Origin of the sequence: Roseibium hamelinense, assembly GCF_007830545.1 — a bacterium.
GTDB classification, from domain to species: Bacteria; Pseudomonadota; Alphaproteobacteria; order Rhizobiales; family Stappiaceae; genus Roseibium; species Roseibium hamelinense.
The window spans coordinates 1-57671 of the sequence record NZ_VLLF01000008.1; the positions used below are offsets into that span (position 1 = coordinate 1).

At 55.8% G+C, this 57671-nt stretch carries 55 protein-coding genes; 28 read left to right on the top strand and 27 right to left on the bottom strand.

What is annotated here, in order from left to right; translation table 11 throughout:
* Positions 1 to 374, bottom strand: a 374-nt coding sequence (locus JM93_RS15500; RefSeq protein WP_145345290.1) for a helix-turn-helix domain-containing protein, incomplete at its 3' end; no start/stop codon positions are given.
* 645 nt (positions 375 to 1019) lie between these two features.
* Between JM93_RS15500 and JM93_RS15505 the strand changes: the two genes are divergently transcribed.
* From JM93_RS15505 to JM93_RS15515, 3 genes are all read left to right on the top strand, one after another.
* Positions 1020 to 2159 (top strand): efflux RND transporter periplasmic adaptor subunit, encoded by a 1140-nt coding sequence (locus JM93_RS15505; protein WP_155197580.1) that lies wholly within the window; start codon positions 1020 to 1022, stop codon positions 2157 to 2159.
* Positions 2160 to 2165: 6 nt separating this feature from the next.
* Entirely contained in the window at positions 2166 to 5294 is a 3129-nt protein-coding gene (locus tag JM93_RS15510) for an efflux RND transporter permease subunit (protein WP_145345294.1), read from the top strand.
* Between the two features lie 150 nt (positions 5295 to 5444).
* Positions 5445 to 6341: a hypothetical protein gene (locus tag JM93_RS15515; RefSeq protein WP_145345297.1), complete on the top strand. Its 897-nt coding sequence runs from the start codon at positions 5445 to 5447 to the stop codon at positions 6339 to 6341.
* Between the two features lie 330 nt (positions 6342 to 6671).
* On the opposite strand, the gene JM93_RS22195 is transcribed toward JM93_RS15515, so the two are convergent.
* Entirely contained in the window at positions 6672 to 6851 is a 180-nt protein-coding gene (locus tag JM93_RS22195; RefSeq protein WP_280114433.1) for an SDR family oxidoreductase, read from the bottom strand.
* Between JM93_RS22195 and JM93_RS15525 the strand changes: the two genes are divergently transcribed.
* The 3 genes from JM93_RS15525 (at position 6850) to JM93_RS15535 (ending at position 9149) form a co-directional block, all read left to right on the top strand.
* A complete protein-coding gene (locus JM93_RS15525) occupies positions 6850 to 7365 on the top strand; it encodes a ThuA domain-containing protein (protein ID WP_425280828.1) in 516 nt (171 codons plus the stop codon). The two genes, JM93_RS22195 and JM93_RS15525, sit on opposite strands and share 2 nt — an antisense overlap.
* A gap of 221 nt (positions 7366 to 7586) precedes the next feature.
* Positions 7587 to 8450 (top strand): glycosyltransferase family 2 protein, encoded by an 864-nt coding sequence (locus JM93_RS15530; protein WP_145345302.1) that lies wholly within the window; start codon positions 7587 to 7589, stop codon positions 8448 to 8450.
* A gap of 78 nt (positions 8451 to 8528) precedes the next feature.
* Positions 8529 to 9149, top strand: coding sequence for a 2OG-Fe(II) oxygenase family protein (locus tag JM93_RS15535; protein ID WP_155197579.1), 621 nt, complete (start codon positions 8529 to 8531; stop codon positions 9147 to 9149).
* Positions 9150 to 9211: 62 nt separating this feature from the next.
* Here JM93_RS15535 and JM93_RS15540 read toward each other — a convergent pair whose 3' ends face one another.
* Positions 9212 to 9616 carry a thiol-disulfide oxidoreductase DCC family protein gene (locus JM93_RS15540; protein ID WP_145345305.1) on the bottom strand — a complete coding sequence of 135 codons (405 nt, stop codon included), beginning with the start codon at positions 9614 to 9616 and terminating at the stop codon, positions 9212 to 9214.
* Between the two features lie 107 nt (positions 9617 to 9723).
* On the bottom strand, positions 9724 to 11142 hold the full coding sequence (locus tag JM93_RS15545; RefSeq protein WP_145345308.1) for an alanine/glycine:cation symporter family protein: 1419 nt from the start codon (positions 11140 to 11142) through the stop codon (positions 9724 to 9726).
* A gap of 410 nt (positions 11143 to 11552) precedes the next feature.
* Here JM93_RS15545 and JM93_RS15550 point away from each other — a divergent pair, with 410 nt between their 5' ends.
* The 4 genes from JM93_RS15550 to rplT all read left to right on the top strand — a co-directional run bounded on the left by JM93_RS15550 (position 11553) and on the right by rplT (position 15011).
* Positions 11553 to 13199: an AMP-binding protein gene (locus JM93_RS15550; protein ID WP_145345311.1), complete on the top strand. Its 1647-nt coding sequence runs from the start codon at positions 11553 to 11555 to the stop codon at positions 13197 to 13199.
* Positions 13199 to 14191 (top strand): MDR family oxidoreductase, encoded by a 993-nt coding sequence (locus JM93_RS15555; protein ID WP_145345314.1) that lies wholly within the window; start codon positions 13199 to 13201, stop codon positions 14189 to 14191. The genes JM93_RS15550 and JM93_RS15555 overlap by 1 nt, the downstream gene beginning before the upstream one ends.
* Before the next feature lie 239 nt (positions 14192 to 14430).
* Complete coding sequence (rpmI, locus tag JM93_RS15560; RefSeq protein WP_145345317.1) at positions 14431 to 14628, top strand: 50S ribosomal protein L35; 198 nt, start codon at positions 14431 to 14433, stop codon at positions 14626 to 14628.
* Between the two features lie 26 nt (positions 14629 to 14654).
* The gene (gene rplT, locus JM93_RS15565) at positions 14655 to 15011 is read left to right on the top strand and encodes a 50S ribosomal protein L20 (RefSeq protein WP_145345320.1); all 357 of its coding nucleotides are present in this window, start codon (positions 14655 to 14657) and stop codon (positions 15009 to 15011) included.
* Positions 15012 to 15058: 47 nt separating this feature from the next.
* Here the strand turns inward: rplT and JM93_RS15570 are convergent, their stop codons facing one another.
* The gene (locus tag JM93_RS15570) at positions 15059 to 15811 is read right to left on the bottom strand and encodes an FkbM family methyltransferase (RefSeq protein ID WP_145345322.1); all 753 of its coding nucleotides are present in this window, start codon (positions 15809 to 15811) and stop codon (positions 15059 to 15061) included.
* Between the two features lie 240 nt (positions 15812 to 16051).
* Between JM93_RS15570 and JM93_RS15575 the strand changes: the two genes are divergently transcribed.
* Both JM93_RS15575 and JM93_RS15580 read left to right on the top strand, forming a co-directional pair.
* A complete protein-coding gene (locus JM93_RS15575) occupies positions 16052 to 16345 on the top strand; it encodes a hypothetical protein (RefSeq protein WP_145345324.1) in 294 nt (97 codons plus the stop codon).
* A gap of 136 nt (positions 16346 to 16481) precedes the next feature.
* A complete protein-coding gene (locus JM93_RS15580) occupies positions 16482 to 16721 on the top strand; it encodes a hypothetical protein (RefSeq protein ID WP_145345326.1) in 240 nt (79 codons plus the stop codon).
* Between the two features lie 9 nt (positions 16722 to 16730).
* On the opposite strand, the gene ggt is transcribed toward JM93_RS15580, so the two are convergent.
* The gene (ggt, locus tag JM93_RS15585) at positions 16731 to 18326 is read right to left on the bottom strand and encodes a gamma-glutamyltransferase (protein ID WP_145345328.1); all 1596 of its coding nucleotides are present in this window, start codon (positions 18324 to 18326) and stop codon (positions 16731 to 16733) included.
* 137 nt (positions 18327 to 18463) lie between these two features.
* Here ggt and JM93_RS15590 point away from each other — a divergent pair, with 137 nt between their 5' ends.
* Positions 18464 to 18895, top strand: a complete 432-nt coding sequence (locus JM93_RS15590; protein ID WP_145345330.1) for a GlcG/HbpS family heme-binding protein — start codon at positions 18464 to 18466, stop codon at positions 18893 to 18895.
* Between the two features lie 80 nt (positions 18896 to 18975).
* On the opposite strand, the gene phaR is transcribed toward JM93_RS15590, so the two are convergent.
* Positions 18976 to 19557, bottom strand: a complete 582-nt coding sequence (phaR, locus tag JM93_RS15595) for a polyhydroxyalkanoate synthesis repressor PhaR (protein ID WP_145345332.1) — start codon at positions 19555 to 19557, stop codon at positions 18976 to 18978.
* A 298-nt stretch (positions 19558 to 19855) separates the two neighbouring features.
* Here phaR and JM93_RS15600 point away from each other — a divergent pair, with 298 nt between their 5' ends.
* The 3 genes from JM93_RS15600 to JM93_RS15610 all read left to right on the top strand — a co-directional run bounded on the left by JM93_RS15600 (position 19856) and on the right by JM93_RS15610 (position 22690).
* Positions 19856 to 21037 (top strand): acetyl-CoA C-acetyltransferase, encoded by a 1182-nt coding sequence (locus JM93_RS15600; protein WP_145345334.1) that lies wholly within the window; start codon positions 19856 to 19858, stop codon positions 21035 to 21037.
* A gap of 125 nt (positions 21038 to 21162) precedes the next feature.
* A complete protein-coding gene (gene phbB / locus JM93_RS15605; RefSeq protein ID WP_145345336.1) occupies positions 21163 to 21891 on the top strand; it encodes an acetoacetyl-CoA reductase in 729 nt (242 codons plus the stop codon).
* Between the two features lie 154 nt (positions 21892 to 22045).
* The gene (locus tag JM93_RS15610; RefSeq protein WP_145345338.1) at positions 22046 to 22690 is read left to right on the top strand and encodes a septation protein A; all 645 of its coding nucleotides are present in this window, start codon (positions 22046 to 22048) and stop codon (positions 22688 to 22690) included.
* A gap of 10 nt (positions 22691 to 22700) precedes the next feature.
* Here JM93_RS15610 and JM93_RS15615 read toward each other — a convergent pair whose 3' ends face one another.
* From JM93_RS15615 to JM93_RS15630, 4 genes are all read right to left on the bottom strand, one after another.
* On the bottom strand, positions 22701 to 23123 hold the full coding sequence (locus tag JM93_RS15615; protein ID WP_145345340.1) for a hypothetical protein: 423 nt from the start codon (positions 23121 to 23123) through the stop codon (positions 22701 to 22703).
* A 161-nt stretch (positions 23124 to 23284) separates the two neighbouring features.
* Positions 23285 to 23470 carry a 50S ribosomal protein L32 gene (gene rpmF / locus JM93_RS15620; protein ID WP_145345803.1) on the bottom strand — a complete coding sequence of 62 codons (186 nt, stop codon included), beginning with the start codon at positions 23468 to 23470 and terminating at the stop codon, positions 23285 to 23287.
* Positions 23471 to 23649: 179 nt separating this feature from the next.
* Entirely contained in the window at positions 23650 to 24360 is a 711-nt protein-coding gene (mtgA, locus tag JM93_RS15625; RefSeq protein WP_170230700.1) for a monofunctional biosynthetic peptidoglycan transglycosylase, read from the bottom strand.
* Positions 24347 to 25567 (bottom strand): SAM-dependent methyltransferase, encoded by a 1221-nt coding sequence (locus JM93_RS15630; protein WP_145345344.1) that lies wholly within the window; start codon positions 25565 to 25567, stop codon positions 24347 to 24349. Before JM93_RS15630 ends, mtgA begins: the two co-directional genes overlap by 14 nt.
* Positions 25568 to 25716: 149 nt before the next feature.
* On the opposite strand from JM93_RS15630, the gene JM93_RS15635 reads away from it, so the two are divergent.
* The 3 genes from JM93_RS15635 to JM93_RS15645 all read left to right on the top strand — a co-directional run bounded on the left by JM93_RS15635 (position 25717) and on the right by JM93_RS15645 (position 27871).
* Positions 25717 to 26622, top strand: coding sequence for a farnesyl diphosphate synthase (locus tag JM93_RS15635; protein WP_145345346.1), 906 nt, complete (start codon positions 25717 to 25719; stop codon positions 26620 to 26622).
* 95 nt (positions 26623 to 26717) lie between these two features.
* On the top strand, positions 26718 to 27575 hold the full coding sequence (locus tag JM93_RS15640; protein ID WP_145345348.1) for an SMC-Scp complex subunit ScpB: 858 nt from the start codon (positions 26718 to 26720) through the stop codon (positions 27573 to 27575).
* Positions 27563 to 27871, top strand: coding sequence for a hypothetical protein (locus JM93_RS15645; RefSeq protein WP_145345350.1), 309 nt, complete (start codon positions 27563 to 27565; stop codon positions 27869 to 27871). The genes JM93_RS15640 and JM93_RS15645 overlap by 13 nt, the downstream gene beginning before the upstream one ends.
* Before the next feature lie 19 nt (positions 27872 to 27890).
* On the opposite strand, the gene JM93_RS15650 is transcribed toward JM93_RS15645, so the two are convergent.
* The 3 genes from JM93_RS15650 to JM93_RS15660 are packed head-to-tail and all read right to left on the bottom strand — an operon-like array spanning position 27891 to position 30832.
* Positions 27891 to 28811: a prephenate/arogenate dehydrogenase family protein gene (locus JM93_RS15650; RefSeq protein ID WP_145345352.1), complete on the bottom strand. Its 921-nt coding sequence runs from the start codon at positions 28809 to 28811 to the stop codon at positions 27891 to 27893.
* Positions 28812 to 28825: 14 nt separating this feature from the next.
* Complete coding sequence (locus JM93_RS15655) at positions 28826 to 29953, bottom strand: pyridoxal phosphate-dependent aminotransferase (protein WP_196220728.1); 1128 nt, start codon at positions 29951 to 29953, stop codon at positions 28826 to 28828.
* 3 nt (positions 29954 to 29956) lie between these two features.
* A complete protein-coding gene (locus tag JM93_RS15660; RefSeq protein WP_145345354.1) occupies positions 29957 to 30832 on the bottom strand; it encodes a chorismate mutase in 876 nt (291 codons plus the stop codon).
* A 197-nt stretch (positions 30833 to 31029) separates the two neighbouring features.
* On the opposite strand from JM93_RS15660, the gene metX reads away from it, so the two are divergent.
* Complete coding sequence (gene metX / locus JM93_RS15665; RefSeq protein ID WP_145345356.1) at positions 31030 to 32229, top strand: homoserine O-acetyltransferase MetX; 1200 nt, start codon at positions 31030 to 31032, stop codon at positions 32227 to 32229.
* 1 nt (position 32230) lies between these two features.
* Positions 32231 to 32863 carry a methionine biosynthesis protein MetW gene (metW, locus tag JM93_RS15670; protein WP_145345358.1) on the top strand — a complete coding sequence of 211 codons (633 nt, stop codon included), beginning with the start codon at positions 32231 to 32233 and terminating at the stop codon, positions 32861 to 32863.
* 1 nt (position 32864) lies between these two features.
* Here the strand turns inward: metW and JM93_RS15675 are convergent, their stop codons facing one another.
* Entirely contained in the window at positions 32865 to 33641 is a 777-nt protein-coding gene (locus JM93_RS15675) for a class I SAM-dependent methyltransferase (protein ID WP_145345360.1), read from the bottom strand.
* A gap of 129 nt (positions 33642 to 33770) precedes the next feature.
* Here JM93_RS15675 and gloB point away from each other — a divergent pair, with 129 nt between their 5' ends.
* From gloB to JM93_RS15690, 3 genes are all read left to right on the top strand, one after another.
* Complete coding sequence (gene gloB / locus JM93_RS15680; protein ID WP_145345362.1) at positions 33771 to 34550, top strand: hydroxyacylglutathione hydrolase; 780 nt, start codon at positions 33771 to 33773, stop codon at positions 34548 to 34550.
* Between the two features lie 119 nt (positions 34551 to 34669).
* Positions 34670 to 34885 (top strand): hypothetical protein, encoded by a 216-nt coding sequence (locus JM93_RS15685; protein ID WP_145345364.1) that lies wholly within the window; start codon positions 34670 to 34672, stop codon positions 34883 to 34885.
* A gap of 63 nt (positions 34886 to 34948) precedes the next feature.
* Positions 34949 to 35392 (top strand): cupin domain-containing protein, encoded by a 444-nt coding sequence (locus JM93_RS15690; protein WP_280114434.1) that lies wholly within the window; start codon positions 34949 to 34951, stop codon positions 35390 to 35392.
* A 25-nt stretch (positions 35393 to 35417) separates the two neighbouring features.
* Here JM93_RS15690 and JM93_RS15695 read toward each other — a convergent pair whose 3' ends face one another.
* The 5 genes from JM93_RS15695 to JM93_RS15715 form a co-directional block, all read right to left on the bottom strand.
* Positions 35418 to 35918, bottom strand: a complete 501-nt coding sequence (locus JM93_RS15695; protein ID WP_145345366.1) for a P-loop nucleotide/nucleoside kinase family protein — start codon at positions 35916 to 35918, stop codon at positions 35418 to 35420.
* Positions 35919 to 35976: 58 nt separating this feature from the next.
* A complete protein-coding gene (gene ftsY, locus JM93_RS15700; protein WP_145345368.1) occupies positions 35977 to 37284 on the bottom strand; it encodes a signal recognition particle-docking protein FtsY in 1308 nt (435 codons plus the stop codon).
* Between the two features lie 31 nt (positions 37285 to 37315).
* Positions 37316 to 38584 (bottom strand): tRNA (N(6)-L-threonylcarbamoyladenosine(37)-C(2))-methylthiotransferase MtaB, encoded by a 1269-nt coding sequence (mtaB, locus tag JM93_RS15705; protein WP_145345370.1) that lies wholly within the window; start codon positions 38582 to 38584, stop codon positions 37316 to 37318.
* A complete protein-coding gene (gene dapF / locus JM93_RS15710) occupies positions 38581 to 39468 on the bottom strand; it encodes a diaminopimelate epimerase (protein WP_425280830.1) in 888 nt (295 codons plus the stop codon). Before dapF ends, mtaB begins: the two co-directional genes overlap by 4 nt.
* Before the next feature lie 160 nt (positions 39469 to 39628).
* A complete protein-coding gene (locus tag JM93_RS15715) occupies positions 39629 to 40045 on the bottom strand; it encodes a L,D-transpeptidase family protein (RefSeq protein ID WP_244300861.1) in 417 nt (138 codons plus the stop codon).
* Positions 40046 to 40359: 314 nt separating this feature from the next.
* Here JM93_RS15715 and JM93_RS15720 point away from each other — a divergent pair, with 314 nt between their 5' ends.
* Together JM93_RS15720 and JM93_RS15725 are read left to right on the top strand one after the other, a co-directional pair.
* On the top strand, positions 40360 to 41043 hold the full coding sequence (locus tag JM93_RS15720) for a response regulator transcription factor (RefSeq protein WP_145345374.1): 684 nt from the start codon (positions 40360 to 40362) through the stop codon (positions 41041 to 41043).
* Positions 41044 to 41067: 24 nt separating this feature from the next.
* Positions 41068 to 41571 (top strand): Crp/Fnr family transcriptional regulator, encoded by a 504-nt coding sequence (locus JM93_RS15725; RefSeq protein WP_145345376.1) that lies wholly within the window; start codon positions 41068 to 41070, stop codon positions 41569 to 41571.
* A 51-nt stretch (positions 41572 to 41622) separates the two neighbouring features.
* Here JM93_RS15725 and leuD read toward each other — a convergent pair whose 3' ends face one another.
* The 3 genes from leuD to JM93_RS15740 form a co-directional block, all read right to left on the bottom strand.
* Positions 41623 to 42228, bottom strand: a complete 606-nt coding sequence (gene leuD, locus JM93_RS15730) for a 3-isopropylmalate dehydratase small subunit (protein WP_145345378.1) — start codon at positions 42226 to 42228, stop codon at positions 41623 to 41625.
* Positions 42229 to 42261: 33 nt separating this feature from the next.
* On the bottom strand, positions 42262 to 43212 hold the full coding sequence (gene argC / locus JM93_RS15735; protein WP_145345380.1) for an N-acetyl-gamma-glutamyl-phosphate reductase: 951 nt from the start codon (positions 43210 to 43212) through the stop codon (positions 42262 to 42264).
* Positions 43213 to 43303: 91 nt separating this feature from the next.
* Positions 43304 to 43870: a peroxidase-related enzyme gene (locus JM93_RS15740; protein WP_244300862.1), complete on the bottom strand. Its 567-nt coding sequence runs from the start codon at positions 43868 to 43870 to the stop codon at positions 43304 to 43306.
* Between the two features lie 95 nt (positions 43871 to 43965).
* Here JM93_RS15740 and JM93_RS15745 point away from each other — a divergent pair, with 95 nt between their 5' ends.
* On the top strand, positions 43966 to 48777 hold the full coding sequence (locus JM93_RS15745) for an NAD-glutamate dehydrogenase (RefSeq protein ID WP_145345384.1): 4812 nt from the start codon (positions 43966 to 43968) through the stop codon (positions 48775 to 48777).
* Positions 48778 to 48852: 75 nt separating this feature from the next.
* Positions 48853 to 50238 carry an MFS transporter gene (locus tag JM93_RS15750; RefSeq protein ID WP_145345386.1) on the top strand — a complete coding sequence of 462 codons (1386 nt, stop codon included), beginning with the start codon at positions 48853 to 48855 and terminating at the stop codon, positions 50236 to 50238.
* 53 nt (positions 50239 to 50291) lie between these two features.
* Here JM93_RS15750 and JM93_RS15755 read toward each other — a convergent pair whose 3' ends face one another.
* The 4 genes from JM93_RS15755 to rsmB all read right to left on the bottom strand — a co-directional run bounded on the left by JM93_RS15755 (position 50292) and on the right by rsmB (position 57628).
* Positions 50292 to 52403 (bottom strand): methyl-accepting chemotaxis protein, encoded by a 2112-nt coding sequence (locus JM93_RS15755; RefSeq protein ID WP_145345388.1) that lies wholly within the window; start codon positions 52401 to 52403, stop codon positions 50292 to 50294.
* Positions 52404 to 52663: 260 nt separating this feature from the next.
* Complete coding sequence (purH, locus tag JM93_RS15760; RefSeq protein ID WP_145345390.1) at positions 52664 to 54280, bottom strand: bifunctional phosphoribosylaminoimidazolecarboxamide formyltransferase/IMP cyclohydrolase; 1617 nt, start codon at positions 54278 to 54280, stop codon at positions 52664 to 52666.
* An 89-nt stretch (positions 54281 to 54369) separates the two neighbouring features.
* A complete protein-coding gene (locus tag JM93_RS15765; protein WP_145345392.1) occupies positions 54370 to 56124 on the bottom strand; it encodes a heparinase II/III family protein in 1755 nt (584 codons plus the stop codon).
* A 130-nt stretch (positions 56125 to 56254) separates the two neighbouring features.
* Positions 56255 to 57628, bottom strand: a complete 1374-nt coding sequence (rsmB, locus tag JM93_RS15770) for a 16S rRNA (cytosine(967)-C(5))-methyltransferase RsmB (RefSeq protein WP_244300863.1) — start codon at positions 57626 to 57628, stop codon at positions 56255 to 56257.
* Between the last annotated feature and the right edge of the window lie 43 nt (positions 57629 to 57671).

A 57671-nucleotide genomic window follows, 5' to 3' on the forward strand; every position in this document is an offset into this window, starting at 1 on the left:
GGTCTCAAGTCTGAGACCGTCGCAGACGTTTTGGCGGGCCCTTCTCCGCACTTCATGCCAGCATCCCAGTCTTTGACAAACGCCCGAAATTTCGGCCAATTGGGCAGGTAGGCCGTGCGGTGAGATTTGCCTCCATGGCTTTTCTTCTCGATGAGGCCCAACTCATCGAGTTCATTTGTTGCCCGGATCACAGCAGCGCGGCTGATTTTCAAAAGCTTCATGAGCCGGCCGATGCTGGGATCACATTGGCCAGTCTTGCGATTGAAGTGATCTATTATGGCGGCGGCAACACGGCGTGTAGCCGCCGTCAGCTCGGGCATAAGGCACACGGCTTTGAGTGCGAAAAGGATGTCATTCTGCTGGAGAAGGGCCATTCAGACCCCGCAGAACTTGCGCGCTGAACAGTTTGCAAATGCGCTGCTAAGATATTGATATCGTTTGGGCGCAAACGAGCCCGTTTTGCAAAAATTCCGAACCAATTCAATACACTGGGCCCGCTTCCTAATCTGAGGGTCACAGGTTCGAATCCTGTCGGGGTCACCACCACTTAGCATGGTTTTGCTTCTCCGTTTCCGGTTACCCGGACGCAGTTTCCAAACATGAAACCACCTGAGATTGTGCTGCCGGAAATATTTTGCTTTTTGATGTGTCTTTCATGAAAAGTGACTTGCTCCGGCCTCAACGGATGCCTGACATGGAACGTCATTGCCCTCCTGGATGGTTAAATCGGGCAAGTTTTCTTGCATGTCCAGTACGACATTCTCAAAATGCGAGACGGCCGAAAAACACTTGCGTACAGCACCGGTCAAGGTGCGAACCCTTTGCAGGCGCGTGCAATCTGAGGGCAGACCGAGGTTACGCCTGAACCAGCACAATATCGGCCTTTGGCCATGCACTACAGTTCTCACGTTGTGGGCCGAACTTGATCCGGTAGCAGACGATCATATAAATAACCAAAAAATGGCCCAACTCACATTGTTCAATGAGGCCGACCTTATTTCCGCAAAGGCGCGCATGTGATGGGTTTTTTCAAGCAGATACTGGTGCTGTGCGTCCTCGCAGGCCTCGGCGGCGGCGTGTACTGGTACTACGACACCCATATGGCCGGGGCGAGCGAAGCCAATGGCCCCAGGGCCCAGCGCGGCCCGCGCACGGTCAAGGTCGAGACAGTTCCAGCGGTTGAAAAAGCCTTGCCGCTGTTTGCCGAAGCGGTCGGATCGACCCGGGCGCTCAGAGCCGTTGACATTGTACCGCTGGCCGAAGGCCGCATCATTGAGATCGATATCGTCCCGGGCAGGGAAGTTGTGGAAGGCGCTGTCTTGGCGCGGCTCGACAACGAGATCGAGCGGGCAACGCTTGCGGAAGCCAAGGCCCGGATTGAAGAGCGGCGCCTTGCCATGGAGCGGGCGGAATCTCTCCGGCAGACAAACACGATCAGCCAGGCAAATCTGGAACTGCTGCGATCGGAACTGGCCATTGCGGGCGCAGAGCTTGACCGGGCCCAGCGGCGACTGGCCGACCGGGTCATCCGCGCCCCGTTCAGCGGGATCCTCGGCATCAGCTCAATCGATCTCGGGGCCCGTGTGGAAACCTCGACCGTGATCACCACACTCGATGATCTGTCCGAAGTCGAGATCGAGTTCCGCCTGCCGGAAACGTTTTACGGTCAGATCCGCCAGGATCAGGCGGTCACTGCGACAAGCGCGGCCTTTCCCGGCCGGTTCTTCAGCGGGAAAGTTGCGGCAATTGACAGCCGGGTCGACCAGACCTCGCGCTCCTTTCGGGTAAGAGCGCGCTTGCCGAACCCGGATCGGGCGCTTCCCGTGGGCATGTTCATGCGCCTTGAGATCGAACTCAGCGTGCGCAGCGCGATCGTCGTTCCGGAAGAAGCCCTGCAAGTGGAAGGCGGGAACATCTTTCTTTACGTCGCCAGCGAGGGAACCGCCGAACGGCGGACGGTGACGGCCGGCATCCGCCGGAACGGCGTGGTCGAAATCCTGGAGGGCGTTGCGGCCGGGGACGTCGTCATCCATCGCGGGATCCAGTCGCTGCGCAACGGCAGCACCATCGAGATCATCGGCGCACCGCCCGCCAGCTCGGGAGACGGGCCTGCAAGTCCGGAAACGGCGGCCAAACCGCACTCGGCAACGCGGGGATAACCGCGCATGCTGTCCGATCTTGCCATCCGCCGCCCGGTGCTCGCCGCTGTTGCCAGCCTTCTGATTATTGTATTTGGCATCGGGGTTTTGAACTCCATACCGGTGCGCGAGCTGCCGGACATCGACACCGCGGTGGTCACCATCACGACCACCTACCGCGGCGCGGCGCCGGAGGTGATCGACACAGACATTACCGAAATCATTGAAGGATCGGTCGCCGGTGTTGCCGGGGTGAAAACCATCAGTTCCAGCAGCCGGCGCGGCCGCAGCCGGGTGGTCGTGGAATTCGAAGTCGGCAACGATATCGACGCGGCGGCCAATGATGTGCGCGATGCCGTGTCGAGGGTGCGCGCCGATCTGCCGACCGACACAGACGAGCCGCAGGTGGTGAAGAACGATGCGGATTCGGACCCGGTCATGCGGCTGGCGGTCACCTCAGAACGCTTGAGCGCGGCCGAAATCACGGATTATGTCGACCGCTACATCATCGACCGGCTTGCCACGGTTCCGGGCGTTGCCTCAATTGAGACCTATGGCGGGCGTCCGAAAGCCGTCCGCGTCTGGCTGGACCGGCGCGCCATGGCGGCGCGGAACCTCACCGTGCTCGATATCGAACGCGCCCTGCAGCGCGCCAACATCGAACTGCCGGCCGGTGAACTGAAATCCGACGCCCGCCAGCTCTCCGTTCGCCTCGACAGCCGTTTGCCCACAGTGGATGCCTTTGCGGATGTCGTGATCGACCGGGTGGCCGGATACCCGATCCGGATCAAGGACATTGCAACGGTCGTCTCCGGGGTTGCGGAAGACGACACGATTGTGCGCAATAATGGGCGCACCGCCGTCGGCATGGCGGTCATCCGTCAAAGCCAGTCGAACACCATCGCCATTTCCGAGGCCGTGCGGGCCGAAATTGCCGAGCTAGAGCCGAACCTTCCCGCCGACATGCAGATCGAAGTCGGGTCGGATGACGCGATTTTCGTTGGTGCCTCGATCCGTGAGGTTGTCACTGCGCTGTTCCTGTCACTCGGTCTGGTCGTTCTCGTCATTCTTGTCTTCTTGCGGTCTTTCCGGGCAACGCTGATCCCGGCCATCACCATACCCATCGCCCTGATCGGAACCTTCGCGGCCATCGCCGCCCTGGGCTTTTCGATCAACGTCTTGACCTTGCTCGCCCTGCTGCTGGCCATCGGTCTGGTCGTGGATGATGCCATCGTAGTTCTGGAGAATATCCAGCGGCGGATCGACCGCGGCGAAACCCCGTTGATGGCAAGCTTCCTGGGCACACGTCAGGTCACTTTCGCCGTCCTGGCGACATCGATGACGCTCATTGCGGTGTTTGTCCCGCTGTCCTTCCTACAGGGCCAGGTCGGCCGCCTGTTTGTCGAATTCGGGTTTGTGATGGCCAGCGCGGTGGTCATCTCCACCTTTGTTGCGCTCACCGCCTGTCCGGCGCTTGCCTCCCGGGTGTTGTCACGGGGCTCAGGGGTATCAGAGGCTTCCGGTGACGGCGACATTCGCGAAAACTGGTTTCTGAGAGGCTTTCGCAGTGCGGTGACGCTCGCCGTGCGCATGCCGCTCGTGATCATCGCGCTGGCAGTGGCCGTCGCAGCAGCCGGCGCGCTGGTCTACCAGCAGCTTCCAAGCGAACTCACCCCCAGCGAAGACCGCGGCGTCGTGTTCGTGCCCCTGTCGGCCCCGCAAGGCAGCACAGTCACCTTCACCGACCAGGCCGCGCGCCAGGTCGAGCGCATATCCGAGCCGCTTGTCGCCTCTGGCGACGTTGAAACCGTGTTCACCTATACCGGCAGCTGGGGTCGCCCGCATCGGGCATTCGTTGTGCTGCGGCTGGCCGACTGGGACAACCGAGAGCGCTCCCACCGCGATGTGGTGCGGGCGATGATCCCGGACATGGGCAATATCACTGCGGCCCGCGGCTTTCCGATCACCCCGGCCGGGCTGGGCCTCCGCGGCAGCCGCACGCCGCTCAGAATTGTCGTGAGCGGGCCGGACTTCGAAAGCGTGAAGGAATGGGCGGCGATTTTGCTGGAGCGCGGGCAGGAAAACCCCAACCTGCGCAATCTTGAAATGGACTATGAGGAAAACCAGCCGCAACTCGACATCCAGCTCGACCGGGAACGCGCCGATGACCTGGGAATCTCCGTCGAGACCATTGCCACGACCCTCCAGACCCTTCTCGCCGCCCGCGAAGTGACCACCTATTTGGAGAGGGGCCGCGAATACCCCGTCCTCGTTCAGGCAGAGCTCGAAGACCGCGCGTCGCCTGAAGATATTGATTTCATCTTCCTGCGCGCCGATGACGGCGAAACCCTGGTGCCGCTCAGTGCGCTCATGTCGCTGGAGGTGAAAGCCGCCCCGGCCGAACTCAGACGCTTTGACCGGCTGCCCTCCATCACGATTGAGGGTGCGGTGGCGGAAGGCTATTCGCTCGGCGATGCGATCACCTACATGGAAGACGCAGCGGCCGAGCTTCTACCGGCCGAAGCGCGGATCAGTCTTGCCGGGCAATCCCAGCAGTTCCGCGAAACCTCAAGCGGAGCGGGCTTTACCTTCGCACTGGCGCTCCTGATCGTCTTCCTTGTGCTGGCCGCCCAGTTCGAGAGTTTCGTCCATCCGCTGGTGATCATGCTGACCGTGCCGCTTGGGGTGGCAGGCGCCGTCTTTGCGCTGGCGGCCAGCGGATTGTCGCTCAACATCTACAGCCAGATCGGGATCATCCTTTTGGTCGGTCTTATGGCGAAGAACGGCATCCTGATTGTCGAATTCGCCAATCAGCTGCGCGACGAAGGCAAGGGCGTCACCCAGTCGGCCATTGACGCAACTGTCCTGCGCCTGCGCCCGATTGTCATGACAATCATCTCAACCATTCTGGGAGCTATGCCGCTGGTGCTCGCGAGCGGCGCAGGCGCTGAAAGCCGGACGGCCATCGGAACAGTGATTGTCGGCGGGTTGCTCTTGTCCGGTGTCCTGACCCTGTTCCTGACCCCGGTGCTTTACAGCCTGCTCGCCCGCTTCACCAAGCCGCGCTCCGCCATAGAGCGCCGGCTTGATGCGGAACTGGGCAAGCGGCGAAAAACATCTGGTGCAGCCTCAGCCGAAGTGCCGGCCGCTGAGTAGTTACACCCGACCACATCACGCGCCTGGCATGCAGCCCACCTTTGCCAGAGACTGTTCTAAAAAACCGCACATCGGCCTCCCAGACAGAGCGGCGAGACGCATACCAGGTTTGAGAACTCCAATCGTCCGACACAGAAACGGGAAAATGATTTGCCCAAAAACTCACATGCCGGGTTAGCCATGAATGGAATAGTGCTGGCCGCGACTCTTGCGCTAGCTCCTGTCACATTTTCGCAGGGTCACGCACAAACACCCCATCAGTTCAAAGATATCATGGCCAACACGGACTTGAGTGATCGTGGGTTTACATTGAGCGAACGTATCATTTGGAAAGAGTCTGATTTGATTCCAGGCTGCCGCAAAAACTTTAAGGATGAAAAATGCGAAAGCATTGTGTTCCAGTATGTCCAGTGGCCGATCCCCAGAGGTCACGCTGATTTCAGGTCAGACACGCGTTTTCTTTCAAACCATCTTTTCAACAGTCTGATATTTTCTTCCGAAAAACGTAAAAATTCCATTCTACATGAAGAATGTAACGAGAATACCTTAGCTTTGCTAAACCAGTGGCGATCAGAAAATGTAGTGCCAATCAATTCTGCCAATTTGCTAGTAACATACCTATATCAGGACGACCCATGGTTCTTTTGCTTTCATAAAGAAAAGTACATTGCTCTCAAGGAGCGTAAAGCGGCAGGCGAGTTCAATCTCGAACATCTTGAGTTCTGGATATGGAAAGACGGAAAAGTCGTTGGTGACGTGTCGTGTGACACACTTTTAAGCAGGCGCGGCAAAACCAAACGATTTCCTCAATGCAGCTTGAATTTATTCTATGCAAATGGCGACGCGAGGATGACTATCAGCTCGTTTCCGGCAATCAATATTCGCAGAATTTTTTGTGAAATCAATGTAATAACGGATAAGTTTTGGGCAAATATCGATATAGAACCAAGTAAATACAGCATCAACGAAAATGAATTTTTCGGGGAGATAAAATTAACTTTACATGCCGACAACGTTGTTTCGACAATTGAATCGGACACACAATGACACAGATCGATAGAGATACTATTCAGCGGGCAAATGATTTAAATGCTTTCCGCAATTATGCAGACGCCTATTGGAAGCAACTTCACCGGGAAGCTTAGACCAACAAAGGCCCTCAACAATAAAAGGGCACGGATATATGGTAGGCGCGTTTTCCGCGACGACCGCGAAACACACGGCAGCGAGGTGTTTCCTTGACATGTCTCTCGGTTAATTCCGTGAGAGATGAGATCAAATTGGAGGCGGATCCCGACCCTGCAGCATAGTCTTTTGAGTGGCAGCTACGCCAATCGAAGAGGTGGTGCTTTGTCGGGTTTCTCTGAAGGTTGGTGATTACCGCGCGAGCCAACCGCCGTCGACAGGCAGGATGGCGCCGTGGATGAAGTTGGCATGGTCGCTGGCGAGGAAGGTAACCGGGCCTGCAATCTCGTGTGGTTTGCCCCATCGCCCTGCGGGCACCCTGCCGATCTGGTCGTCGGCTCGCTCAAGCCACCAGGAAGAATTCGGCAACATGACCAAACCCCAGGAAGACGGGCTGTTGAAACTGATTGGCGACGGGTGCGGCATTGCTGGCTGGCATGGCCATATAGGGGACGCGTTCCGCGACCGGCCGACCTATCACTTTCTGATCGGGGGGCAGTTCGTGGCCCACCCACCCGGCTGGCCGGACAACCTGCAGCCCAAGGAAGACTACATCGATTTCGATGTCACGATCTGCCGTCCGGACGACCCGATCGTGAAGGGGATCAAGAGTTTCCGGCTAACCTCCGAACAGTATTACATGCTCGTCGATCCCTCCAACGAGGTCTTGGCGACCACGACATTCTCAGGGGAGCATTTGTGGTGGATAGAGGACACGGTGATCCCGGTGGTCTGGAAACGCCGCTGGGACAAGGGCCGGGTGTTTTACTGCTCCATCGGCCACGAGCTGGACGATTTGAAGGTACCGCAAGTCACCGAAATCATCCGCCGCGGCTCGATCTGGGCAGCGGAGGGAAAACAATCCGGCAGCACACTTTTGGGTTAGATCCGAGAAAACTAAGGTTCAGGCGCGAAAAACTGAGTTTAGCGGACTACGTGCAGCGTGGTCTGCCTGAAAGGCACATTTTTTGTTCTAGGCAGATCGCTTGCCGGCCATTAGAGCTCCTATGCATTTGAAACAGACCAACAGCTGTAATAAACAGCTCAAGAAGAGGCCAGTCTGCAGTGCAGAAGTTGCGACAATGGCCCCCAACAAGTGGTCCTTCAATGCAGTCTGATATCCATAGGAAACGGAAAAGCAACTCAATTGGTTCGCCGCAAGCGGACGCGGGAACGCTGCCCATCAGCGTTACGATCATAACACTGAACGAGGCGGAGCGGATCGGTGGCATGATCCGCACTGTGAAGGGCCTTGCAGACGACATCGTTGTCGTGGACAGCGGCAGCACCGATGACACATGTAAGATTGCCGCAGATTTGGGTGCCCGGGTTTTTCACCGCGATTGGACGGGTTACGGCGAGCAAAAAGCCTATGCCGAGAGCTTAGCGAAAAACGACTGGATTTTAAGTCTGGACGCTGATGAGTTCCTGTCTCCGGAAAGCGCTATGCAGATACGCGCAGAGTTCCAAAATGGCGCGCCTGCGGCCGGAGCCTACCGTCTTTGGGTGGTTTTCGTCTATCCAGGTGATGAAAAGCCCCGTCCTTTTGCCAAGGACCACAGCATCGTCAAATTGTTTCATAGATCGATCGGCGGGACGAACACACACCCGATATTCGATCGCGTGGATGTCGCGGCCGGGATCGAACCGAAGAAACTGACAGCGCCGGTTTATCATCGGACAATTACCAATTTCAGCCAGATGGTGGACAAAGGGAACCGCTTTTCCTCGCATCAAGCAAAAGCACATAAGGCAAAGAGCACGTTCTACCTCAAGCTGCGTTTGCCTTTCGAAATGCCGTATTGGTTCCTCAGGGCATATCTTCTGCGCGGCCACATAACAGGCGGCTGGAAGGGCTTTATCTTCGCCATGAATATGGCGTACTTCCGTCTCATCAAGATTGCGAAACTGATCGAAGCCCGCGAGGCACAAAACGCTCTCAAAACAGGTAATTCCAGCCACTCAGTTTGAAACAGGCCTCTGAAAGACTTACCGTCGGCGCGCCTTAAGAGTGGGGCGCCTATCTTCGAAAAACAGGACTGATTTGTGATGATGAACTTCGATGCCCTCAAGGCTTCCGGCGTCCGTAAAGAGCCATTCAGATATATCGTGGGCGAAAGCGTCGTGACGCCAGAACAGGCCGCCGATATCCGGCGGGATTATCCCGATATTCAGGAAACCGGCTACCTGCCGCTTTCGAAACTCGAAGCCTCAGGCGCATTCAAACAGTTGATCGACGATTTGCAGTCATCGGAATTGGCTGAAATCTTGTCTGAGAAACTCGATCTCGACCTTCACGACAAACCCCGCATGATCACGGTAAGACGACACTCAAAGATCGGCGACGGCCGGATACACAACGATTCCAAGTCTAAGATCTGCACCATGTTAATCTACCTGAACGACGGCTGGAACGATGCCGAGGGTGGAGCCATTCGAGCGCTGAACGGCGAAAAGGATATGGATGATTATGCGGAAGAAGTTTCACCGCTCGCCGGCAACGTCTTCGCCTTTGCGCGCTCGGAAAATAGCTGGCACGGGCACCCGCCTTTTCAAGGAGAGCGGTTCGTCGTCCAGACTACATTTTTGACGTCTGAAGAAGAGCTCCGGCGAAAAGAGAATCGCGGTGGTTTTCAAACAAAGCTGAAGCGACTGTTTGGATTGAACTAGGCCCGTTTCGCTAGACTTGCGAAACACATGATCTGCAAAAAAGACGGCTCTTCAGCCGTCTTTCATTTGTTTTTGCGAAGCAAGTCCGGGACGGTTACACCGTCATTTTCCGCTGCGACTTTGCAATGACCATACCCTTCGAAGCGGCGCCGTGCGAAGTAACCGTAAGCCGTATTTGCCAATGCGTGAACACCGGGCAAAGACAAAAAACGCGCTAGCATGCGCCATCCGCGGAATTGACCCCACATCACAATGAACGCGTCGACGCGGCTATGCACCTTGCCGGTTTCATCTTCGACCCGCATAAACATGAGCGCTTCTGATTGCAAAATATTGCGCTGTGACAGAACGCTAGGGTCGCGGGCAATATCACACCATGCGATACTCTTGAGCGGTTGCCGGTTTTTGAAATAGTTGATTTCGCGACTGCAAAGGCCGCATTTCCCATCGTAAAAAACTGTGATCACAAATTTCTCCGGTTCGTCTGTTTGACTAGATACGAGCTGGAGCAAACAAAGGTTCAAAATGAAAAAGCCGACGATGCGCCGGCTTCCTCACTGATCTTGCCTCGGTGCTAACGCTTCACCCAGGCGGTCCGGTCGATATCAAGATCTGGGAAAGCGTCAGGATCCAGGACCGGACGCTCGACGCCGGCTTTGAGCTGCTCCCGAAAATCCTTCAGGATCCGCAGACATGTCGGCAGCAGCATCATGATGGCAATCAAGTTGACAACCGCGAGAATACCCATCAGCGGATCGGCAAAGAAAAAGACGCTGGTTGCCCCAGGCGCCGTAGCTCCAAGAAACACCACCACAACGACAACCAAACGCAGCAGATGTATGGCGAACCTTTGTTTGGTTATGACCGTCAACGCGTTCTCGCCGAGATAGTAGTTGTAGATAATGGTGCTAAACGAAAACAGCAGCAGCATGATCGCGAGCGCGTATTTTGACCAATCACCCAAATGATAGGCCAGCGATTGCTGGGTCAGCACAACGCCGTCAATGTCAGCCCCGGGCACGTAGACACCGGACAGCAAGATCACAAAAGCGGTACAGCTGCACACCACCATGGTGTCGATGAAAACAGAAAAGGCTTGGGTGATACCCTGGCTGACCGGGTGGCGTACATCCGCAGTAGCGGCAACGTTGGGTGCTGATCCCAGCCCGGCCTCGTTGGAAAACAGGCCCCGCCGCAGTCCTTGAGCGAGCGCTGCGCCCATGCCGCCGCCGACAGCTTCTTCAAACCCGAATGCATTTGCAACGATCTGATAGATCAGAGAAGGCAGTTCCGTAATATTGAAGAGGATCACAATCAACGACAGCAGAATGTATCCTATCGCCATGACCGGGACGATCACGTCAGACACCTTCGCGATTCGCCGGATGCCGCCGAACACGATCACTCCAGCCAGAATTGCCAGACCAATCCCGGTCCACAGGCGGGGAAGACCAAAACTCTCCTGAATAGCTCCTGCCACGGTGTTGCCCTGAAACGCGTTGAAACCCAGGCCGAATGCGCCGATCAAACAAATTGCGTAAAGGACCGCCAGCCAGCGATAATCTGCCCCCAGACCGTGAATGATTGATCTGGCCGGGCCACCGCGGAACATCCCGTCAGGCTGCCGCCGCTTGTAGAGCTGGGCCAATGAGCTTTCGACCAGGCTGGTTGCCATGCCGACAAACGCGATTGCCCACATCCAGAAAACGGCTCCAGGGCCGCCAAGGGTGATCGCCACGGCAACGCCGGCGACATTGCCACCGCCAACCCGTCCGCCAACAGACAAGAGCAACGCTTCACGTGCCGAAATCGCATTCGGATCTGCGGACTGATTTTTTCCCTTTAGGACCCGGAACATGCGGCCAAAAAACTGAAATTGGACAAAGCCAGTCAGCGCAGTAATGAAAACGCCGAAAATCACCAGTAACGGGATGAGTGACCACCCCCAGGTCAAGTCGCCGATAACGGCGAACAAGTCGTAAATCAGGCCCATCGTTTGCTCCCTAGTGCGCCGGCTGCGCGGCGCTTTTATTTTTCATCGCGCTTACTACGCGTATGTCGGCATCTGACATCTCGAAAGATGCTCGTCTACGCTTTTTATTGATAATAATGACAATATACCCAAAAGCGCACTTGGCGCTTTTACGCCCAAGCACAAAAAATTCAATCGCAAAGACGTGAAAGACAGGCGGCAAGCCGGACAACGTCGTCACGATGGCCGATAGAGCGGCGCCGAAACCGGTTAGACCGAGCGTTTACCGCCCGTCCCCCAAAAGGTTTCAAAAGGATTGCCACGGGGAACATGACACTTTGAGGCTACCTCACTAAAGTGAGGGCTCAAGCGCTGCGGACCCGACCGGTAACACTTCGGGGAAAGCACATTCGCCGACGAGAGGACCAGACATGCGTGAGCACTATGACAAGCTCCCGAAACACGCTGCGAACCATGTTGCTCTCTCGCCACTGTCTTTCCTCGAGAGGACGGCAGCCATTTTCCCCGAGCGGACCGCACTGGTTTACAACGACCAAATTTGGACTTGGGCGCAAGTCTTCGATCGTGTGCGCCGGATCGCATCCTGCCTCAAGGGCTTGGGAATCGGTCTGGGCGACACGGTTTCGGTGATGGCGGCGAATACACCGGAGATGTTCGAACTGCACTATGCCGTACCAGCAACAGGGGCAGTGTTGAATGCGATCAACACAAGACTGGAACCAGATACTGTCGCCTACATTTTAGAACACAGCGACGCAAAAATGGTGATTGCGGACACAGCATTTACCGCAATCATCGAAAAAGCATTCGAGTTGAACGGTAAAGCCCTTCCAGTGATCAATATCGAGGATCCAACCGGCCCCTTCGGTGCGCCTATTGGCCCGCATACTTATGATGCGCTTGTGGTGAATGGAAACCCCGAATTTCAATGGAACGGCCCACATGACGAGTGGCAAGCCCTGGCTCTGAATTACACGTCGGGAACATCGGGGCGCCCGAAAGGCGTGGTCTATCACCACCGCGGCGCCTATCTGGTCAGCATGGGTACTCCGATTGCATGGGAACTGCCGCGGCATCCGGTCTACCTGTATTGCGTGCCGATGTTCCATTGCAATGGATGGTGCCACGCCTGGGCAATGACGCTCGCTGCCGGAACCCTCATATGCATGCGTCAATTTACGGGCCAGTTGGTTTTCGACTTGATCGCCAAACATGGCGTGACCCATCTGGGCGGCGCGCCAATCGTTCTGTCAATGCTGCTCAACACGCCCCAAGCCGATCGGATTGCTCTGCCCGGTCCGGTTAAAATTATGACCGCAGGCGCCCCGCCGCCCGCCGCGGTTCTCGCAGCCACCAAGGTACTCGGGTTTGAGGTTATGCAGGTGTACGGCCTCACAGAAACCTATGGCCATATTGCCCAATGCCTGTGGCGGGACGAATGGGGGGCGCTGTCACCAGACGAGCAGGCCGAGCTGCAGTCCTGGCAAGGCATCGCGTTCCCGATGACTGAACGTGTCGATGTCGTCGATCGCGAGACCCTTGAACCCGTGCCATGGAATGGCAAAACGCAGGGCGAGATCGTCATTCGGAGCAACACAGTCATGAAGGGCTACTACAAAAATCCGGAAGCAACCGAAACGGCCTTTGAAGGCGGCGCATTTCGGTCCGGCGATGCAGCCGTCCGCCATCCGAACGGCTACATACAGATCCGGGACAGGCTGAAGGATGTGATCATTTCAGGCGGTGAAAACATTTCCTCTGTGGAAGTGGAAAGTGTTCTGCACCGCCATCCGGATGTTTCGCTTGCTGCCGTGGTGGCGCTGCCGGACAAAAAGTGGGGCGAAGTACCTTGCGCTTTCGTGGAACTGAAGGAAAACGGAACCGCAACAGAAGAAAGTCTGATTGCATTCTGCCGCGAAAATATGGCCGGCTTCAAACGGCCAAAGAAGATCATCTTCACCGAACTGCCCAAAACAGCAACGGGCAAGATCCAGAAATTCGTGTTGCGGCAGAAAGCCAAAGCGCTGGAATCGACACCAACTAGCGGGGAATTTTAATGACATTCAAGGCATTGCTCGTCGAAAAGGACGAAGAGGGTAAGACCCACGCATCTGTTAAGGACCTGGAAGATAACCAGTTACCGGACGGCAATGTGACGGTGTCGGTCGACTATTCCACCTTGAACTATAAGGACGGGCTGTGCGTCGGCCCGGGCGGCGGGCTCGTCAAAACCTACCCGCATGTGCCAGGCATCGACTTTGCTGGAACGGTCGATGAATCCTCCGACCAATGGTACAAACCGGGGGACAAGGTCGTATTGACGGGCTGGCGCGTTGGCGAAGTTTGGTGGGGCGGCTATGCGCAAAAGGCCTGTGTTAAAGGCGAGTGGCTCGTGCCGCTTCCCGACGGCTTGACCATGCGGGACGCCATGGCCATCGGAACGGCCGGCTTCACTGCGATGCTCGCCGTGATGGCGCTCGAAGACCATGGCCTGAAGCCGGAAAACGGCCCCGTACTGGTCACCGGCGCTGCGGGCGGTGTTGGTTCCGTCGCAACCGCGATCCTCTCTAAGCTGGGATATGAAGTGGCAGCTGTGACCGGACGCGAATCCACGTGGGAATATCTAAAAGCGCTCGGTGCCAGCACGATTGTCCCGCGCGACGACGTCAACGAAACGGTCAAACGCCCGCTTGAAGCCGAAACCTGGGCCGGATGTATTGATGCCGTTGGCGGCCCGATGCTCGCACGCGTTCTTGGTCAGATGAAATACGGCGCCTCTGTTGCCGCTGTTGGCTTGGCAGGCGGGGCGAACCTGCCGGCTACAGTGATCCCGTTCCTGTTGCGAGGCGTCAATCTTCTGGGCATCGACAGTGTGATGAAGCCCTATGACGACAGGGTCCGCGCGTGGAATCGCCTCGCGACAGATTTGCCGCTGGACAAGCTTCACGACATGATTCACCCGGCCACTTTGAGCGACCTGCCACAGCTTGGCGCCGACATACTCAAAGGCCAAGTCAAGGGCCGGGTCGTCGTTGATGTGAATGGCTGACCCAGCAAACACTGGCCTGTCATAGAGGACAACGCCAAAATATGACGGATTACGGTTGCGTCCGGGCGCATGTTTCCTTATAAGCGCCCGGTCCAGAGTCGTCCGGCTCGTTGTGGGCCGGCTATTTGTATTCATACGCAAGCCATCCCCGACCAGACATGGGCATGCCGTGGCGACTTCTCGATGCACCAAAAAAGAAGCGCTGGATCTGATCCGGCGCGCCAAGGAAAGGATGCAAAATGCCCAAGTTGAAAACAAAGTCCGGCGCTAAAAAGCGCTTTAAAGTGACTGCAACCGGCAAGGTGAAAACCGCTCAGGCTGGCAAGCGTCATGGCATGATCAAGCGCACGAACAAGTTCATCCGGAACGCCCGTGGCACCACCACGCTGAGCGATCAGGATGCACGCATCGTGAAGCAGTTCCTGCCCTACGCATAAGCCAGCCTTTTAAGGAGATCACCTAGATGTCACGCGTAAAAAGGGGCGTTACCGCCCACGCTCGTCACAAAAAAGTTTTGAAGGCTGCCAAGGGCTACTACGGCCGCCGCAAGAATACCATTCGCGTCGCCAAGCAGGCTGTCGAGAAAGCCGGCCAGTACGCTTATCGCGACCGGAAGGCGAAAAAGCGGACGTTCCGCTCACTCTGGATCCAGCGCATCAACGCTGCGACTCGTGAGCACGGCCTCACCTATGGCCGCTTCATTGACGGTCTGAACAAGGCTGGCGTTGAAGTTGACCGCAAGGTTCTGTCCGACCTCGCAATTCATCAGCCAGATGCGTTCAAGGCACTGGTGGACAAGGCCCAAGGCGCCCTCGCCTAAGCCAGGAAAACACGAAGTTCGAAAAACGCGCCTCTCCGGCGCGTTTTTTATGGCAGGGGCTCCATCAAAACCGCATAGACGTCGCCGGAATTAGCGTCCTGCGGTAGAGCTTCGACAAACTGCCAAAGTTCCTTAGCCGCAACGGAGTTTTCGAATTCGAACCGCTGGCTTTCACCAAGTGCAATATTGAAACGATAAGGCCCAAGCCCCTCGAGCAGCAAGCAACACTCTTTGACCAGCCCCCGCTGGATCGTCGTAAATTCAAATGACAAGGCGGAAACCGCGTGGCTGAGCCCGCGCAACACATCCGGCTCAAAACCCTCGACATCAATCTTTACAAAATCAGGGATTCCGTTTGAGGCGATCAGTTGATCCAAAGTGACACACGGCACCTCAATCTGATCATCCCAAACCTGACCCCGCCATCCATGTGCGCCTTCGGCAGCTTTCGTGAAGGCCTGGGACGCCGTCGAGACCGTCGGATTTCGTGAATTCACGCTTAAGGTCAAAAGACCCGGCTTTGCTCCGCAGGCGGCTTGAACCAAAGACACTGAAGCGTCCCGCCCGTGAATGATCTGCAATGCCCTGAAGGGTAAAGGCTGCGGCTCGACGGCCACAACTCTGGCTCCGCAGCGGCGGAACGCCCCGATCCGGTCACCGACATGGCTGCCGATATCAAAAGCGAGGGTGCCAGGCCCTAGAAACCGCTTGTAAAGGCGATCCATTGCGGCAACCCGTTCCGGCTCACCGTAATAGGTCCGCAAGGACTTGAATACACCCCTCAATGCTTGTGATGGCATAGCTCCTCCGCTTCCCAGGCAGCTAAAGGGGATATCCAATGCTTGTCCAGCATTTGCTCACATTGTTAACTTTTTTGATCACGAAATGAGGAAAACAGAGGACAAAAGGTTAACAAGCACTTACGTTTGGCATGACACTTGCGGATTCAAGGTGAGGCACGCGTCAGGTGTGCCTATCTGAAACAGGCAAAGGCTTAGATCGTGCGAATTGAACCGGTTTCCGCTTTGGGGCGTTCCAATGTGAAGCGTAAGCAGCCCGCGGATGAAAAGGAGCAGGAAAGACAGCGCCCTAAGCGCGATTTCAAGGCTCCGCTCGTGGTGGAACCGGCGATCGTCCGCGAGCATAATATTTACACGAAAGGGTTCCGACCGAACTCCGTGTTTATTGCTCATTTGATTGCCACACGTGACCGTGACCCGCAGACCCGCACGAATTGGCGGGTCGACCCGCAAGAAGGCAACGACACCTATCGCGAAATTGCCGCGCGCCCACGCCGCCGGCAAGCTGGCCATGTTGTCTCCACGAGCCTTTAGACCCCTCCACGCAAAACACATAGACTGTGACACAGGGCACAGTGTTGCCACCATCTCCTGTGCAAATGATGCTTGCTGGGGGAATTGGTAACGTCCGGACAAGATCTTCGCGCCGGACTTTGGATGGGAGCACGCCATGCGCATTCAACCGGCAAGACGGCTGGATTCAGACCCTGATGATCGACGCAGACGCGCCCCTTATCGCCGCAGACAACCGATCGCATCGTTTCCATCGACGTTGACAGCAGCAATGGCGCGCACACCAAATGTACCGCCGGTGCACGTGATCCGGGCAGATCATGACAACATGTTGTCTGACCTGCTTCAACTACAGGAAGACGCGTTGCGGGCGTCAAAAATCAATTCAAACCAGTGAGCGGTTGCTTCAGTAACCGCCTGCGTGCCCGTCCTTGCGTGGATCGGACCCGGCAATCAGTAAATGGCGCGCCGGCTCGATCATTATCGCCTGGCTGCCGCCAATCGGGTTTTTTGATAGACTAATGTCATGGCCGCGCGCCCGTAACCCCTCCAGCGTCGCTGCCGGGACGGTTTTTTCGGCCTCGAGCGCGTGGGACTTGAGATCCATGAACATGCGCGGAAAATCGATCGCTGCCTGCACATCCATCCCGTAGTCAATAATGTTGGTCAGCAGATGAGCGTGACCGCATGCCTGGTAATGCCCCCCCATGACCCCAAAGCACAACCAGGGTTTACCGCCTTTCAGCCCCATGGCTGGAATGATGGTATGAAGCGGGCGTTTGCTGCCGGCAATTGAGTTCGCCATTCCGGGCCGAGGGGAAAAAACAGACCCTCGATTGTGAAGCAACACACCTGACTTCGGTGCAACAATTCCGCTGCCGAACTCGCTGAAAATCGAATTGATCAACGACACGCTTAAGCCGTCTTTATCGACGACCGAAATGTAGACCGTATCAGTTTGCGGGAAGAGCGCCGAGGGTGAGAGCGTTCCGATCCGCCGGTCCATGGAGACCATGTCCGCAAGCTCAGAGATGTAGTCTTCGTTGACAAGTGTCGAGTGGCAAATGTCCATGAACCCAGGATCGGTCACATACTGATCGCGAACACTGTAGCCGATCCGCGTTGCTTCCATGGCTAGATGAAACCGCTCAGGACCGTAAGGGTCGAAATTTCGAAGATCAAAGCGCTCCAGGATACCGAGGATCAAAAGCGCGATGACACCCTGGCCATTGGGCGGCAACTCAGCAATCGTATGACCATTGTAGGTCCGCATAACAGGCGAGACCGCTGTCGTATGGCAGGCAGCCAGATCGTCCGGATGCATGAGTCCGCCAAGCTCGGCAAGTGCGTCGACAATGTCTTGTGCTATGGCGCCGGAATAAAATGCGTCAGCCCCACCGGATGCGATCGCGCCAAGCGTTTCAGCAAGCCGCGGGTATTTTAATATTGTACCAACTTTCGGAGCCTCGCCTTTAACCAGATAGGCCGCTGCACTGGCCGGTAACTTGGCAAGCTTTTCAACGTTCTTGACCCAATCGCGGGCGACCCGCGGCGCAACAGGAAAACCGTTTTCAGCATAGTCGATCGCACGGGTAAGCAACCGGTCGAATGGCAACTCACCATGCGCTTTGGACAAGGTTTCCCACGCGCGTACGGCTCCAGGAACGGTAACGCCGTGCGGCGATACCGGCGTAATCTGATCCACCCCAAGCTCAGCGAGCTTTTCCGCCGATGCGGCTTTGGGAGCACCGCCCGAGCCGTTAAATCCGATCATGCGGCCGTCGGATTCCATAACGATTGCAAAGCAATCGCCGCCAATCCCGTTCATATGTGGTTCGACAACAGCCTGAACGGCACATGCCGCCAGTGCGGCATCCACTGCGTTGCCGCCGTCCTGCAGGATTTCAAGGGCCGCGGATGTTGCCAAGGGATGCGACGTCGCGACTGCGGCATTCTTGGAGAAAACAGGCGAACGACCGGGTATTTCGAAGTCACGCAGCATAGTTTTCCTCCCAAGCGGCCAATCATCTTTTCGCCTCCGGAAGCAATGATTGGCTTCTTTTTCTCCTAGTCGGCGCGCTGTCCAGATGCTAGCGGTCCCGGCACAGGCAATGGCGGACATTACGGAGAAGTTTCAAAATGCGCAAACTATCACTTTCAACCGCACAGAAGATCATTTCTGCCGCATTCGAAAAGGCAGCCGAATTGGGCTTGAAACCGCTGACGGTCGTTGTCCTTGACGACGGAGGGCATGCGGTTTCAATGGCCCGTCAGGACGGGTCATCGATCCTGCGCCCGCAAATCGCCAACGGCAAAGCCTATGGTGCTTTGGCTGTCGGAACGGGCACACGATGGCTGAACGCAAATGCGGAAACCCGTCCCCATTTCGTTCAGGCACTGAACGGCGCTGCCGGCGGCGCAATCGTACCGGTACCGGGCGGCGTACTGGTCAAGAGCCCGGATGGCGCCGTTCTTGGAGCTGTCGGCGTAACAGGTGATACATCCGACAATGATGAAGCGGCAGCGCTGGCCGGCATTGAAGCCGTTCAACTGGTCGCAGATTGCGGATAACAGCCATCGAAAACAAAAAGGCCAGCTACGACAAGAGACCTAGGTCCCTACGCAGCTGGCCACGTATGTGACTCGCAAAGCTAAGATTTATCGGACAGCGCGTTGATCTTTTCCTGCATGTCCGACAGCTGTTTTTTCATCGCGTCAAGCTCGGAACTGTCTTCTTTGCCGCCGCGTTGCGGCTTGTCTGCCTGAGTGGCGCCGCCTTCGCCCGTCGGGAACGGCATGAACATCTTCATGGCCCGCTCAAACATTTCAGTGTTCCGTTTGACCTGGTCTTCGATCGCATCGAAAGCGGTCGCACCAAAGGCCTCACTCATTTGCGCCCGGATCTTTTCCTGTTCTTGCGTCAACGACGTCATCGAATACTCCAGGAAACTCGGCACCAGCCCCTGCATGCTGTCTCCATAAAACCGGATCAGCTGACGCAGGAAAGTCACGGGCAATAGGTTCTGCCCCTTTCCTTCCTGTTCGAAGATGATCTGCGTCAGCACAGAACGGGTTATGTCGTCACCCGTCTTGGCATCATAGACGACAAAATCCTCCTCGCCCTTCACCATCACCGCAAGATCTTCAAGCGTGACGTATGTGCTGGTGCCCGTGTTGTAGAGGCGCCGATTCGCATATTTCTTGATGATTGTCGGCTCAGTGGTCTTTGCCATTATACATTCCGTTTGAAAGGAGCCTTTCGGCAAGTTCCTTTTTGGCGACAACACGTTCTTGCTGTCTGTCGCCTCCTCCGACTTTTAGACTAAGCCATTCGCATTGTGTCTTACCAGCGTTTTTATATGCAATGACGAAAGGATGAGGCGCGGCTTGCAAAATCCCGTAAAAGGTACGGAGGTTCCCGGTTGACAGCCGTTCCGACGCGGTCTCTAGTCGCGGGCGAGTGGGCCGGCTCGCTGGTGCAAAATTGCCATCGAACGGTTCAGACCGCTTGAGCAGCATCTGGAGAGTAAAATGACCGCTTCTAACGATGTAGTTATTGTGAGCGCGACCCGGACCCCGGTTGGGTCGTTTAACGGCGCCTTTGCAACCACCCCGGCCCATGAGCTTGGTGCGCATGTGATCAAGGCCGCCTTGGAGCAGGCCAAAGTTGAGGGCGCGGATGTAGATGAAGTCGTTTTCGGCCAGGTGCTGACCGCCGGCCAAGGCCAGAACCCGGCCCGTCAGGCTGCCATTGCCGCAGGCATTCCGGACAGCTCCACCGCTTGGGCTCTCAATCAGGTTTGCGGATCCGGCCTGCGCACGGTCGCCATTGCCGCACAACAAATTCAAACGGGCGATGCCACCATTATGGTTGCCGGCGGACAGGAAAACATGACCCTGTCACCACACTGTGCTCCCATGCGTGCCGGTTACAAGATGGGCGACTACAAGATGGTCGACACCATGATAAAGGACGGCTTGTGGGACGCATTCAACGGTTATCACATGGGCCAGACCGCCGAGAATGTCGCTGAAAAATGGCAAATAACTCGCGAACAACAGGATGAGTTTGCCGTCGCATCCCAAAACAAGGCTGAAGCTGCGCAAAAGGCTGGCAAGTTTAAGGACGAGATCACACCGTTCGTCGTCAAGGGCCGCAAGGGCGACACTGTTGTCGAAGATGATGAATATATCCGCCACGGTGCCACACTGGACAGCGTCGCCAAGCTTCGTCCGGCATTCAACAAAGAAGGCACTGTAACGGCTGCCAATGCATCCGGCATCAACGATGGCGCCGCAGCGCTGATTGTCATGAGTGCTGCGGAAGCTGAAAAGCGCGGTCTCAAACCACTCGCGCGGATCGCATCTTGGGCAACCGCCGGCGTTGATCCGTCGATCATGGGATCCGGCCCGATCCCGGCTTCACGCAAGGCTTTGGAAAAAGCCGGCTGGTCCGCCGAGGATTTGGATCTTGTCGAAGCCAACGAGGCCTTCGCGGCTCAGGCCTGTGCCGTGAACAAGGACATGGGCTGGAGCCCCGACATCGTGAACGTCAACGGGGGCGCGATTGCGATCGGCCACCCGATTGGCGCCTCTGGCGCGCGTATCCTGTGCACACTGCTTCACGAGATGAACCGCCGCGATGCCAAGAAGGGGCTGGCGACACTGTGCATTGGCGGTGGCATGGGCGTTGCGATGTGCTTGGAGCGCTAAGTCTCTGCAAGTTATTGATTTTTGTCATGGCAGGGTCATCAGTCGGCTGCCATGACATTTTACGGAAAAGCCGTAGGGAAGTTTAATAAAGACAAAAGACTTGTCGCTGGAATGAGGAGGAAAGCATGAGCAAGGTTGCATTGGTCACGGGGGGAACACGTGGCATCGGCGAGGCTATTTCAAAGGGCCTTAAAGACGCTGGCTACACGGTGGCAGCTACCTATGCTGGGAACACGGAAAAGGCCGAGGCGTTCAAGGCAGAAACCGGAATCCACGTTTACAAGTGGGACGTTTCGGATCCGGATGCCTGCGCAGAAGGCATTGCCAAGGTCGAGGCCGACCTCGGCCCGGTTGATGTTTTGGTCAACAATGCCGGCATCACAAAAGACGGTATGTTCCACAAGATGTCCTGGGACCAGTGGCGCGCGGTTCTTTCGACCAATCTCGATTCCATGTTCACCATGACCCGCCCGGTGATTGAAGGCATGCGTGGACGCGGAAGCGGCCGGATCATCAACATCTCCTCTATCAATGGCCAGAAAGGCCAAATGGGTCAGTCGAATTATTCTGCGGCAAAGGCGGGGGTCATCGGCTTCACGAAAGCACTCGCGCAGGAGAATGCTTTCAAGGGCATTACAGTCAACGCCGTTTGCCCCGGTTACATCAACACAGACATGGTCGCCGCTATGCCGGAAAAGGTTTTGGAGCAGATTGTTTCGGGAATCCCGGTCGGTCGTCTGGGTCATCCTGATGAAATTGCTCAGACCGTTGTCTATCTCGCCTCTGACGCTGCCGGCTTCATGACAGGCGCCGTTATGACCATCAATGGTGGCCAATATATCGCCAACGGCTAGCCGCACGGCCCAACGATCCTTCATGAAAGGCGCCTGTATTGGCGCCTTTCCCTTTTTTGTTCCTGCGCATTCCCGCTTGACCCCTTTGGTCCAGCTCACCTATGTCCCTATAACAAGATGCACCCGACCAGGAGCAAAGGAGCACTTACCGCCCATGGAATTCGAGCACGCGCCTAACGATCCAACCCGCAAGGAATTGTCGCCTCTTTTAAAGCTCGCGCTGGAGCTGGGGCCGCTTGCCGTTTTCTTTCTTTTCAATTCACGTGGGCAGCAGATCTCGGACAACTTTCCAATGCTGAAAGCCGTCGGGGAGCCGATCTTCCTCGCTACCGCGGCTTTTATGGTGGCGATTACCATCTCTCTTACAGTTTCGCTCTGGCTGACAAAACGGTTGCCGGTCATGCCCCTTGTGTCCGGCGTGGTCGTGCTTGTCTTCGGCGCTCTTACGCTTTGGCTGCATGACGAACTGTTTATCAAGCTGAAGCCCACCATCGTGAATTGTCTGTTCGGTGCGGTACTGCTCGGCGGCCTTGCGTTTGGCAAATCACTGCTGGGCTATGTGTTTGACAGCGCGTTCAAGCTGACTGATGAGGGGTGGCGTGTCCTCACGCTGCGCTGGGGTGTCTTCTTTTTCTTTCTCGCAGCACTCAATGAGTTTATCTGGCGCTCATTCTCGACCGACTTCTGGGTGAGCTTCAAGGTGTTCGGTGTCATGCCGATAACCCTTCTGTTCACGCTGACCCAGCTTCCGCTCATCCAAAAACACGCAATCACCGACGATAACAAAAACGAAAACTGAACCGTCTGCGCTAGTGTGCGTCCGGACCAACTGCAAAGTCCCGGCGCGCGCCTGATATCGTGATTGAAAAACCTGCAATCACATCAATTAGCGCGACCACCATCAAAATAAAAAACACCGATGTCGCCGCGCCGCCGATCACAAGAAACTCAACGAGATAGGCCACAAAAACCAACATTGAAAGAATATGATCGGCCAGCGCAACCGTGCCCGTGCGCGTGGCCTTGAGCACCTCGATGAATAGAACCACGAGTGCGCCAGTAACCAGGAGATCCCCGGTCACCATGGTGAAGCGGGCACCGGACACCATATCGAAACCCAGCACCGGTGTCTCGAAGATCATTGCCGGATCGGAAGCCCCGCCGGAAAACACGATGATATTATATGCGATCAGGGGCAAAAGCGTGAGCGGCAGCGAAAGAATAAACTTCATTGAGAGCTCCAGGCGGGCGCGTCAGAAGATGAAGACTGTAGTCAAACCAGAACAACATACGGTCTAGCAACGGGCGGCCAACAGATATGTGACGTGCACCACGAAAAAGGCCGGCCCTTTCAGGCCGGCCTAACTCTTTCGCTTGCCAGCGATCAAAACCCTTAGACGTCGTCTTTCGGCGTCATGATTTGACGGCCCCGATACATGCCGGTCTTCAGATCAACATGATGCGGGCGTCGCAGTTCACCCGAATCCTTGTCTTCGACATAAGTCGGCTGCTTCAGGGCGTCCGCAGAACGGCGAAAACCGCGCTTCATGCGCGAGGTTTTTCTCTTTGGAACGGCCATTTTGTTCTTCTCCGTGGTCCATAGTCGCGCGGCCCGGACCGGGATAGCCCGGGGCGTGGCATCACGCAGCGTGTTGGAATGCGCGGCGTTATACAGGCAACGCTTGAATTTTGCCAGCCCGTCACGCAAATTTTTCTTGCACCGGTGTTCGCCGGTCCGTCGATGAGCGGGTCTAACGCTTAGTTATCCAGAACACAATCGAAAATTGGACCGTTCTGTCCGCTTCGGGCAAGATTCGTCGCTGCTAGTCTCTGATGCGCGCCACTGGGGCGGGCCGGGTTGCGGCCAATCGGGTTCGGCAGTGCTGTCGCCAGCCGGGCGGCCTCAACACGGGTCAGTTCCTTTGCAGGTTTTCCGAACCAGGCCTGCGCGGCAGCCTCAGCTCCGAAAATACCTTCACCCCACTCCGCTATGTTCAGGTAGATCTCAAGAATACGTTTCTTTGTCAGGATCGCGTTGATCATAAGCGCAAGCGGCAATTCAAGCCCCTTTCGGACATAGGAACGCCCGGACCACAAAAAGAGGTTTTTTGTGGTCTGCATGGTCAAGGTACTGGCCCCGCGCGGTGTTTCGCCTTCGTACAGTAGCTCGATTTGATCTTCGAGTGCGCCCCAATCGACGCCGTTGTTAGAGCAAAAACTGCTATCCTCGGACGCGACCACCGACCGGATGAGATTGGGCGAGATGTTTTCCAGCGGAACCCATTGTCGGTCGACCCACAGCCCTTGCGCATAACGCGCCAGCATAAGAGTGGAAACAGGCGGGACAACCGAGTAGACAATCGTCAAAAACACCGGAAACAGCAGGGCAGCCGCTGTTAGCTGTAGCAGCCGCTTTTTTATGCGGTTCTTTTTCCGTGTCTTTTTGCTTGGGGTGTCAGTCGAGGCCATTAAGGCTGCGCTCATTGTCCTGAATAAAATCGCGGATGATCGGCACAGCATCCCGTTCGGTCGACAAAAACAGCTGAAACACCATGTTGGACCCGTGCAGGAAGCCCAGTTCGACCGCGCAGAGATAAAACTCCCACATCCGACAAAAAGCTTCATCATATATGTTTTCGGCAGCCTCCCGGTTCGCCTCGAAGCGGATGCGCCAGTCTCTGATGGTGTAATAATAGTGCAACCGCAAGATCTCGGCATCGCAAACCCACAGGCCAAGCCTTTCTGTGGACGCGAACACTTCCGATAAAGCCGGAACATAGCCACCGGGAAATATGTATTTCCGGATAAATGGCCCGGTCGTGCCCGGCGGGGTCATGCGTCCGATCGAATGCACCACCGCATAGCCGTCATCGCTCATCACTTCCCGAATCTTGCCGAAATAGGCGTCAAGGTGACCGATCCCGACATGCTCCATCATGCCGACGGAGATCACGCGGTCGAATTTGCCTGAATATTCTCTGTAGTCCTTCAGAACGAATTTTACCTTGTCGCTGACCCCAGCCGCATCGACCCGTTCCTGAGCAATGCGGACCTGCTCCGGAGACACATTCAAAGATGTCACTCTGGCACCAGCCTGCGCCATCCGGATCGCAAGACTGCCCCACCCGCCACCAATTTCAAGAACCTCCATGTCGGGTTTGAGGTCTAGTTTGGCGACCAAATGCGTGAGTTTTGCGTCCTGAGCCTCCTCCAGCGTGTCTTCAGGTCTGCGATAGTAGGCGCAGCTGTAGTTCAAACCCTCATCCAGAAATAGCCGATAGAGGTCGGTCGACAGGTCATAGTGATGCTGGGCCTGCCGCTTGGCCCGCTCAACGCTGTTCTGCTGCTGACGGCGCCGGAATGCTTTCCAAAATTTCCGCAACACACCTTGAACCGGATTTGCCCCCAGCGGCGCCCGATTGACCGAGAACAGATACATGAAATCGTAGATCGTGGACCCGTCTTCCATGGTCAACGACCCGTCCATATAGGCCTCTCCAGCGGCAAGTTCAGGGTTCAAAAACAACTTGCGGTGAAGCGCCTTGTCATGAATCCGGATGGTTACCGTTGGACCGTTTTCTCCAGTTCCAAACGTGTGCACCGATCCATCAACATCAATCACACGCATCCGGCCATTCCTGACGAACGACCGCAACAAGCTTGACAACAAGCGCATGAATTCCCCCGCATTCCAAAAACAAAGCGCCCAAGACCCGGTTTCACAGTTGCTCCTCGAGCAAAAAACCATTTCGTGGCTTGACGATACATAGAATTCACGACAGGGAAACCGCCAAGCGGTCAGAAAAACGTACAGATGGGTGAGGAATGGGCAGCGATTTAAAACCGCATCTAGCAAAAAGTGCAGAGCGAATTGACAGAGTTCTTGAAGAACTGCTGCAGGATGCGCCAATGGATGGCGAAGTCCGCCGCCCGGCCCAGCTGATGGAGGCGATGCGTTATGCGGTGCTCGGTGGCGGTAAGAGATTAAGGCCAATTCTTGTTGCTGAGACTGCGAACTTATTTGGCCGCAGCGACGATGGCGTGATTTATGCGGGCGCAGCCCTCGAGCTCATCCACTGCTATTCGCTGGTGCATGATGACCTTCCGGCAATGGATGACGATGATTTGCGCCGGGGTCAGCCCACCGTTCACAAGGCCTTTGACGAGGCGACGGCCATTCTGGCAGGCGATGCTCTTCTAACACTTGCCTTCGACATCATCGCCGATGCCAGGGTGCATGAGAGTGCGGACATCCGGCTGACGCTGTCCCGGGACCTTGCGCGGGCGGCCGGGATCGGCGGCATGGCGGGCGGCCAGATGCTGGATCTGGAATCTGAACACCGAGACCGCACAGAAGCGGAAATCCGCACCTTGCAGGCCATGAAAACCGGCGCGCTGTTGCGCTATGCTTGCCGGGCAGGCGCCATCCTCGCAGATGCCTCGCCTAACGATGCTGACCGACTCAAAAGGTTCGGCGAGATCATCGGGCTAGCCTTTCAACTGGCTGATGACCTGCTTGATGTCGAAGCCGATGCCGAAGCCATGGGCAAGGCGACCGGCAAGGATGCGGAAGCGGGCAAGGCGACGCTGGTCGGCCTGTTGGGCATTGAGGCAACACGAGCTGAACTCGACAAGCTTGTCGAGGAGGCCCGTACACTTTTATCACCCTTCGGCGAAAACGCCACGCCGCTGAACGAGATCGCCCGATACATCATCGAACGGAAAAACTGACCAAACATCTGTTTACTATTTGTTAGGATTTTGGGCGCGTAGTGAGTTGCATAACTCACTTGATTGCTTTTTGGTTGTATTTCCGGCGGCGGCAGATGATCTCAACGCTCTCATCGGGTTTAACACGCTCCGATCTCCTCACCCGCACAACGGCCCCACAAGCGGGACCCGGCGCGTCAAAGTATCAAGCAGGCAACGCAGCACAAGCCGCGAGCACAGACACGAGCGCGGCAGGCAATCCTTTCCTGAACATCTCGGAAGAGGTCCTTCAGAACATGAAGGGCGCGGAGGAAACCTCCAATTTCCTTCAAAAAGCAGCCGAGAAAGCCGAGGACGACGACCGCGGTATGCGGATCGAGCAGCTTCGGCAAAAAATCGAGTTTTTGAAGGAAAGGCTCAAATTCGCGACACCGGAGCGGGCAAAGGCGTTGCTTCGCGAATTGAAACAGATCGCCAAAGAATTCAAGCAGGCGGCCAAATCGCTGTCAGACGGCGGAATGAGCATGATGGCCGGTGTGGCCGGAGTTGGACCGCAAAATCCAGCAAACGCGACTGGAGCGGCTTCCGAGGCCGGGGTCGAGGCCGGGGTCGAGACCGCCACCGCCGCGTCGAACCCAGCCGTCGCAGCGACTGCAGACGGACCCGGCAACACTGCTGCAAGCAGCCCCGATCTGGCGCAAAACGCCTCAAACGCCCCACCCAAGCAGAACCTAAAGCTGCAAACGCCAAATCACCAGAAGGTGCCAGTAACGGGTCTGCACGGACGGATCAACAAGCTGGTCGCAGCGAAGCTGGCACACCCACACAGGCGAAAAACTTGCCTGCGGATGTCCAACAGGCCCTTGCGGCCTATTCGCAGACCTCTGCTGCGGGCCAGTCAGAGCAGGAAAGCGACCAACGCTACAACAGCACACAGGTGCGCCAAGGCCATGCCAAGGCTTTGCGCGAGCTGAAAAGCGAGATCGATTTCATCGCCGCCAAGATCAAAATCCTGATCGACCGTGACGACAAGGAATCCAAGGAAGAAATGAAGAAAGCCATGTCCGATCTGGACGATGGCATGCAGGCCTTGCGCGAGTTCGAGGCGGCTGCAGGCTCGGAAGGACAAAGCGGTGGCAGCGGCGAGGTTTCCAGCGTGAGCATAGGTACCGCGGAGGGCATCGACCCGGCACTATTTCCTGTCGATACAGCGGTTCCAGTTTCCACGAACACCGCAACCGTTTCCGTTCAACCGCAGCTGATCGTGTGAGTGGCTTTGTAACCGTCGGTCAGCTAGGTTTCGTACGCCCGAAATCCGGTGCGTCAGTTTCCTGACCGGCCTCGATGATCGACCGGCGGATACTCCTGGTACGGGTAAACAAATCAAACAACATGTCGCCATCGCCCCACCGAATAGCGCGCTGAAGCGCTGAGAGGTCTTCCGAAAAGCGCGCCAGCATCTCCAGGATGGCGTCTTTGTTGTTGAGGCAAACGTCTCGCCACATTGTAGGATCGGAGGCAGCGAGACGGGTAAAATCCCGAAAACCAGAAGCCGAATACTTGATGACCTGAGATTTTGTAACGGTTTCAAGATCGTCTGCCGTGCCGACGATGTTGTAAGCGATCAGGTGCGGTAAATGTGACACAATGGCAAGCACCAGATCATGGTGCCCGGCTTCCATCACATCAACATCCGACCCGCAGGCTCGCCAAAACGCACTCAGTTTCTGTACCATTGCCGGATCAGCGCCTTCAGGCGGCGTCAGAATGCACCAGCGGTCTTCAAAAAGGGTCGGGAAACCGGCATCCGGACCAGATTGTTCTGTCCCCGCAATCGGGTGACCCGGAATGAGATGCACTCCATCCGGCACATGAGGCGCGACCTGCGCAATAACCGACCCCTTGGTCGATCCGACATCGGTCAATATGGCGCCAGGTTGCAATGCCGGCGCAATCCACTTTGCAACCGCTTCATTCGCACCAACCGGCACGCAGAGAATCACGAGATCTGCACCTTCCACAGCAACCGCCGCATCCAGTGAATAATGATCCCCAAGCCTAAGCTCTTCCGCTCTTTGAAGAGTGCTCGCCGAGCGGGTTGAGATGGAAATTTCCTGCGCCAGGCCCCGTACACGCACGGCTTGGGCCAAAGATGACCCAATGAGCCCGATCCCGATGAGGGCGAGACGGTCGAATAGTGGAGACGCCATTTTTCTTTTCTAAGTTATGCTTGAAGGAACGCTTTCAGGTGATCAACCACCGTGCGATTGGCCTCTTCCGTGCCAATGGACATACGCAGCGCATTCGGCAGACCGTAATTCCCGACCAGCCGCAACACGCAGCCGCGCTCAAGTAGATAACGGTCAGCGTCAACGGCGCGCTTGCCATCTTGTTCGGGGAAATGAACCAACACAAAATTGCCGACGCTAGGCGTCACGGACAAACCCAGAGCTTCAAGCTGCTGCGTGACCCATGGCAACCATATATCGTTGTGGGCAACCGCTGCTTCAACAAATACCGTGTCCCGTACTGCTGCAATGCCAACCGCGATGGCGGGACCCGAAACGTTGAATGGCCCCCGGATGCGATTCAAAGCGTCAATGACGTGCGCAGGTCCGAATCCCCAGCCAAGCCTGAGATTAGCCAGGCCGTAAATTTTTGAAAACGTACGCGTCATGACAACATTTTCAGAGGTGGCTGCCAGCTCCATGCCGCTTTCGTAGTCGTTCCTGCGCACGTATTCTCCGTAGGCCGCATCCAGCACCAGCAACGTGCTGGCTGGCAAGCCCGCATGCAGACGGCGCACCTCTTCGAACGGTAGATAGGTTCCGGTCGGATTATTCGGGTTTGCCAAGAACACCATTTTCGTACGCGGCGTGACCCGTTCGAGAATGGCATCCACATTTGCCGTCAACTCGATTTCCGGTGCCACAACCGGTGTCGCCCCAGCAGCCCGTATTGCGATGTCATAGACCAAGAAACCGTGTTCGCAGTATATCGCCTCATCACCCGCACCAAGATAAGCATAAGCGAGCAAAGACAGGATCTCGTCAGAACCGGCTCCGCAAATGATCCGGTCGGAATTGAGACCGTAGACCTCGCCGATCGCCTGACGAAGCGCGCTCGCGCTGCCATCGGGATACAGTTCCAGCACTTTGGAAAGATCCGAATAGGCCGCGATCGCCTGTTTACTTGCGCCAAGCGGTGTCTCGTTGCTTGACAATTTATGGAGCGTTGCCCCGCCGGTCGCTTTGGATTTTCCCGGTATGTAGGGAGCAATATCCAAGACACCCGGGCGTGGCACCGGCCGGTTTTGCGTGTCCAATGCTGCTTCAGCTTGACTGCTTGTCATGTTTCAACCCTCAGAGACGATCGTCACGACCGTTTCAAATTCTTCATTCGTATCGCTTTCGATATCGATTGCGGCCGTGTACCCCCCGACCGGTCTCAAGACATCCGGCTCAGCGCCGGCATCAGCGCATGCCTTAAGAGCCTCTGTTTCATCCAAATCAGCGGACACTGCAATCAGCGCGTCAACCCCGCTCGCCGATCGATGAAAGCTCACAACCTCGATACCCTGGCCCATGAGATCGCCAGGCAACACCGAACCCCAGCGCGCATCATAGACAATGACATCCTGCTGGTCGCGTGGCACTTCGGCGCGGGAAATAACCAGCATAGGCAAATCTGCCGGCCGTGTATCGAGAACCAAGAACGGCAACCGGGCCGTCACGCGCGCGCCTGTCTCACTAAGGCCCCGCCACCACGGCAAATCTGAACGGTCGCTCAAAGCAATAAGCCCGATATCATTCTGCGATCCAGCAACCACCCCAACCACATCGGCGGCATCCGACCCTGCCTCAAGCTCAGGATTGAACCCGAAGTGGTAACGGGCAGCGTCCAACATGCCGAGAAGCTCAGCGCCACCATCCAGATGCACAGTGAAGGGAGCTTCCAAAAACGCACAAGTCGCGACGATGTCGCGCCAGAGATGTTCTACCGCTGTCAAAGGCAGGTCACCTTCATGCCGTTCGACCAACAAACGCATGCGCTCAGCATCGCGCACAGGGTCTAGGACAGGCCCTTCGTCGCCCGTTGCCCGGTGGGCGGCAATCAGGCCCTGAACAACTTGTGCCCGCTCGATCAATAACGCGTGCATTTGCGCGTCCAAATCCTTGAGGCGCTCAAGTAGGGTCTCACTTGGATGTGTTGAGGATTTCATTCCGCTCATTGGCTGTCTTTGCGATGTCAGGCGGTTCAATTCGGGCGCTAGTCATAGGCATCCGATGCGCCAAACGCAAAAGAAAACGTTGACACAAGAGCTCCAGGGCACCTACTTGCGCAGGCCCGACCCCTTTAAAAGGCCTTGTTTTGATGCGTATTACGTGCTGTGACCAGCCGTAAAACTGAGGACAAAAAACGTCGAACATGCTTGGCGACACCGCTTCCCAGTCAATTCTCGAAGTTTCTTTGCGAGAGGTTGAGACCCCCAGCAGTAAGTTGACCCGGTTTGGGTCCGACCGGCCATTGAAGCTTGATTCAGGCGCAACACTCGGGCCGTGGCAGATCGCCTATGAGACATACGGAACACTGAATGCCGGCAAAACGAATGCGGTCCTGATCTGCCATGCGCTGACCGGCGACCAATATGTCGCCTCGACCAATCCGATAACCGGTAAACCAGGCTGGTGGAACAAAATGGTCGGGCCGGGATGTCCGATCGATACGAACCATTATTTCGTGATCTGTGCGAATGTTCTTTGCGGGTGCCTTGGGACTACTGGACCAGCGAACGTCAATTCAACAACCGGTCAGCCTTACGGGTTGACCATGCCAGTCGTAACTATTCGCGATATGGTTCGGGCACAGGCGCAATTGATCGATTATCTGGGTATCGAAACCCTGTTCATGGTCGCCGGAGGCTCCATGGGCGGTATGCAGGTGCTGCAATGGGCTGCCAGTTATCCTGAACGCGTTTTCGCCGCAGTGCCTATTGCGGCAGGTGCAAGGCATTCGTCGCAAAACATCGCCTTCCACGAGGTTGGACGTCAGGCAATTATGGCGGATCCTGACTGGAACGGCGGGAATTACATCGCGAAGGGTACGCGGCCGACCAAGGGGCTCGCGGTTGCCCGGATGGCAGCACATATCACCTATATGTCAGACGAGTCGCTCCATCAGAAATTTGGCCGTAATCTCCAGGATCGGGACAATCTGACCTTCGGGTTCGACGCAGATTTCCAGATCGAAAGCTATCTGCGCCATCAAGGCATGACATTTGTCGACCGGTTTGATGCCAATTCCTATCTCTATGTGACGCGTGCAATGGACTACTTTGACCTTGCGGCTGAATTTGGAGGTACCCTGGCAAACGCCTTCAAGCAGACTGCGACCCGGTTCTGCGTCATGTCGTTTACGTCCGATTGGCTATTTCCAACCTCGGAAAGCAAGGCGGTTGTCAAGGCGCTGAACGCCGCCGCCGCCAACGTGTCATTCGTCGAAGTTGAAACAGACCGCGGCCACGATGCATTTCTCCTCGACGTTCCAGAAATGTTTTCAACGATACGAGGGTTCGTGACCGGCGCGGCGCATGCACGCGGCATTCCAGCGCCTGGGGGAGCAGACTGAAATGAATCTGTCTCCGAAACAATACGACGCCTCCGGCGTACGCGGTGACCATCGCGTAGTCGCGTCCCTCGTGCCCGAAGGCGCGCGGGTTCTCGATATCGGATCAGAGGACGGAGCCTTGTTGCAGCTCCTTAGCCAGAACCGTAACGTCGACGGACGCGGCGTTGAATTGTCACAACAGGGCGTGAACAGCTGTGTGGCACGAGGTCTGTCGGTCATTCAAGGCGATGCCGATACAGATCTGACAGACTATCCAGACGATGCATTTGATGTGGTGATTTTGAGCCAAACGCTTCAAGCAACGCGGGATCCGAAAGGCGTCATGCAACAGCTATTGCGGATCGGAAACCAGGTCATCGTGTCCATTCCGAATTTCGCCTTCTGGCGAAACCGGGTCCAGCTGCTCTTCAAGGGGCGTATGCCTGTCACGAAATATCTCCCCTACGAATGGTACGACACGCCCAACATTCACTTCTGCTCCCTCAAGGATTTCGTCACCCTATGTGACGAACTGGACGCGAAGGTGGAAAAGGCGGTTGCCTTAAGCGGCCAGGGCGCGCATATCAAATTCGCAGCCCCATGGTGGTTCTGGAACATTGCCGCCGAACAAGCTGTCTTTTTGCTGAGACGGTGAATCACACAGATGTCGGGCCAGCATCTGTTCGCCGCACCGGTTTGAGACCCACTGGCGCGCCCTTCGGCACAAAAACGGGCTTGAGAACCCGCAGGGGGCTTTTGTTGCCATTGGAAGGAATGGTCCGGTACACCTTTTTCTCGGCCTCCATCAACAGCAGGCCGCCAAAGGCCGGCCAGATTCGCCGTCCGATCCGCTCCCAAGTCCATGCCGCACGCAATACGGATCTCGCCTTAGTCGGCGGCATGAACAACGCCTCGCGATCGTCAAGAATTTCGAAATGGCAGTTCCGCAACAAATCTTTCAACTGACCGCGGGAATAGGGCCGTCCATATCCAAAAGGCGACAATTCAGATTGCGACCAGAGCCCGCGGCGATTCGGAACGATGGCGAGCAATTTCCCGCCGGGCGCCAAAACCCGCCAGGCTTCTTCAAGGATGGCAGATGCGTCCGAACAATGATCAAGCGCATGCACCATCATCACCCGGTCAAATACGGCATCTGAAAACGGCAAGCTTGCATCCTGAACCAGCGCGGCCGCTGTCTCGCGCTCTTGGGGCCAAGGCACGGCGCCCTGTTGAGCGGGCATCGCGGCCATGCATTTTTCCGCCTGCCCGAGATAGGGGCGCATGAACGGGCCCGCATAGCCAATGCCGAGCAGACTTTGGCGCGTCAGATCAGGCCACATCAAGCGCACGTGCTCGCCAATCAGCCCTCGGAGCAGCTGGCCGAGCGGCAGATCATAAAATGTTCGCAGATCGGCGACGTCGAGATACATGCAGCTTCCGGTTCGATGTGCGGCGATTGAACCCTTATCAGAAGGAAATCGCAAGGTGAAAGCCCTTGTTCTGATCGGGCTTGTTTGCCACCTTAACGTGATGCGAGCCATTTCCGGAGATACCAGATAATGACCATACCAGACGCCGAAATCCGCCAATTCTCTTGTCTTTCCGACAATTTCGGCGTTCTGATCCACGACCCGGCAAGCGGGACAACGATCGCGGTGGATGTCCCAGATGCAAAACCGTATTTGGATATCTTGTCGGAAAGCAGCTGGAAACTGACGGACATATTGATCACGCATCACCACTGGGATCATGTGCAGGGTCTTGGCGAGTTGAAAAAGGCGACAAATGCGACGGTCTATGGGCCGGCACGGTCCCGTGCGAAGATCCCCGAACTGGACCAAACTGTCGAAGACTGCGACCATATCAAGGTGGGTCCGCTCGAATTTGAAGCGCTCGGAACCCCCGGCCACACACTTGATCAAATATCTTGGTATTGCCCAGCGCTCAAATTGGCGCACACCGGAGACACCCTGTTTTCGCTCGGGTGCGGCCGCGTGTTCGAAGGGGACCTTGAGATGATGTGGTCATCTTTGAAAAAGCTTAAAAACAGGCTACCTGACGATACGATTTTGTTTTGCGGCCATGAGTATACGGCAGCAAACGCCGAATTCGCTCTGACCATTGAGCCGGACAACGCCGCGCTCCAAAAGCGGGCCAAAGAAGTGACGGATCTGCGTGCCGTCAACCAACCAACCTTGCCGACAAACATGGCGGCGGAAAAGGCGACCAACCCGTTTTTGCGCGCAGACCAGGACAGCGTAAAAGCCGCCCTTGGCATGGAGCACAAGACCGATGCCGACGTGTTTGCTGAAATCCGCACGCGCAAGGATAATGCCTGAAAGCACGTATCGAATGCGAGGATTCGTCTCTTTTTTGCCACTTTGTGAAAAATAGCGGGTTTTACCCAACGTAAAAGTGACCATATGTAAGACCTCGTCATCAGATAGGGACATGACCAATGACGACGGCCAAAGCCCGCGAGTACCAATCGCGGACGGCGGAGCAACGGGCCCGGGATGTGATTCAACGGGTCTTGATGCAGGCGGAAGCCATTCCGATGCAGCAAGGCGGCGGCCACAAGCTGGACCTTGGGATCCTTCATCAGGAGGTCCTGGGCGCTCTACGCGAAACCATCGACGATCTGGCTCACTGCCAAAGCGACGGATCGTTTTAACCATGGCTCGGGGCGGTTTGCTAAAACCGGCCCGACCGTGTCATTTTTGAGAAAGCTGCCTGCGTGCCTGACCCACTCAAAGCTTCCGCCGATGACATCATCAAAGCCCTTGGCATGCAGCCGCATCCGGAGGGGGGCTACTATGCTGAAACCTTCCGCGATGACATGACCGATGCCTCTGGAAGGGCCGCGTCGACACTCATCTATTTTCTGCTGCCGGAAGGGGTTCTGTCACGCTGGCACAAGGTGGATGCGGTCGAAACCTGGCACTGGTATGCCGGAAGCTCGCTGGAGCTTTCCATCAGCGCCGATGGCCGGGACAAACAGGTTCACCGGCTCGGGCCGGACATTTTGAACGGCGAGCGCCCGCAAGGCATTGTTCCGCGTGACGGCTGGCAGCAAGCCCGATCTCTCGGCGCCTGGACCCTTGTCGGCTGCACCGTCGCGCCGGGCTTCCAGTTCGAGGGCTTTGAAATGGCCCCGGACGGCTGGGAGCCGCGAAGTTAGTCCCGCCGAACCAAGCATAATTCACTTATAAGGCAGAAGCGACCAAAGACAGAATATCTTCAACGGTCTGTTCAAGAGAACTGGTGTTATCGATACACGTTCCCAGTACCGGCAACGCATTTTCTATCTGTCGATAGCGTTCTGCGGCAACTTGTTCGGGCAACACATTCCGGCCTCGTTTCACTTCCCTCGCACGTACCGCCTCCCAGGGTGCCCATAGTGTAAAAAAATTCACGTCCGCATTAGCAGGCAACGTAGAGACCAGAAGATCAGTTTGCCGTTTATTTTGGAAAACATAGTCAAAGAGCACAAACTTCGCGCCAAGCTCAAGATACGTCGTCGCAAGGCGACCCGCTGCCTGATATGTAGACCCGTGTCCTAAAAAGGCGGACGCATTTTCGGGGGTGAAGCTCCTTACGATGTCCCCGGAGATATGAACGGAGTTGCCTAGCCGTATACTGAGCCGGTGTGTGACAGTCGACTTGCCAACGCCGGAGGGGCCGTTGATTACTAAGACCGTCCCCATCCATCCTCCCGGCGGCCAATGCACTTCCGATAGTCAAATCAACAGGCCAGGCTTTCGATCAAGCCAACCCGGCGATCGCTGAGGCAAAGTCCTTGGCAGAAAACGGTTCCAGATCCTCAACGCCTTCACCAACGCCGATGAAATGCACGGGCAGGCCGAATTTAGCGGCGATAGCGACTAAAATACCGCCCCGGGCTGTGCCGTCCAGCTTGGTCATCACGAGACCGGTAACTCCTGCCACCTTGCCAAAAATCTCCACCTGGCTCAGCGCGTTCTGGCCTGTTGTCGCGTCCAGCGTCAAGAGACAGGTGTGCGGCGCATCCGGGTCGTGCTTTTTGATCACCCGGATAACTTTTTTGAGTTCATCCATCAGTTCGGCTTTGTTCTGCAGACGGCCGGCGGTGTCGATCAACAGCACATCCACGCCCTTGTCAGTGGCTTCCTTCATGGCATCGAACGCAAGGCCCGCCGCATCGGCACCCGTATCGCGGGCGATCACGTCAGCACCCGTGCGTTGGCCCCAAATTTTCAGCTGCTCAACGGCTGCTGCGCGGAAGGTGTCGCCGGCCGCCAACATGACCGTCTTGCCCTCGTTCGCAAGCTTTTGGGACAGTTTGCCAATGGTTGTCGTCTTTCCGGTGCCGTTGACGCCCACCATCAGGACGACATGCGGCTTTTTGCCAGTGTCGAGGTCCAGCGGCGCAGCGACGGGGTCGAGAACCTTCTCAACCTCTTCGGACAAGATGGCCCGCACTTCCTCGGGCGAGATTTCCTTGTTGTAGCGTCCGTCGGATAGACGGTCCGTGATCGCCATTGCCGTATCGACACCCAGATCGGCCTGGATCAGAATATCCTCCAGTTCTTCCAGCATGCCCGCATCGAGCTTGCGCTTGGTGAAGATCGAAGAAATACCGTCGGTCAGCGCAGAGGACGAGCGGGACAGTCCCCGTTTGAGTTTTTGGAACCAGGACAGCTTCGGTTCGTCGGAAGCCGGTTCAACCGCAACCGGCTCAGGCGGCGCCGGCGCAGTCGCCGGCTCAGTTGCAGACGATTCCGGATCCGGATGCTCCACCACTTTTTCAGCTTCGTCGCCGACGTCGGTCGAAATCTGTTCTGCCGAATAATCCGGCGGCGGTGGCAGATCGGGTCCGAGACCAGCATCGATCGGCGGCTGCGGCGGCAACTCGCTTGCAACCGGCTCCACAACCATTTCGGTTTCCGCCGTCAACTGCGCGTCAGCTGCGTCGGCTAAGCGGCCGTCTTGGGAGTCAGGCGTTTCGGCGTGTTCTGAGGAATGAGGCTCCTCGGATGCGCTCTCTTTCCCGCCGAAGAGACGTCCGAAAAAACCGCGCTTTTTATCGGTCATATGCCTGCCTTGAAACTGCTTTTTCGGCCGCTCAGGCGGCCTTGGAGAGGATATCGCCCATCAGATGCCGACCTGTATGACCGGTAATCCGCGTTTCGACAATATCCCCGGCAACGCCGCCTGTAATTTCGGTCAGCGTGAATTGCTCCGTCCGGCCAAGGCCTTGCTTTTCAACCAGAACCGGCCGCAGTTTGCCGACTTCACCTGCAAGATGCTTGGCAAGTGCCTCTTCGCCCTTGGCACGCAAGCGTGCGCCGCGTTCCTTGATGAGGGCCCGGTCGAGCTGCGGCATGCGTGCCGCCGGCGTCCCGGGGCGCGGCGAAAACGGAAAGACATGAAGATGCGTCAAGCCGCAGTCATCGACAATCTTAAGCGAATTTTGAAACATCTCTTCGGTTTCGGTAGGGAACCCGGCAATGATATCTGCGCCGAACACAACGTCCGGACGCAGCCGCCGGACGTCCTCACAAAACTGAATTGTATCGGCCCTAAGATGCCGGCGTTTCATCCGCTTCAGAATCAGGTCGTCACCGGCCTGCAAAGACAGATGAAAATGCGGCATAAGGCGGTCGTCTTCGGCAATCACGCGCATCAAGTCCGCATCCGCCTCGATCGAGTCGATTGAAGAAAGCCGCAAACGCTTAAGTTTCGGCACCATCTTTAGGATTTTCGCCGTGAGCGTACCAAGCTTCGGCGAGCCGGGAAGATCCGCGCCGTAGGAAGTGATGTCGACGCCGGTGAGCACGATTTCGTTGTAACCATTTTCAACAAGACGTGTGATCTGGTCGACGACGACGCCCATCGGCACAGAACGGGAGTTTCCTCTGCCGTAAGGAATGATACAGAACGTACAGCGGTGATCGCAGCCGTTTTGCACTTGAACAAAAGCCCGGGCACGCCCTTCGAGACCATCGATCAGATGCCCTGCAGTCTCCTCGACACTCATGATGTCGTTGACATGGACCTTTTCAGTCTCGTCAATGCCGAAGGCAGCAACCGATTGATAGGACTTGCGCTCCAGCTTTTCGGTGTTGCCCAGAACGAGATCCACCTCATCCATGTCCGAAAACGTTGCGCTTTCGGTTTGAGCGGCACAGCCAGTGACAATGATACGCGCATTCGGGTTGTCGCGCCGCGCCTTGCGGACAGCCTGACGGGCTTGGCGCACCGCCTCATTGGTGACTGCACAGGTGTTGATCAGGATCGCATCATCAAGCCCAGCAGCTTCTGCTTCGCGCTTCATCACCTCGGATTCATAGGCATTCAGACGGCAGCCAAAAGTCACCACGTCAACTGTCATTGGGCGGCCTCCGGAGACGAATCATTGGCCGGATCACCCGCGGCTGTGCGCGCCCAATCGAGCGTTTCAAGATCGATCTCGCCCTCATATTCAATTTCGGTCGCACCTGTCATCAGAACATGATCATCGCTTTCGCGCCATTCGATGGTCAGAGGACCTCCCGGCAAATGAATAACGCTGGTCCGCCCCGCACGCTTGTCGCGGGCGGCGGCAACGGCCACCGCACAAGCTGCGGTGCCGCAAGCTCTTGTCAGTCCAGCCCCCCGTTCCCAAACCTTTACACGGATTTCGTTTCGGCCAAACACGTCAGCGAGCGAAATGTTGGCTCCTTCCGGGAAGATTGGATGGTGCTCCAGCAGCGGGCCAACTGTCGCAAGGTCGTACGCCTCAACGTCATCGACCCAAAAAATCGCGTGCGGATTGCCCATATTCACAACAGATGGCGTGTGTAGAATGGGATCGTCAATCGGGCCAATTTGAAGTTCAATCGCCCGCGTATCATGAAACTCTTCCGCTAGGGGAATCTGATTCCACAAAAGGCGCGGTTCCCCCATATCGACGGTTATGGTGCGCGGCAGTTTTGAAGAATACGCGCGCAAAAGCCCAGCATTGGTCTCAATCGTCACAGCGTCGGCACCCGCCTCTTCCATCAAGAGGCGGCCGATGCACCGGGTGGCGTTACCGCACGCATCAACCTGGCTGCCGTCGCAATTGTGAATGCGCATGAAGGCATCCACGCCAAGTGGCGATCGCTCGACTGTGATCATCTGATCAAAACCGACCCCGGTCTGACGATTTCCAAGCGCGGCAATCACGTCATCAGTAAGTCGCAAGGCATCATCGCGCGCATCCCAAACGAGGAAGTCGTTGCCAAGGCCATTCATCTTCAAGAAGGGTCTGCGTCGAGACACCATACCGGTTGTATTCGCTTTTTGAGGGTTGAAAATTGCGGCCATAACGTAGCCTTTGGCTCTATATGGCGGAAAACAGCGGAAATTGCCAGTACTGCGATGCATTCCTGCCGTGCAGGCCCGCCCGTCTGATTCAACGAATCTCGACAACGTCGCCCGCCTGAACAGTTTCCAAAATCAATCGCATGTCGCGCGGCGCGACGGCAACGCACCCTTGTGTTGGGCGATAGTCCTCTCGCGCAACATGGAAAAAAATCGCGCTGCCACACCCCTTGACCGCCGGATACATATTGCAATTCAGAACAAGGACGATGTCATACAGCCGATCTTCGCGCCACATGACCTCATGGCTTGCGGAAAACGGCAAACTGACAGGGCGATTGTATCGCGGGTGGTCTGCATCGTCGCACCAGCCGTCGATTTTCGAAAGCCGTTTCAACGGCAATCGAGTTCGAGGGCGTAGCCCACGGTCCGGCCGGTAGTATCCGTAGAGCAATTCAAACCGGCCAACCGGCGTCGCACCATCGCCCTCCCGTTTGAACCGGCTCACGCTGGCCCGGCCTAGAGCACACGGAACCGTGATCGGCCCTAACTGGAGGCAACCTTTGGCCGGACGCCACGGAAAACTCCGGACAGTCAGGATTTGTGTCACTGTCACAGTCCTCGTTACAAGGTCGCTTGTGCAACCGAATTGTCATGACGCGTCGTTGATAAACCGGCGCTAAACCCCGCGTGAAGAAGAATTGACGAACAAACGCTTGTTTGGCGAATATTTCCCTCGCACAAGGTTGTGAGGACACCCATGTGTGATTTGCACCTGTAGTGCATCGAGTTTGAAGAAGCATCTTGCGAGGATTTGGCGATATGACCGCGCGCACCATTTTGATTGTTGACGATGACAACGAGTTGCGCGAAGCGCTTGTAGAACAACTTTCCCTTTATGACGAGTTCGACACCATTCAGGCCGATAGCGCCGCAACGGGCATCAATCTGGCCAAAGATGCTCACATCGACCTACTATTGATGGATGTCGGGCTCCCCGACATTGACGGCCGCGAGGCGGTGAAACTGCTGCGCAAAAACGGCTTTAAAGCCCCAATCATTATGCTAACGGGTCATGATGGCGACAGCGACACCATTCTCGGACTGGAGGCTGGCGCGAATGACTACGTGACCAAACCTTTCAAGTTTGCTGTCCTTCTCGCTCGGATCAGGGCCCATTTGCGTCAACATGAGCAGAGCGAGGACGCGACCTTCGCGATCGGCAGATATTCGTTCCGGCCTGCTGCGAAGGTGATGCAAGATGACCGTGGCAGCAAGGTGCGCCTCACCGAAAAAGAAACCTCGATTTTAAAGTTTCTGTATCGTGCGGGCGAAAAACCAGTCACACGGGATGTGCTGCTGCATGAGGTCTGGGGTTACAATTCGGGTGTGACAACTCATACGCTCGAGACACACATCTATCGTCTGCGCCAGAAAATCGAGCGTGACCCGTCGAACGCGGAGCTGTTAGTCACAGAAGCTGGCGGCTATAAGCTTGTGCCGTAAGCCCTAATTGGCGTAAATCGTCGCATGAGCCTCGTTCAGGACATTGCGATTCTCCAGAAGGTGCCGATGTTGTCGGATTTTTCCGATGACCAGTTGCGCCTTTTGGCGTTTAGCGCCGAAGCCCTTGATTATCGAAACGGTCAAATTCTATTCGATGAGACCGAACGGGCCGACGGTGGCATGGTTATCGCCAGCGGCGATGTTAGCCTGCAGAAAAGCAAGGATGGAGATTTCGAAGAAGTCGACATGGCAGGTCCGGGCACGCTGCTGGGCGAAACAGCCATGCTGGTCGATGCGCGCCGCCCTTGCCGGGCCGTGGCTGTTGGGGGCGTGCGTGTAATCCGGATCCGGCGCGCGCTCTTCAAGCGGATGATCCAGGAATACCCGGACCTCGCACGCCGCCTGTTCGAACAGCACGCCAACCGATATCAAACGACAGTTGCGGCGCTTAAGCCGATCGGTGAGCGCATGGCGGAACTTGACAACATTTCTGCCTCCCGCGCCCTGCGCGGTTCAAACGAAGACTGAAGAAAAAGCCGGCGATTCGCCGGCTTTTCAGAATCTGCAACCTGTGGACATTTAGGCCCAGGGCCGATTTTCTGCCTGTTTTTCTTCGAAACTGTCGATTTGGCTAGCCTTATTCATGGTCAGACCGATGTCATCAAGACCATTCATGAGGCAATGCTTGCGGAAATGATCAATCTTGAAGGCTATGTCGCCGCTTTCCAGGCCATTGATCTCCTGGCTTTCCAGATCGATTGTCAGCGTGAAGTTCGCTCCACGCTCGGCAGCATGCATGAGAGTTTCAAGTTCGTCCTCGGACACTTCGATCGGTAGGATTCCGTTCTTGAAGCAGTTATTGTAAAAAATGTCTGCAAAGGATGTCGAGATAACACACCGAATGCCATAGTCCAGGAGCGCCCAGGGCGCATGCTCCCGAGACGAACCGCAGCCGAAATTGTCTCCAGCGATCAGAATTTTCGCGTCTTTGTAGGCTGGCTTGTTCAGAACGAAGTGCTCGTTGATCGAGCCGTCATCATTCGTCTTCATTTCATAAAAGAGCGCTGATCCAAGACCTGTCCGCTTGATCGTCTTCAAGAATTGCTTGGGGATGATCATATCCGTATCGATGTTCACGATCGGCAATGGGGCCGCGACACCGGTCAGAGTGGTGAACTTTTCCAAGACGAAACTCCCGTTAATATCGTTCCGGCCAACTTAAGCGGCCAGGCTTGTTGTTTGATCAACACCAAGCATCAAGTTGAGGTTCTGAACGGCGGCGCCAGATGCGCCTTTGCCGAGATTGTCGTAGACAGCAATAATTACTGCTTGCGCGCGCGCATCATTGGCGAACACATGAAGCCGCAAGGCATTCGTTCCGTTGAGGGCCTGGGGGTCCAGGTCTTCAGACCGCTCAAGCGGTTGAAGAGGCGCGACTTCTACGAACCCTGCCGGCACCGATGCAAAATGCTGAGCAAGCGCCGCATGGATCTGCACGCCTGTCGGCACCCGGTCAAGCTGGCCCAGGTTGAGCGGCACCACCGTTAGCATGCCCTTGTAATAGTTTCCGACCGCCGGTGTGAACAAAGGCGTCGCGGCCAGCCGGCCATATTCGGTCATTTCCGGCAGGTGTTTGTGATTGAAGCCGAGACCGTAAGGCGCGAAAATGTTTGCGGCTCCGCTATTGGCCTCATATGCCGAAATCATACTCTTGCCGCCGCCCGAATAGCCGGAAATTCCGTGTACCGATACAGGGAGATCTCGGGGCAGCAGTTCAGCTGTGATCAACGGGCGCAAAGCGGCAATAACCCCATGCGGCCAGCAACCCGGATTGCTCACCCTTACAGCGCTTCGAATGGCCTCAGCCTGGCCGGTATCCATTTCGGCAAACCCGTATGTCCAGTCTGGTGACACACGATGCGCCGAGGAAGCATCGATGATCCGTGTGCTTTCACCCTCAATAAGCGATGCGCTTTCTTTCGCCGCCTCATCCGGCAAACACAGAATTGCGATGTCGGCAGCGTTTAATATATCCGCTTTTGCAGAGCGGTCTTTCCTCAGGTTGTCTGGAATAGAGAGCAATTCAATATCACGGCGCGTGGCGAGGCGCTCACGGATTTGAAGACCCGTCGTTCCTGCTTCGCCATCAATGAACACGCGCGCGGCCATGGTCCGCCCTCTTCCTCTCACAGAACCTCAAGTGACTAGCGTATTACACCCATCACCCCGCGATGTCACCGATCTTTAAGATGCTCGGAACTCAACGAGCCATTGAGTGATACTCATCATTCGGCCTCATGTCCGTCGCAGCTGCTACGCGATTGGTCATGTTGAAGAAGGCCGCGACTGATGCGATGTCCCAAATATCCCGATCCGAAAAACCTTCCTTTCGAAGAGCCTCCCGGTCCTTTTCGAGGATCTCGGCGGGGCGTTCGGTCAGCTTGACGGCAAAGTCCAGCATGGTTCGTTGGCGGGCACAGAGTTCGGCGACACGGTAGTTCATTACCATCAACTCGCCAAGCGCGGGTTCTCCCGACAATTGCCGGACCGCAGCTCCATGTGCGGTCAAACAATAGAAGCAGCGGTTTACCGAGGAAACCGCTACTGCAATCATTTCTCGTTCAAGTTTGGAAAGACCACTTTCGGCGAGCATCAGGTCGTTGTACATGTCCGTAAACGCCCGCAGCTTCGTTTCATCGAAAGAGTAAGCCTGGAGCACGTTTGGCACGAGGCCGAGCTTCTCCTTACAAAGGTCAAAATATGCCTGTGTCTTCTCACTCAAGGGCTCGGTTCGATCGATCTTCAATGCTGTTGGAGACTGGTCCACCGTTATCCTCCTATTATAAAAGTCGCTTTTATTTCTTCTGATCATAACACCTAAAAAGCGTCCATCAGGGCACCATAAAATTTAAGGGGGCGGAAATGCCGGATAAGCGGGAAGCTGAAAAAAACGCACTGATTTCCCAGGCTATTTCACTACTTCCGGACCAAGATGGTCCATTGCCTGAATTCACCAAGGCCTTCTATGCCCGCGGAGCTGCAGAAGACCTGGTAACCTATACCGCCGAAGATCTCGCCGGATATGCAAAGCTTGCCTGGGAAGACTTTCAGAACCACGAACTCGGCACACACAGGGTCAGCATCTCCAACCCGTCCTTGAAAGTCAAAGGCGGGACGGATCCAGAAATCACTGTCGTCGAGATCGTCAACGACAACATGCCGTTTTTGGTCGATTCGGTCATGGACGAACTCCAAGACAGCCGCTTGGACGTTCGCCTAGTGCTGCATCCGGTGTTCGTGGTCGAACGGGATGCAAACGGAACACTGACATCGGCTATGGGACACAAACGGCCGCCAAAACGCAGTGACCGGCAAGAAAGCCTTATTCACATTCATGTTGCCCGGCTTGAAAGCGCCGAGGAACGGGATGCGCTGAAAGGGCGTCTTGATAGCGTTTTGAGTGATGTCCGCGCAACCGTCGTCGATTTCAAGCCAATGCAAGAACGGCTCGCGGACGCAATCAGCACTTACAAGTTCAAGACAACTCAGTTTGAAGGCAACAACGACGAGCTCTGGGAAGCGATCCATTTTCTGGAATGGATGGCAAACGACAATTTCATCTTCCTCGGCATGCGCGAATACAAATTCGACGGAAGTGTCGAAGAAGGTGAATTGTCACCCTATGAAGGGACCGGCCTCGGCCTGCTTGCCGATCCTGAAGTGCGGGTTCTCCGCCGGGGGTCTGAGTTTGTGCAGATCACGCCGGAAATTCGGGAATTTCTGATGAAACCCGAACCTCTGATCATCGCCAAGGCGAATGTCAAAAGCCGGGTGCACCGCCGGGTCCACATGGAATATGTCGGCGCAAAGATTTATGACGATGATGGAAAAATGATTGGCGAGCTGCGCATCGTCGGTTTGTTTGCTTCCACTGCCTACACGGAGCCGACAAGCACGATTCCGTTTATAAGGCGCAAGGTTGCAAGTGTGTTGGCACGGGCTGGATACGATCCGGAAAGTCATTCTGGGCGCGCCCTGACCAATGTCATGGAAAGCTTTCCTCGTGACGAACTGTTTCAGATCGACAAGGACAGCCTCTATGAATTCGCCTTGGCCATTCTCCAGCTGGATGAGCGACCGCGGATCCGGGTGCTGGCACGTGCTGACAAGTTCGACCGCTATGTCTCCATTTTGTGTTTTGTTCCGAAAGACCGCTACACGACCGAGGTGCGTCTCAATATTGGAACGTATCTGGCATCGGCCTATGATGGACGGCTTTCTGCCTGGTATGTGACCTATCTCGAAGCGCCACTCGCGCGTGTTCACTTCATCATCGGGCGCGACACGGGTAAAACCCCATCTCCAGATCAAGAAGAGCTTGAAAAAGCGGTTTCCGAGATGGTCCGCACATGGCCGGACAGCCTGCGCGATGCACTCAAAGCCCGGTATGCACCAGCTGCAGCACACAAGCTCAGTGAGCGCTATGCGCTTGCATTTCACGGCGGATACAAAGAAGTCTACAACGCCGAAACGGCGCTTTCCGACGTTGGCAAAATCGAGACGCTTTCCGAAACTCGGCAAACGGCAATAACCTTCTTCAGAGCGCCCGGCGCGAAAGACACGCGGCTTTCGCTAAAAGTGTATCACCGGAATGCGCCAATTCCTCTGTCAGCGCGTGTACCCATGCTTGAAAACATGGGTTTCCGGGTGATTAACGAGCGGACATACAGGGTCACTCCTACAGATAGGCCCATGGCGTATTTGCATGAAATGACGCTGGAAGCGCGCAATAGCAGCGAAATTCACTTCACTTCCAGCCTGAAAGAACGCCTAGAAGGCCTCTATATGGCGATCTGGTTGGGACGGGCGGAAAACGACGGTTACAACAGTCTGGTTCTGACGGCTGATCTTGCTTGGCGGGACATTGCACTTGTCAGATCCTTGTCTAAGTATCTGCGTCAGGCTGGCATCCGCTTTTCCGAAGACTATATGTGGACGACGCTCAACAACTATCCGTCCGTTGCAGCGAAACTGGTTGAATTGTTCCATGTGCGCTTCAACCCCGCTATGAGCGACCATGACAGGGAGCTTAGTACGGCCAGGCTTGAATCAGAAATCTCGCAAGCGCTTGAGGAAGTGAGCAGCCTGGACGACGATCGCATCCTCAGACGTTTCCAAAACACAATTGCTTCGATACTGCGGACCAATTTCTTTCAGCTGGATCCTAAGGGGCACCCGAAGCCGACGTTTTCGTTCAAGATCGAGTCGCGCAAGATCGAGGATCTGCCACAACCCCGGCCATTCCGCGAGATTTTCGTCTATAGCCCCCGGGTAGAGGGTGTTCATTTGCGGTTTGGCATGGTTGCCCGCGGAGGTCTGCGCTGGTCTGACCGGCCACAGGATTTCCGGACTGAAGTTCTCGGCCTCGTCAAGGCGCAGCAGGTCAAGAATGCGGTCATCGTGCCGGTGGGCGCGAAAGGTGGTTTTGTGCCAAAGAAATTGCCAGACATGAGTGACCGGAACGCCTGGTTCCAGGAGGGCACTGAAAGCTATAAGATCTTCATCAATGCGCTTTTGGATGTCACCGACAACCTTGGCGATGATGGTGTGATTCCGCCGCAAAACGTTCAGCGCTACGATGCGGACGATCCCTACTTGGTTGTTGCTGCGGATAAGGGAACAGCGACGTTCTCCGACACAGCGAACGATATTTCCGAGGGACGCGACTTCTGGCTCGGAGATGCTTTTGCCTCCGGCGGATCTGCGGGTTACGACCACAAAAAGATGGGCATTACCGCCCGCGGCGCCTGGGAGGCGGTCAAACGCCACTTCCGGGAAGACAACCGCGATATCCAAACCCAGCCGTTCACCGCAGCAGGCGTTGGAGACATGTCCGGAGACGTGTTCGGCAACGGCATGCTGCTTTCAAAAGCCACCAAACTTGTCGCTGCATTCGACCACCGGGACATCTTCATTGATCCTGATCCAAATCCGCAAACCACGTGGGAAGAGCGCAAGCGCCTGTTCGACATGGGGCGGTCGTCGTGGAAAGACTACAACACAAGCCTATTGTCGAAAGGCGGCGGAATATTCTCCCGCCAAGCCAAGTCGATTGCTCTGACGCCAGAAATCCAAAATCTCTTAGGCATTTCCCGCAATACAGCGACACCGCAAGAGGTCATGATTGCCATCTTGAAGATGGATGTTGACCTGCTGTGGTTCGGTGGAATCGGCACCTATATTCGCGCGACTTCAGAGACGGATGCCGATGCCGGCGACCGCGCAAATGATGCTATCCGGATTACCGCACCGGAAGTTGGCGCGAAAGTCATCGGCGAGGGTGCCAACCTTGGTCTGACCCAACTAGCCCGGATCGAATTCAATAAAAAGGGCGGACGCTGCAACTCGGATGCGATCGACAATTCCGCAGGGGTCAACTCTTCCGATATGGAGGTGAATATCAAGATCGCGCTTGGTGCGGCGGTCAAGGCTGGCAAGCTCACCACAGAAAGCCGCAATGTATTGCTAGCGGAAATGACCGATGAAGTGGCGGATCTTGTTCTTCGCAACAATTATCTCCAAACACTGTCTATCTCAATGACCGAGCGGCGTGGGATGGAAGATCTCGGCTATCAAATCCGCATGATGCGCTTGCTGGAGCAGGTGGGCATGCTGGACCGCCAAGTAGAACAGCTTCCAGGCGAAGCCGAATTGTCAGAAATGCAGAAATCGGGTCAGACACTGACACGGGCGGAACTCGGCGTTCTTCTCGCCTACGCGAAAATCACGCTCTATGACCGGCTTCTGGAAAGTACGGTTCCGGACGATGCCTACCTGGCTCGGGAGCTGTTCCGGTATTTTCCGGACCAGATGGCCGCTACCTACCATGATGAAATCAACGAGCACCGGTTGCGGCGCGAAATCATTGCAACGATGCTCGCAAATTCAATCATCAACCGGGGCGGAGCAACGTTCCTGACACGGCTGATGGACCAGACCGGCGCTACAGCGCCTGACATTGCACAAAGCTTTGTTGCTGTAAGAAACAGCTTCGACCTGACAGAACTGAACGCGGAAATCGATCTGCTTGACACCAAAATCGACGGTCAACTTCAACTCGAGCTTTATTCCGCAGTACAAGACCTTCTTTTGACGCAGGTCGTTTGGTTCAAGAGAAACGTTTCCTTCGCCGACGGTATCGCCAGTGTTGTCGAGAGATTTGGTGACGGCGTCGACGCATTGCGTCCGCGTTTGCCCTCAATCTTGAAGGAGGATCAGGCCGCAGCTTTGAGTGCGACCAGAGCACAATTTGTTGACAATGGTGTTCCAGAAGCTCTGGCACAACGTATCGCCTGGCTCCCCGCAGAAGCTGCCATTCCTGATATCGTCCTGGTGGCCGAGGAAACAAAAGCGGATCTGGAAACGGTAGCTGCGGCCTACTTCGAAGTCGCTGCATTCTTTCGTATCGGCTCTATGGACGCGATGGCCCGCGATCTGAAAATCAGAGACTACTACGACGGACTAGCCCTAGACAGGGCTCGCTCAATACTGGCCTCGGCGCATCGCGATCTGACCTGCCAGGGCATTGCGAACGGTTCGTTTGAAACATGGTTGTCGTCGCACGAACGTGCGGTCGACCGCACCCGGCGGACTGTTAACGAGATCCTGGATGGCGACCTGAGCGTTTCGAAATTTTCCGTAGCCGCAAATCTTTTGTCCGAGATTACACGCTGAACGGATCAGCGCAACAGCAAGCAACAAGGCTGGCAGCCTCAGCCGCCAGCCTTTTTAGCGGCAGGGAACCCGCACATGCAGCAGTCCAAGCACTCTTCAGCAGCCTACCCGCCAAAATCTGCAGCGGTGGCGTGGGCTCTATTCGATTGGGCGGCGCAACCATTTTTTACTCTCATCACAACATTTGTGTTTGCGCCCTATTTTGCGTCGGCCTTGGCCAGCACACCGGCAAAAGGGCAGGAGCTCTGGGGTTTTGCGACGGCAGCAGCCGGCTTGGCGATCGCATTGTTTGCCCCAATACTAGGGTCGATCGCTGATGCGAGCGGGCGCCGGAAACCCTGGATTGTTGCGTGTTCACTGCCTTTCGTCGGAGCCTGCTGGGCCCTTTGGTACGCCGCGCCTGGAAATGAACATGCGGTTATTACAGCGCTTGTCTGCTTCGCGGTTGCAGCGGTCGCGATTGAGATCGCAACGGTCTTCAACAATGCAATGATGCCGACCTTGGTTCCGCCGCAACAGATTGGCCGCCTATCTAGTTTTGGCTGGGCTGCAGGCTATGTAAGCGGTCTTGTCTGTTTGATCATAGCGCTTGGTTTTATGGCCGCGAACCCGGAGAGCGGGAAGACGTTGCTTGGCCTCTCTCCCCTCTTCGGCCTTGATGCCGGAGCAATGGAAGGGGATCGGGCGACGGGACCCTTTTCGGCGATATGGTACCTCGTTTTCGTTCTTCCGCTTCTCTTCTTCGTGCCGGATGGAAAACGTAAGTCAAAGATTGGTCCGGCGATGAAGCAGGGCTTGCTTGATCTGAAAGACAGCTTCGCTCAGGTTCGAAACCATAGAAATGTTCTTCTGTTTCTCATTGCCAACATGACGTACAAGGACGGCCTTGTAGCCTTGTTCGCATTCGGCGGGATTTATTCCGCGGGACAATTGGGCTGGAGCTCCATCGAAATTGGGAGTTTCGGCATAATCCTGACAATTACTGGAACATTCGGGCTCTTGATCAGTGGGCCCGCAGATGACCGTTTCGGGCCTAAAATAGTCCTTCTCATCTCGCTGTTTGTTTTGATGGTCTGCGGACTTGGTATGATCTCAGTAGACCGGACAACGGTTTTCTTTGTGTTTGAAACAGCGCCTGCGCCGGAGGGCGCTCTTTTTGCTTCTCTGCCTGAGCAAGTTTTCATCGGACTTGGTGCGGTCATAGGCGCCGTGTCCGGTCCCCTGCAATCCTCTTCGCGGAGTTTGCTTGTGCGGCTCGCGCCGAAAGATCACATGACCCAGTTTTTCGGCCTTCTTGCTCTTTCAGGCAAGGTTACAAGTTTCCTTGCCCCGCTGGCTGTCGGTCTGATGACCTATTTAACAAACAACCAGGCTGCAGGAATGTCTGTAATCCTCGTATTTTTTGCCGTTGGGACAGCTTTGCTTTTTGCGGTTGATGATACGAGGAACGCCGGGTCCTAAAGCCCGGCGTCACTCAATTTGCAAATCGTAACGTTCCTAATTGTTCAGATGACCTACGCAGCATCGCGAACTGAATTCAGGAACCCTTCCACTTCGCTCTTCAACCGGTCTGCTTCATTTTGCAGGACATTTGCCGACGCGCTCACTTGCCGCGCAGCATTGCCGGTCTCATCCGCTGAAGCCGCAACCTTGACGATGTTCTGCGCAACTTCCTGAGTGCCATTTGAAGCTTCTTGAATGTTCCGCGCGATCTCTTCGGTCGCCATTCCTTGCTGTTCAACCGAGTTCTCGATGCTTGAAGAAATCTCGTTCATTTTTTCAATGGTTTCCGAAATGCCGCGGATCGCCTCAACGGCACCGGCAGTTTCGGTTTGAACGGATTGAATTTGTGTCGAAATTTCCTCGGTCGCTTTAGCGGTCTGGTTTGCAAGCTCCTTCACCTCTGCCGCGACCACCGCAAACCCTTTGCCTGCTTCGCCTGCACGCGCAGCCTCAATCGTGGCATTCAGCGCGAGAAGGTTGGTTTGCTCAGCAATATCTGTAATCAACTTGACCACTTCGCTGATACGGTTCGCGGCCGCCGCAAGCCCTTCGATCTTGACGTTCGTGTTTTGCGCCTGATCGACGGCATGACCGGCGATTTCGGTCGATTGCGTCATTTGCCGCTCGATTTCCTTTACGGAGGCCATCAGCTCCTCCGCAGCTGACGCAACCGTTTCAACATTGGAAGATGCTTCCTCGGAAGCAGCCGCAACCGCAGTACTCTTGTCGCTCGTGTCATCCGCTCCCGACGTCAATGTCATAGAAGCAGTGTTCAAGTCTTGCACCTGCGCCATGACAGTTTGCGTCAGATGCGTGATCTGCTCGTCGAATGCCTGAGACAATTCGCGAATCCGCTGAGCTCTTGCAAGCTGCGCTTTTTGAGCCTCTTCTTGCTCATCGGCAAGGGTTTCGGCTTGCTGTGCTTTGTCGCGGAACACTTCAAGAGCCTTGCTAATCTCGCCGATTTCATCGTGGCGCTCTGTGTCCTGGATCTCAGTGTCGTACTGGCGATCAATCAGCGCCTGAATGCTGCGGACTGCCCGCTCCAGCGGTCTGCGAACGACCGCGTTCCCCACACTGTAAATCGACAGTGCAACCACAATAAGCAGCACGACACCCACGCCGACAACCATCGTCAAAATGTTGTTTGACGCAGCGCTTAACGTGCTCAGTGGGACATTTACAATAACCGCCATTCTTGCGTCCGTGCCGTCGACACGAACAGGCGTTACAATGCGCTGCACATCGCTTCCCAAGGTCGCTGAATAACCAGTGAATTCATAAGGTTCGCCATTTTTCACGGCGGCCAACAGAGCATCTTGATGCTGAAGATCTGACCCAGAATGTGCTTCTGCCCATGCTTTGCCCAGTACAGCCGGATCAGTATGCGCAATCCAGACGCCATTTTGCGAAAGCAGATGAACTGTACCGGTCTCAAGCGGTTTTTGTTCCGCGAGAACGTCCGACAAGGGGGTCAGAAGAATATCACCGCCAGCCACACCTATGACCTTGCTTCCGTCGCGAATGGGGATGCTGAACGAAACTCCAGTCACGGTTTTGCCGTCGGCTTCCCAGCTATACGGCTCGGTTATGAAGTCCTTCCCGGAGACGTAAGCGCCATTGAACCACAAATTGTCCGCGGCATTCATGTCGCCAACAACAAGTGCCTCGATTGACCGGTAGGCCAGGGACCCGTCGGCCTTTTTGAAGTAATATGGCTGCCACTCACCGTCTTCTGCCCAGGTTTCATTCCCGGCGAATTCTGCATCCTTGCCATCCAATTGATCGTCGACGACCGCACCCCAGGCGCCGGACAGATCCGGATTCTGCCGGGCTACATTTTCAACAATGGCCTTCCAAGCTTCGCGATCGTTGGCACCGGCATTCTTAAGTCCGGACAATGCATATGCGAGCGTTTGAGCAGACTTTAGCCCTTTTTCCAAACCCCGCTGAACGAACTCAGCCTGTTCGTGGGCAACCGTTTCAGCCTCTGACTGGGCTAGAGACCGTGTAATCTGAGAGGCTTGCCAGCCAATGAAACTGATACCAATGACAAGCGCAACAGTGAGAGTTGCTGCGCTAGCGGCCATCAGCTTCGTTGTGACTTTAGCTCTTTGAAACACTGGTAAACTCCGCGAATAGCTGGTTTCGGCCTGCAGTTAAGGGCCCAAGCTTGTGCCAAGCTACCGGTGCCGAGTTAACAATACCTTCAAAATACGGAAGTTCATTTGGAACTACATATTCAATGCTTGAAAGTAGAGCCGACTTATTCGCCTGCTAAGCAGCGCTTCACAAGTCCATATCCAATGCAAAAATAAACCAAAAGATGTATTTTTAGAAATACACCTCATGATTTGGCGCCCTGTTTTTGAGAACCCTCAAGCTAGTGCCTAAAGTGCCTCATGCCGGTCATGACCATCGCAAGCCCCGCCTCATCCGCAGCGGCGATCACATCGTCGTCTCTCATGGAGCCACCGGGTTGAATAACGGCCGTCGCTCCAGCTTCGGCTGCTGAAAGAAGACCGTCCGCAAACGGGAAGAATGCATCGGACGCGACAACACAGCCACTTGTCAGCGGCACCTCCAAGCCCGCAGACTCGGAAGCATCCAGGGCCTTTCTTGCAGCAATGCGCGCCGAATCGACCCGGCTCATTTGCCCGGCCCCAATCCCGACGGTTGCGCCGTTTTTGGCGTAAACAATTGCGTTCGACTTCACATGTTTCGCAACGCGGAAGGCAAACTTCAGATCGGCGAGTTCTTGAGCACTCGGTGTGCGCTTAGTCACGACCTTAAGGTCAAGATCGTCAACGACGCCATTGTCTCGGGATTGAACAAGCAACCCACCAGCTACCGATTTCACAAATAGGCCTCTCTTCCGGGCGTCCGCGAGGCCGCCAGTCACCAGCAACCGGAGATTTTTCTTAGCGGCAATGATTTCCTGAGCTGCTTCGTCCGCATCCGGTGCAATGATTACCTCGGTGAATATCTTGACGATCTCTTCAGCGGCCGCTGCATCCAGTGTTCGATTCAAGGCAACAATTCCGCCAAATGCAGACACAGGATCGCATCTCAACGCCATTTCGTACGCCTCTTGAAGCGTGCGTCCTTCAGCAACGCCACACGGATTTGCGTGCTTTATGATTGCAACTGCGCAGGTTCTCTTTGGATCGAATTCACTGACGAGCTCAAACGCAGCATCCGTATCATTGATATTGTTGTAGGATAGCGTTTTGCCCTGAAGCTGCTTTGCAGTTGCAACTCCTGGCCGGACTTCACCCGTCTTGTAAAACCCGGCGGATTGATGAGGGTTCTCACCATATCGCATGACCTCGGCAAGTGCGCCGCCGACAGCGCGGTGCGCTGGCGTATCTTCGCAGAGCTGTTCAGCCATCCAATTTGAAACTGCAGCATCGTAGGCGGCGGTTCGGGCAAACGCCTTAAGCGCAAGCCGTTTACGCAGTTCGATTGGTGACTGCCCCTTGTTTTGATCAAGCGCATCGATCACGCGACTGTAGTCGGAAGGGTCCGTCACCACGGTCACATAGGCGTGGTTCTTGGCAGCCGCGCGGGTCATGGCCGGACCGCCAATATCAATATTTTCAATACCAAGGGCGTAGTCTGCCCCACTCGCTACAACATCTTCAAATGGATACAAGTTGCCACAAAACAGATCGATCCCGGCGATACCATGTTTTGACATAGCCTCTTTGTGCCCCTCATCGTCCCGGATCGAAAGCAACCCTCCATGGACATTGGGGTGCAGCGTCTTTACCCGACCATCCATAATCTCTGGAAATCCGGTGAGATCCGAAACATCACAAACTGGCAGACCAGCGTCATTGAGCGCTTTGTAAGAACCTCCGGTCGACACCAATTCCACGCCACGGTCTGAGAGCGCTTTTGCAAATTGAACCAGTCCAGTCTTGTCGTAGACAGATAACAGCGCCCTTCTAATGGGGACCAATACTGGGACAGGAACGTTTTTCGTAGAAATAGCCATGGACAGGAACCTCGCGAAGGGACGACGGAAAATGTGATCGCGGCCGTATCACGTAATGAAAAAAAGAAAAAGCTGACCAAAGAAGCTCTTCAATCTTCCAACGGGAGGAGTTCCTCGTCGAAATCAGTGGTTCCGCGGCGGCTTAACCTGGCTACAGCCGTCCGCCTGAATTGCCATGCAAGCGACGGCAATTCCTGGATTGAACCGGAAAGAACGATTTGGGATGTCCGACGATGTCCATAAACATCTGACAAATATATGGATTCCTCTAGCCCCACTTCTACGCCCGGCGCATCAAACTCCCATGCCTCACCATCTTTGCAAACGAGCAACACCGCCGAACCGCCACGCAAAAGCGAGCATTTTAGTGACGGGTGAAGGTGAAAGCGTATTGCAAAATAATGGGATGGGCTGAGTTTTCCCTTCGGCAAAAATGTGTCCACGCCGTCTAAAACGCTGCCATCCTTGGCAAGACGCAAGTCTCTCTCATGCAACACGCCGAACTGTGACGCATATCCGTCATGGGTCGCAATCACGCGGGTACCCATGTCATCATCTTCACGCGTGACCGGCACATTCACAGGTCCGGACAAAATGGGTGACCCAAGCCACGCTCCAAAGGGCTTTTCAGACAAGAATCGGCAGGACGACGTGTCGTCTATTGTTGCGGTTGAATGCGCGGCGGTCGATCTACTCACTTGACGCCAAACGTCATTTGAACGGGAGGAAACGCCACAATTCACGACAATTCGATGGAGGTTGGACGACATTTCAAAGGAAAGACATCCAGCGTGAGCGTCCTCCGAAACCATGAGGTCGGGCGGCTTTCCAGTGTCTACGACTACGACAGTGTTGCCTCCAGTGAGCCGCTGATACCCTGTGTAGGGCACATTTACCGGCGCCGCGCCGCGTGCATCGTCATAGGCAAGGATCGTGGCCAAAAGATCGGTGGGGGTAGAGCCCATTCCATTGAAATGCGCCAGATTACCGTCTGCGTGACGGAAAAACCGCAGCATAGGCATCATTCGATCAACGGATTGCAACATTCCGGCAGGCAGCTCAAGCCCCTGAGCAATGAAGGCCTGGCGCACGGGCAAAAGGTCGGCCAAAATATCTATGATGGCGCGCGGGTTCCGTGAAATATGCCCACCGTCGCTCAGAATCTGGCGGCTTAGCTCCTGGTCGAGCCTCCTGATACTTTGGCGCGCAAAACGGCCCTGCCCCGCCATCGAAATGCATGCAGACGCGATTGCCAAAGCCGTTCGAAGCCGCTCGACACCATCCGGTGTCTCATTGACGGTCCTGCGCAAATACCGAACTTGCCGCGACAAGGACTTCATAAACCGCCGATAGAAGTCGTGGTCACCTTCTTCCAACACAAACGGCGAGTGTGCAAGCCATGCCATGACACGTCGTGTGACGATCGGTGTTTCCCAGCCGATCGCATGCCAGCTCCCGCAATGATTGATCCAATCATCCACCAGAGCCCGGGCATTTTGATTTGAAATGCGACTCTCGGCGGCGCGTAGATCCCGCAGCCATCCAAAGGCATGCAGATCCCGCTGCCAGTCCGGGTGCTGCCCCTGGAGCTCGAACGGCGACAGCCCCCGGGTTTCAACGAGTTGACCGGCGAACAAGAAACGACCGCCATAAATATCGGCGGCATTCGTCGCATCTGCTGTTCGCAGATCCTGCGGCGCAATCAGCAGCCGTGCAGGCACGCCTGAAGAGGGCCGCAGACGGAACAACGGTCCGCCATGCACCCATTTCAAGACTTGTTGCCACACATGGTGAGCCATGAGACGCCAAATGCGCCCGCGCTCGGAAGCGGCTCCCATATTCATGACAACACCCTGACAGTCACAGGAAGTTGCGTGCAGATAAGCGGATCCCCTAGTTCACACGACACGGATACAAACGGTTATGGTTAGCCGATCGTGAATCATTATGGTCGAATTAACGGTTTATGCCCCGTTAAAGGCGACGAAGACGCGCGGCAAAAAAGCCATCCCATCCGCCTTGTACGCCATCAATTTCTGCCAGTTGTGACGGCAGGGTGCGCAGATAGCCGTCCTTCGTGACAGCTTCGGCACGCCCGCCGGCCTCATCAGCAGCGATCGGCACAATCTCAAATCCGCTATGAGAATGCAGAAAAGCGGCGATCTGATCTTCACCCTCCGCAGGCTCAAGCGAACAGGTGCAGTAGACGATCATCCCTCCCGGCTTCACCCAGTAGGCGACCTTTCCCAGCAGATCAGATTGGATTTCTATCAACTTTTCAATATCTTGTGGTTTCTTGATAAGCGGGACGTCCGGATGGCGGCGAATGGTGCCCGTTGCACTGCAAGGTGCATCAAGCAAAATAGCATCAAACCGGGCCGCCGGCTCATAAGCCCTCAGATCAGCGGCAACCGTTTCAACGGACAGGTTTAGCCGCGCCATGTTTTCAGCAAGCCGCTTGAGCCGGCTCGCTGAGATATCGATCGCTGTAACATGAGCACCACTTGACGCAAGTTGCGCTGTTTTGCCGCCAGGTGCCGCGCACAAATCTGCGACGTTAAGGCCTGCAACAGGCCCCAGCAGCCTAGCCGGAAGCGAAGCTGCAGCGTCCTGCACCCACCAAGCGCCTTGGTCAAAGCCATCTAGTTGCTCAACTGCACTTTTTTGTTTCAATCGCACAGTCCCGGCGCCAATCACTACACCGTCCAGTTGCTGCGCCCAGCTCTCTGCGTTTTCTTTGACGGTGAGATCGAGGGCCGCTTCGCTTTGATGCGCCTTTGCGATACCACGGGCCTTCGTTTCGCCATAGGCGGCCACCCACCTTTGGAATAGCCAGGCCGGCGTGTTCAAAAGATCAGCGTCCAAGTCGCCGGTAAGTTCGTCTTTTTCCCGACCCAGGCGCCGCAGCACCCCGTTGACAAGCCCTTTGTAAGGCAGTGCGCGGCGATCCGACTGAGCCAGATCCACTGCCAGTGAAACCGCTGCCCGGTCCGGGATATCCATGAACAGCATCTGGCCAACCGCCACGTGCAGAATGTCGAGCACACGGCCAGTTTTCTCAGGAATGGGCCGGTCTAGCACCCAATCAAGGATCTGGGCGATTTCGCCATGATGCCGCAGGCATGTCCCCACTATCGCGCGAACCAGTGAACGGTCATTTGCGGCCAAAGCCCTGAAGCCCGAATGTCCCCCGGCCAAATCCAGTTCTCCATCAAGCGGGCGACGCTTGTGAACAACGTTCCCGAGTATATCCGCCGCCACCTTTCGGGATGCGAAGCCTGGTTTGTCGGCCAGCTTTGCCGCGTTCTGATCATTCTTTGGTTTGGACGGGCGGTGCGATTTGGTCACGAAACAGTTCCACTCGGACTTGAATAAAAAACTGCGCCGCGGC

Bases quoted from the DNA above. Each gene is read 5' to 3' on its own strand.
- JM93_RS15720 (WP_145345374.1), top strand. From the start codon at position 40,360: ATGACCGCGCGCACCATTTTGATTGTTGACGATGACAACGAGTTGCGC.
- rpmF (WP_145345803.1), bottom strand. From the start codon at position 23,470: ATGGCCGTTCCAAAGAGAAAAACCTCGCGCATGAAGCGCGGTTTTCGC.
- JM93_RS15615 (WP_145345340.1), bottom strand. From the start codon at position 23,123: ATGAAGTTTATTCTTTCGCTGCCGCTCACGCTTTTGCCCCTGATCGCA.
- JM93_RS15555 (WP_145345314.1), top strand. From the start codon at position 13,199: ATGACATTCAAGGCATTGCTCGTCGAAAAGGACGAAGAGGGTAAGACC.
- purH (WP_145345390.1), bottom strand. From the start codon at position 54,280: ATGGCTATTTCTACGAAAAACGTTCCTGTCCCAGTATTGGTCCCCATT.
- JM93_RS15695 (WP_145345366.1), bottom strand. From the start codon at position 35,918: ATGGGGACGGTCTTAGTAATCAACGGCCCCTCCGGCGTTGGCAAGTCG.
- JM93_RS15655 (WP_196220728.1), bottom strand. From the start codon at position 29,953: ATGACAAGCAGTCAAGCTGAAGCAGCATTGGACACGCAAAACCGGCCG.
- JM93_RS15535 (WP_155197579.1), top strand. From the start codon at position 8,529: ATGATGAACTTCGATGCCCTCAAGGCTTCCGGCGTCCGTAAAGAGCCA.
- ftsY (WP_145345368.1), bottom strand. From the start codon at position 37,284: ATGACCGATAAAAAGCGCGGTTTTTTCGGACGTCTCTTCGGCGGGAAA.
- JM93_RS15525 (WP_425280828.1), top strand. From the start codon at position 6,850: ATGACCAAACCCCAGGAAGACGGGCTGTTGAAACTGATTGGCGACGGG.
- JM93_RS15530 (WP_145345302.1), top strand. From the start codon at position 7,587: ATGCAGTCTGATATCCATAGGAAACGGAAAAGCAACTCAATTGGTTCG.
- phaR (WP_145345332.1), bottom strand. From the start codon at position 19,557: ATGGCAAAGACCACTGAGCCGACAATCATCAAGAAATATGCGAATCGG.
- JM93_RS15725 (WP_145345376.1), top strand. From the start codon at position 41,068: ATGAGCCTCGTTCAGGACATTGCGATTCTCCAGAAGGTGCCGATGTTG.
- JM93_RS15505 (WP_155197580.1), top strand. From the start codon at position 1,020: ATGGGTTTTTTCAAGCAGATACTGGTGCTGTGCGTCCTCGCAGGCCTC.
- JM93_RS15675 (WP_145345360.1), bottom strand. From the start codon at position 33,641: ATGTATCTCGACGTCGCCGATCTGCGAACATTTTATGATCTGCCGCTC.
- JM93_RS15750 (WP_145345386.1), top strand. From the start codon at position 48,853: ATGCAGCAGTCCAAGCACTCTTCAGCAGCCTACCCGCCAAAATCTGCA.
- mtaB (WP_145345370.1), bottom strand. From the start codon at position 38,584: ATGACAGTTGACGTGGTGACTTTTGGCTGCCGTCTGAATGCCTATGAA.
- JM93_RS22195 (WP_280114433.1), bottom strand. From the start codon at position 6,851: ATGTTGCCGAATTCTTCCTGGTGGCTTGAGCGAGCCGACGACCAGATC.
- JM93_RS15635 (WP_145345346.1), top strand. From the start codon at position 25,717: ATGGGCAGCGATTTAAAACCGCATCTAGCAAAAAGTGCAGAGCGAATT.
- JM93_RS15745 (WP_145345384.1), top strand. From the start codon at position 43,966: ATGCCGGATAAGCGGGAAGCTGAAAAAAACGCACTGATTTCCCAGGCT.
- rplT (WP_145345320.1), top strand. From the start codon at position 14,655: ATGTCACGCGTAAAAAGGGGCGTTACCGCCCACGCTCGTCACAAAAAA.
- rpmI (WP_145345317.1), top strand. From the start codon at position 14,431: ATGCCCAAGTTGAAAACAAAGTCCGGCGCTAAAAAGCGCTTTAAAGTG.
- JM93_RS15510 (WP_145345294.1), top strand. From the start codon at position 2,166: ATGCTGTCCGATCTTGCCATCCGCCGCCCGGTGCTCGCCGCTGTTGCC.
- metX (WP_145345356.1), top strand. From the start codon at position 31,030: ATGCTTGGCGACACCGCTTCCCAGTCAATTCTCGAAGTTTCTTTGCGA.
- JM93_RS15545 (WP_145345308.1), bottom strand. From the start codon at position 11,142: ATGGGCCTGATTTACGACTTGTTCGCCGTTATCGGCGACTTGACCTGG.
- mtgA (WP_170230700.1), bottom strand. From the start codon at position 24,360: ATGGCCTCGACTGACACCCCAAGCAAAAAGACACGGAAAAAGAACCGC.
- JM93_RS15685 (WP_145345364.1), top strand. From the start codon at position 34,670: ATGACGACGGCCAAAGCCCGCGAGTACCAATCGCGGACGGCGGAGCAA.
- JM93_RS15630 (WP_145345344.1), bottom strand. From the start codon at position 25,567: ATGCGCTTGTTGTCAAGCTTGTTGCGGTCGTTCGTCAGGAATGGCCGG.
- JM93_RS15660 (WP_145345354.1), bottom strand. From the start codon at position 30,832: ATGAGCGGAATGAAATCCTCAACACATCCAAGTGAGACCCTACTTGAG.
- JM93_RS15590 (WP_145345330.1), top strand. From the start codon at position 18,464: ATGCGCAAACTATCACTTTCAACCGCACAGAAGATCATTTCTGCCGCA.
- phbB (WP_145345336.1), top strand. From the start codon at position 21,163: ATGAGCAAGGTTGCATTGGTCACGGGGGGAACACGTGGCATCGGCGAG.
- JM93_RS15765 (WP_145345392.1), bottom strand. From the start codon at position 56,124: ATGAATATGGGAGCCGCTTCCGAGCGCGGGCGCATTTGGCGTCTCATG.
- JM93_RS15650 (WP_145345352.1), bottom strand. From the start codon at position 28,811: ATGGCGTCTCCACTATTCGACCGTCTCGCCCTCATCGGGATCGGGCTC.
- metW (WP_145345358.1), top strand. From the start codon at position 32,231: ATGAATCTGTCTCCGAAACAATACGACGCCTCCGGCGTACGCGGTGAC.
- argC (WP_145345380.1), bottom strand. From the start codon at position 43,212: ATGGCCGCGCGCGTGTTCATTGATGGCGAAGCAGGAACGACGGGTCTT.
- JM93_RS15600 (WP_145345334.1), top strand. From the start codon at position 19,856: ATGACCGCTTCTAACGATGTAGTTATTGTGAGCGCGACCCGGACCCCG.
- JM93_RS15610 (WP_145345338.1), top strand. From the start codon at position 22,046: ATGGAATTCGAGCACGCGCCTAACGATCCAACCCGCAAGGAATTGTCG.
- JM93_RS15640 (WP_145345348.1), top strand. From the start codon at position 26,718: ATGATCTCAACGCTCTCATCGGGTTTAACACGCTCCGATCTCCTCACC.
- JM93_RS15550 (WP_145345311.1), top strand. From the start codon at position 11,553: ATGCGTGAGCACTATGACAAGCTCCCGAAACACGCTGCGAACCATGTT.
- ggt (WP_145345328.1), bottom strand. From the start codon at position 18,326: ATGCTGCGTGACTTCGAAATACCCGGTCGTTCGCCTGTTTTCTCCAAG.
- JM93_RS15570 (WP_145345322.1), bottom strand. From the start codon at position 15,811: ATGCCATCACAAGCATTGAGGGGTGTATTCAAGTCCTTGCGGACCTAT.
- JM93_RS15580 (WP_145345326.1), top strand. From the start codon at position 16,482: ATGCGCATTCAACCGGCAAGACGGCTGGATTCAGACCCTGATGATCGA.
- dapF (WP_425280830.1), bottom strand. From the start codon at position 39,468: ATGAATGGCCTTGGCAACGACTTCCTCGTTTGGGATGCGCGCGATGAT.
- gloB (WP_145345362.1), top strand. From the start codon at position 33,771: ATGACCATACCAGACGCCGAAATCCGCCAATTCTCTTGTCTTTCCGAC.